Consider the following 54,902-nt stretch of genomic DNA (forward strand, 5'->3'; position numbering starts at 1 on the left):
CGACCGGCACCCACTCCCCCCAACCCCCCCCCCCCTCCCCCCCCCCCCCCCCCCCACCCCCCCCCCCCTCCTCCCCCCCCCCTTTTTCCCCCCCCCCCCCCCCCCCCCCCCCCCCCCCCCCCGCGCCGTTGGTCGGCTCGGTCCCGGACCGCACAGTACGATCTGCGCGTGAGGTTCGACGATGACGCCGGCCTGGACGCTTCCGAAGTCCAGGACCTGCGCGGTAGCGGCGGTGGTGGCGGCGGGATCGGCGGCCGCGTGGCGCTCGGCGGTGGTGGGCTCGGGATCGTGGGCCTCATCATCTACTTCGTGTTTTCCCAGCTCGGCGGCGTGAGCCTCGGCGGGGGCAGCGGCAGCGGCCTGAGCGGCGGGCTCGGCAGCGTCGGCTCCGGCCAGCAGGTCGACAACACCAAGCTGTCCAGCGAGTGCAAGACGGGCGCGGACGCGAACAAGAACCACGACTGCGCGATCGTCGCGATCGTCAACTCCGTGCAGGACTACTGGACGCAGCAGTTCGCGCGCTCCGGCTCGACGTACCAGAAGGCGCCGACGAAGTTCTTCAACGGCGGCGTCCGCACCGGGTGCGGCAGCGCCACTTCGGACACCGGGCCCTTCTACTGCCCGGCCGACTCCGACGTCTACATCGACCTGTCGTTCTTCGACGAGCTGAAGACCCGCTTCGGCGCGCAGGGCGGCCTCTTCACCGAGGCGTACGTGCTGGCCCACGAGTACGGCCACCACGTGCAGAACCTGCTCGGCACGTCGAAGAAGGGCACCGGCACCGGCCCGACCTCCGGCTCGGTGCGCCTGGAACTGCAGGCCGACTGCTACGCCGGCGTCTGGGCCAACCACGCCTCGACCACGCCGACCGAGAGCGGCAAGCCGCTGATCACCGACGTCACCCAGGACGACGTCGCGTCGGCGCTGGACACCGCGTCCCGCATCGGCGACGACTACATCCAGGAGAAGCTCGGCGGCGGCCAGGTCGACCGCTCGAAGTTCACCCACGGCACGTCCGCCCAGCGCAAGAAGTGGTTCACCACCGGCTTCCAGACCGGCGACCCCGCGCGCTGCGACACCTTCGGCACCAGCAACTTGGGCTGAGACACCACGAAGGGGCCGTCCCACGCGTGGGACGGCCCCTTCTGTGTCTGTCAGGCGGTCAGCGCGTGCGGGTCGCCGGCGACGGCGCGAGCGGAGAAGTTCCGCTGCGCACCACGTTCGGCGGCCTTCTGCTTGGCCGTCTTGGACTTGCCCGGCTTGACGCCGTTGACGCTCTCGGTGCTCGTCGCGTAGACGCCGAGGGCCCAGGCGACACCGTCGGCGTTGCGGTCCAGCGCGACGCGGTCGATGTTGCCGAGGTTGTCACAGGCCTGGTGGTAACACGGGTCGAACGCGATGCCGGCCGTGCCGCCCCACTTCGCCGCCTGCGCCGGGGTCTTCAGGACCTCCGCGCCGGTGTCGAGACCGCCGGCCGGGATGCCCATCGCGATGAACTCGCCGTAGTCCGAACGGCCGGTGAAGTCCGTGCCCTCCAGGGACACTCCCCGCGCGGCCTGCATGAAGTCGACGAAGGTCTTCTCGATCTGCGCCGAGCCGTACGGGCCCGCACCAGCGCCGACGCCGTCGGAGTTGTCGCCGTCGTAGGCGAAGTACCCGGCGTTCGGCGAACCGATCATGTCGAAGTTCAGGTACAGCGCGATGTCGAGCTGCTGCTCGAAGCTGAGCTGGTCGACGTAGTAGGTCGAGCCGATCAGGCCGAACTCCTCCGCGCTCCAGAAGCCGAAGCGCACGCCGTTGTTGACCTTCGGGCTGCTCCCCAGCTGCAGCGCCGTCTCGAGCAGGGTCGCCGAGCCGGTGCCGTTGTCGTTGATGCCCGGGCCGGCCGGGACGCTGTCGAGGTGCGACCCCAGCATCACGACGTTGTCCTTGCGGCCGGTCTTGGTCTCGGCGATGACGTTGTAGCTGGTCCGCGCCTCCTGGAAGGCCCGCAGCTCGAGCGTCACGGACTGGCCGCCCAGCGTCGCGAGCTGCGCGCCCGCGGCCGCGGTCACGCCGCCGGTCGGGATCTTCGCGTCGGCCGGGTCCCCCAGGGTCCCGTTCAGGTCGCCGTCGGTGTTGTTGTAGACGATGGCGCCGATCGCGCCCGCGGCCGCGGCGGTCGCCTGCTTCTGCGCGAACGGGCAGCCGCCGCGCTTGATCAGCGCGATCTTGCCGGCGACGTCGGCGGTGTAGTCGGTGGCCTCGCAGCCGCTGGTGTCGTCGACCGCGACGACCGACAGCGGCGCGGTGATGCCGCCGACCGGGGTCGACGGGGTGTACTCCATCGCGATGATCGGCACGTTCGCGCCGCCCGCGGTGAGCTTCTCGGCCAGGGTCTCCGCGTAGGTGAACGGGAACTCCTGGCGGGTCACCTGGAAGCCGGCCGCCTCGAGCTTGGTGGCGATGTACTCCGCGGACTTCTTGTGGCCGTCGGTGCTGGCCGCCCGCGTGCCGCCGTTGGTGTCGGCGATCCGCTGCAGGGCGATGAGGTGCCGGTTGACGCCGTTGACGTCGACCTTCTTGACGAGCTGCTTGGCGAGGGCGGGACCGTCGGGGACCGTGTTCGCGGCGGCGGCCGGGGTGAGGCCGAGCACCAGCGTCGCTCCGGCGGCCAGGGCCACCGGAGGGAGGAATCTCTTTCTGAAGAGTGACATGGTTGCTCACCTTTGTTCCGAATGAGTAGTACGTCAATGCGTCATTCGGCGGGAACTTCGGTCGCCGGGATACAGTCGACACATGTACGCGATCACCATCCGTGACCCAGGTGACCCGGACGTTCTCGAGTGGACGGAGGTCGCGGACCCGCGTCCCGGCCCCGGTGAAGTCCTGCTGGACGTGGCCGCGAGCGCCGTGAACCGCGCCGACCTCCTGCAACGCAAGGGCCAGTACCCGCCGCCGCCCGGCGCCAGCGAAACGATCGGCCTCGAGTGCTCCGGCACGGTCGCCGAGCTCGGCGACGGCGTCGAAGGCTGGTCCGTCGGCGACGAGGTCTGCGCGCTGCTCGCCGGCGGCGGTTACGCGCAGAAGGTCGTCGTCCCGGCCGGGCAGCTGCTGCCGGTGCCCGGCGAGATCGACCTGATCACCGCGGCCGGGCTGCCGGAGGTGGCCTGCACGGTCTGGTCGAACGTCGTGATGCACGCGAACCTCGCCGAGGGCGAGACGTTCCTGATCCACGGCGGCGCCGGCGGCATCGGCACCCACGCGATCCAGGTCGGCAAGGCGCTCGGCGCGACCGTCGCGGTCACCGCGGGCTCGGCGGAGCGGCTCGAAAGCTGCCGCCAGCTCGGCGCCGACCTCACGATCAACTACAAGGAAGAGGACTTCGTCGAGGTGCTCCGCAAGGAGACCGGCGGCGCGGACGTCATCCTCGACAACATGGGCGCGTCCTACCTCGCCCGCAACGTCGACGCGCTGCGGCAGGACGGGCGGCTCGTGATCATCGGCATGCAGGGCGGGGTCAAGGGCGAGCTGAACGTCGGCGCGCTGCTCGGGAAGCGGGCCGAGGTGTTCGCCGCGGGCCTGCGCTTCCGGCCGCTTGAGCAGAAGGCGGCGATCGTCACCGACGTCCGCGAACGCCTGTGGCCGCTGGTTTCCGAAGGTCTGGTCAAGCCGATCATCGGCCAGGTCGTCCCCATGGCCGAGGCCTCGACCGCGCACCGCGCCCTGGAAGAGGGCAGCGTGTTCGGGAAGATCCTGCTGACGGCGAAGTCTTAACGGAGTTCTTCGAGGACGCGCACGAGCTGGTTGATCTCGAAGACGTTGGAGTAGTGGGCGAGCCCGATCCGCACGGCGCCGCCCACTTCTCCGACACCGAGTGACGCGAAGACGCCTGCCGCACCATAGTCGGCGAAGGCGCACAACCCCTGCGAAGCCAGGTATTCGGCGACTTCCGGCGCTTTTTTGCCCGCGACGGCGAACGCGAGCGCGGGGATCCGGCGCATCGCGTTGCCGATGACCATGATGTGCCGCAACGACAGCAGTTCCGTCGAGAGCTGCGCGAGCAGGCCCGCGTGGTACGACTTCGCCGAGCCGAGCGAGGTGACCAGCCGCTCGCGGCGCGACCCGGACGCGGCGTCGTCGAGACCCGCGAGGTAGTCGATCGACGCGATCAGCCCGGCCAGCAGCGGGTAGGCGTGCGGGCCCAGCTCGAGCCGGGCCGCCCCGCGCGCGGCGGGGTCGAGCGAGACGGACGAGATGCGGTCGATCAGCTCGGGGTCGCGGAACACCAGCGCCCCGACCGAAGGCCCGCCCCAGGCCTGCGCGGACACGACCATGACGTCGGCGCCGAGCGCGTTGATGTCCAACGGCAGGAACGGCGCGGCGTACGTCGCGTCGACGACCACGAGCGCGCCGACGCGCTTGGCGAACTCGATGATCGTCGGGACGTCCGGCCGGGTGCCGACGGACCCGGACGCGAGCGTGACCGCCACGGCCTTGGTGCGCGCCGAGACGAGCTGCTCGTACTGCCACGCGGGCAGCTCGCAGGTCTCGATGTCGATCTCGCCCCACCGCACGACCGCGCCGACCCGCTTCGCGGCGCGCTGCCACGGCGCGAGGTTGGCTTGTTCGTCGAGCCGGGAGACGACGACTTCGTCGCCGATGGTCCAGCGCTCGGCGAGCGCGTCACAGAGCCGGCGCAGCATCACCGGCGCGCTCGGCCCGAGCACAACGGCGGCCGGGTCGGCCCCGACCAGGTCGGCCACGGCCCGGCGGGCCGCGGTCACGATGCTTTCCGCGCGCTGTGAGGCCGGAAACGCTCCGCCCGGCCCGGACACCGGGGCGCGCATCGCCGTGGAAACGGCCGAAGCGACCTGTTCCGGGACCAGCATTCCGGCGGCGCCGTCGAAGTGAATCCAGCCGTCACCCAGCGCGGGAAAGAGCCCACGGATACGAGCGACGTCGAACGCCATGTGGACACCGTACGGACGTGCGGTTTCGCCGTGCGTCCGGGGTTGGGTGGAGAGCCACCGGAACCCCGGATAGCCGCTACGCTCGGAGACGGACAACCCGCGGGCGTCGCGGAGCGTGGTGAACACAGGCCAGGATGGAGCACATGACCGAGCCGAACTTCCGGAAGTCGGGCACAGCGGGTGACGCCGGCCACGAATCTTCACCCCACGTGGTGGTAGTAGGACCGGACGGCACGCCCCTGCCCGCCGAAGAGGCAGAGCACGCCGAGGCGGTCGGCGACCTCATCGAAGAGCCGGCCAAGGTGATGCGGATCGGCACGATGATCAAGCAGCTCCTGGAGGAGGTCCGCGCGGCCCCGCTCGACGACGCGTCCCGCAACCGCGTCCGCGAGATCCACCAGACATCGGTGAAGGAGCTGGCGGCTTCGCTGGCGCCGGAGCTCCAGGACGAGCTGGAGCGGCTGGTCCACCCGTTCACCGACGACTCGACGCCGTCGGATGCGGAGCTGCGGATCGCGCAGGCGCAGTTGGTCGGGTGGCTGGAGGGGTTGTTCAGCGGGATCCAGACGGCGCTGTTCGCCCAGCAGATGGCAGCGCGGGTGCAGCTGGAGCAGATGCGGCGGGGGTTGCCTGCTGGGCCTTCGGCTGGGCCGGGTGGGGTTGAGGGGCATGGGCCTGGGATCTCGGGGACTGGGCAGTACCTCTGACTTTTGGCTGGGGAGGCCTTCTTTCTGGTTTAGGCCGGAGAGGGGGCCTTCGTGGCGTTTGGGGTTGGCGCTCTGACCTTCGGCTGGGGATTCCGGGATGCGGGCGGCCTTGGCTTTCGAACTGGGATTCCCGGCGGAGGTTTCCCGCTGCGCCTTCTGGCCGCGGCCGCTCCCGCGAGGAGGTTGTCCACAGACCAAGGGGGATGTGGACAACTGCTGTGGACAACTCGCTTTTCAGCGGTTTGGTCCGAGGGCGCCAGTAAACTGGACCAGGGGACGCCCCCCAAGGGAAGGGCGGGGGCCGCTGTGCGGCCCCTCGCCCTCAAGAGCGCAAGCTGCCGAAGAACTCGCGGATGTCGCCGATCAAAGCGTCCGGTTCCTCCAAAGCCGCGAAATGGCCGCCGCTCGAAAACTCCGTCCAGCGGACGATCTTGTCCGTTCGCTCCGCCAGTTCCCGGATCGGCAGGCCGATGTCGTCCGGGAACACCGCCACCGCCGTCGGGACTTCGTTCGCCGGGGGCGGGGCTCCCCAGCCTCCCGTCAGGGCCGCGTACAGGCGCGCCGAAGAGTTCGCCGTCTCCGTGAACCAATAGATCGACACGTCCGCCAAAAGATCGTCGCGGTCGATCAGGTCGGCTTTGGTGTTCGAGAACGAGCGGAACTTCTCCGCGATCCAGGCCAGCTGGCCCGCCGGGGAGTCGTGCAGGCCGTACGCAAGCGTTTGCGGCTTGGTCGCCTGGATCATCGCGTACCCCGTTCCCGACGCCGCGAACGCCTGGCTCTTCTCCAGGGAACGGCGGCCGAGCTCCTGGTCCGGCAGGCCGGACAGGTCCGCCTGCGTCCGGGCCACCGCCGACGCCAGCATCGTCACGTGGATCCCCAGCAGCCGCGTCGGGAACTGGACCGCCAGTTCGCGGGAGATGATCGCGCCCCAGTCGCCGCCGTGGGCTCCGAAACGGTCGTAGCCCAGGCTTGTCATCAACGTCGCGAATGCCCTCGCCACGCGGTCCGGGCCCCAGTCCGGGGTCGGGGTCGGGCCCGAGAAGCCGTAGCCCGGGATCGACGGCACCACCACCGTCAACGCCGATGCCGGGTCGCCGCCGTAGGCGCGCGGGTCCGTCAGGGGGCCGATCACGTCCAGGAACTCCACCACCGAGCCCGGCCAGCCGTGCGTCAGCAGCACCGGCGTCGCGTCCGGCTCCGGGGACACCACGTGCAGGAAGTGGACGTTCGTGCCGTCGATCGTCGCCGTGAACTGCGGGAACGCGTTGAGCCGCTCCTCCTGCGCGCGCCAGTCGAAGCCCGTGCGCCAGTATTCCGCCAGCTCACGCACGTAGTCCACCGGCGCCCCGAGCCGCCAGCCCGCCTCCGCCGGCTGGTCGGGCCAGCGGGTGTTCGCCAGGCGGGCGCGGAGGTCGTCGAGCTGGGTCTGCGGGACGTTGATGCGGAACGGGGTGATCGTCATGCCTCAACGATAGGAAACACCGCGGACAGATCCGGTCCTCGATTCGACGGAATCCAGCACCCGGTCCACACCGAGGCCATCCACTGTGGACGACGCCGCCGACGACAGCCGACCGCGAAGCGCCGCGTCGGACAACAACGACCTCAGCACCGCCGTCACCGAAGGCAGCCGCTCGGCCAAGGTTTCCGCGGGGCCGAGCCCTTCCGCCAGCCCGAGTTCCAGAGCGGCCTGATAGCCCGGTTCCTGGTTGTCGACCAGCCGCACCGCCGCCGTCGGGACGCCGAGGCAGCACAGCTCCACGAACGTCACGCCCGCCGCGCTGACCGCGACGTCCGTCGTCGCGAACAACTCCAGCAGCGCGGGGCTCGGCGCCGCGACCCGGACCGACTGGTCCGCACGCAGGTCGGGCACCACGGGCTCGCCGCGCACCAGCACGTCCGCGACGAACGGCAGTTCCGTGTCGCGAAGCGCGCGAAGCAGCAATTCGACCGTCGCCGTCCACTGGGCTCCGCCGCCCAGGGCCACCGTGACGTGCAGCGGCGGCGCGGAAGAGACCCGGCGCGTACGCCGCACGGCGTCCCGAAGCGGCGCGTACGCGATTCCGCGCAACAGGACGTCCGAGCCGTCGTCCGGACGCGGGCCCGGCGCGAAGCCCGAGTCCACGACGATGTCCGCGGGCCGCCTTCCGAAGACGTCGTCCTCGATCGACACCAGTACGGCTCCGGCCGCGTTCACCTCCGCACGCAGGTCACCGAGGCCGTAGTGGTCGACGACCACCGCGTCGAACCCGGCCGCGGCAAAAGGCGCCCGCGAGACACTCAGCTCGTCGAAGCGCGAAGCGAGCCACTCCGCGTTCTCGACGTCGCCCGCGAACGCGACCGAATACCCGCGCGCCACCGCCCGCTCGGCGTAGGCGACCATCCGCGCGACGTGCCCCGCGCCGATCGACGCCGACGCGTCCGCGCGCAGCAGCAGCCTCACCGGCCGACCTTCTTCTGCTCGACGTGCGCGTTCAGCGTCACCAGGTCCGGCCGCGACCGCAGCAGCGCGACCACGGCCCGCCAGTCGCCGACGCCGTCGCCCAGCTCGTCGACGACGGCGGAAAGCAGCGACCAGTCCTCCGCGGTGTCCAACGTCACCCGCAGGTCGTCGGCCGCCGGGCTCACCACGATCCCCGTGCACGAATAGCGCGAAGGGTCCGCGTAGATGCCCGATGTGACGTGCTCCCGGTGCGCGCCGACCGCCGTCGAGACCTGCTCGAGAAGCACGTCGGCCCGCACCAGCTCGGCGTCGAAACCGCGCGGCAGCGTCCGGACGAGCGTGGTGCTCACGTAGTCGAGCGACGGCTGGGCGCGCCACAGCGTCGCGAGCTGGCCGATCAGCGCCGGGTCGAGGAGCGGGCAGTCGGCGGTGAGCCTGATCACGGCGTCTGCCGGGTGCTCGGCCAGCGCCAGCCCGAAGCGGTCGAGGACGTCGTCGAGCGGGCCCCGGACCACCGCGGCGCCGCACTGGGCCGCCTCGAGCGCGACCTCGTCGTCCGAAGCGTCCGAAGACGTCGCGACCACCACCTGGTCGACGCCGGGTGCGGCCGCCGCGGCCCGGACGACCCACCCCAGCACGCTGCGGCCGGCCAGCGGGCGCAGCACCTTGCCGGGCAGCCTGGTCGAGGACGACCGGGCCTGGATGACGGCGTTGACCACGGGTGCTGCACGCATGGGTGACATGATGGCCGACGGCCACAGTCACCGAAACGCGGAGGTCAACGATGTCCGAGCTGGATGGCTCCAGCGTCCTGCTCACCGGCGGGACCGGTTCCTTCGGCAAAGCGTTCATCGCGCACGCGCTCGCCGAACTGAACCCGAGCCGGCTGGTCGTGCTCTCCCGCGACGAGCTGAAGCAGTACGAAGCCCGGCAGTTGTTCAACGACGACCCGCGCCTGCGCTGGTTCATCGGCGACATCCGCGACCGCCGCCGGCTCGAGCGCGCCATGCACGGCGTCGACTACGTCGTGCACGCCGCCGCGCTCAAGCAGGTCGACACCGGTGAGTACAACCCGTTCGAGTTCGTCCAGACCAACGTCGTGGGCTCGCAGAACGTGATCGAGGCCGCGATCGACACCGGCGTCAAGAAGGTCGTCGCGCTGTCGACGGACAAGGCGTCCAGCCCGATCAACCTCTACGGCGCCACCAAGCTGTGCGCCGACCGGATGTTCATCAGCGGCAACCACTACGCGGCCGCGCACGTGACGCGCTTCTCCGTCGTCCGCTACGGCAACGTCATGGGCTCGCGCGGCAGTGTCATCCCGTTCTTCCGCAAGCTGGCCGAAAAGGGTGAGTCCCTGCCGATCACGCACAAGGACATGACCCGGTTCTGGATCACGCTCCCGCAGGCCGTGCAGTTCGTCGTCGACTCGTTCGACCAGATGCACGGCGGTGAGCTGTACGTGCCGCGGATCCCGAGCATGCGGCTGGTCGACCTGGCCCAGGCGATCGCGCCGGGCAGCGAGATGCACGAGGTCGGCATCCGCCCGGGCGAGAAGCTGCACGAGGAGATGATCGCCCCCGACGACGCGCGCCGGACGGTCCAGCTCAAGGACCGATACGTCGTGCAGCCGCACCTGGCGGGCTGGGGTTACCAGGAGCCGGCCGGCGGCACCCCGATGCCGGAGGGCTTCGCCTACCGCTCGGACACGAACGACCTCTGGCTGGACGCGGAGGAGCTGCGCGAACTGGTCGAGCAGTATGGCTGACTTCCTCCCCTACGGCCGCCAGTCGATCAGTGACGAGGACATCCAGGCCGTCGTCGACGTGCTGCGTGGCGACTGGCTGACCACCGGCCCCGCCGTCCAGCAGTTCGAAACGGACCTCGCGGCGCACACCGGCGGAACGCCCGCGGTCGCCGTCACCTCGGGCACGGCCGCCCTGCACGTCGCGTACGCGGCGGCCGGGATCAAGCCGGGCGACGAGGTCGTCACCAGCCCGATGACGTTCGTGGCGACAGCCGCGACCGCCGCGCTGTTCGGCGCGAAGGTCGTCTTCGCCGACGTCGAAGCGGACACCGGAAACCTCGACGTCGAGGCGGCGAGAGCGGCGGTCACCGACCGCACGAAGGTCGTCGCCGCCGTCGACTACGCCGGCCACCCGGCCGAGCTGGACGCCCTCGGCGAAATCGCCCACCACGCGGGCGCACTGCTCCTGGAGGACGCGGCGCACTCCGTCGGCGGCTCCTGGCAGGGCCGCACGGTGGGGTCGATCGCCGACCTGACGACGTTCTCGTTCTTCCCGACGAAGAACCTCACGACGGCCGAAGGCGGCGCCGTCGTCACGCCCGACGACAACCTCCTGGACCGCGCCCGGAAGTTCCGCAACCACGGCCTGGTCCGCGACCGCGCCGAACAGCGCTACCCGAACGAAGGCGCCTGGCACCAGGAAGTCCACGAGTTCGGCCTGAACTACCGTCTGCCGGACGTCCTCTGCGCGCTCGGCAGCAGCCAGCTCACGCGGCTCGCGGAGTTCAAGAAGCGCCGCGCCGAGATCCACGCGCGCTACACAGCGGCCTTCGCGGACGTCGACGGTGTCGCGACGCCGCCGAGCCGACCCGGCGCCGATCCCGTGTGGCACCTCTACCCGCTGCGGGTGCTCGAAGGCCGCCGCAAGGCGCTGTTCGAGCACCTGCGCGGGGTCGGCATCGGTGTCCAGGTCAACTACATCCCGGCCTACTGGCACCCGGTGTTCGAGGACCTCGGCTACCGGCGCGGGCTCTGCCCGAACGCCGAGGCGTACTACGAGCAGGAGCTCTCGCTGCCGCTGTTCCCGTCGCTGACGGACGCCGACGTCGACCGCGTCGTCGACGCCGTGCGCGCGTTCTTCTAGACGAGATCCCAGGTCAGGGGCGTGCCCTTCGCGGCGTCGACGCGGAAGGTGCGCCCCACCACGGCCGTGATCTCGGCCGGGGCCAGCCCGCCCGCGGGCCGGATCGACCGGACGTTCGCCGTGGTGACCTCGTCCCCGGCGCGGACGTCCTCGACGACGTAGAGGGACCGGCGCAGCCGCAGCCCCTCCTTCTCGCTCTCCCGCGGGCCCAGCACGGGCTGCCCGAGGGCCTCCCACGCGCGGTGCGTCTCGGTGACCAGCGCGGCCAGCTCCGACGGCTCCAGGGAGAACTCCGAGTCGACCCCGCCGTCCGCGCGAGCGAGCGTCACGTGCTTCTCGATCGCCACCGCGCCCAGCGCGACGGCCGCGACCGGCGCCCCGATGCCCGGCGTGTGGTCCGACAGACCCACCAGCGTCTGCGTCAAGCCCGCGAGCAGCGGCAACCCGCGCAGGTTGCTCTCGGACGGCGAAGCCGGGTAGCTCGCCGTGCAGCCGAGCACGATCAGCTGGTCGTTGCCCGCTTCGCGCGCTGTGCGGACGGCCGCGTCGATCTCGGCGACGTTCGCCATGCCGGTCGAGATGACCAGCGGCTTGCCGGTGCGCGCACACAGCTCGATCAGCGGCAGGTCGACGATCTCCGACGACGCGATCTTGTACGCCGGCGCGTCCAGCGACTCCAGCAGCTCGACGGCCGTCGGGTCGAACGGGCTGGAGAAGATCTCCAGGCCGCGGGCCCGGGCGCGCTCGAAGATCGGCGCGTGCCATTCCCACGGCGTGTGGGCCTTTTCGTACAGTTTGTACAGGTTCTCGCCGCCCCAGAGGGAGTGCGAGTCACCGATCCGGAACGCCGGGGTGTCGACGTCGATGGTGATCGTGTCCGGGCGGTAGGTCTGCAGCTTGACCGCGTGCGCGCCGGTCTCCGCGATGGCGTCGACGATGGCCAGCGCCCGGTCCAGGTCGCCGTTGTGGTTGCCGGACATCTCGGCGATCACGAACGGCGGGTGGCCCGGGCCGATCTGGTGCGCGCCGAACCGGATGTCGTGCATGGTGCCTCCCCGGGGTGGAGCGATCAGGTCAGCCCAGAGTCTTGCGCAGCTGCCGGAAGCCGCCGACGGCAGGCGCGGCTTCGGTGTACCCGGCGTGGTCGAACAGGGCCGCCGACGCCGCGTTGTCCTGGTGCACGGCGGCCAGCACGACCTTCACGCCGATGCGTTCCCGCAGCGCCCGCTCCCCTTCGGCGAGCACGCCGCCGGACAGGCCGCGGCCCCGGCTCTCCGGGGCGAGCGTGATGCTGACCTCCCAGCCGTCGCCGTCGCGACGGTCGAACCGGACGGTGCCGACCGGCGCGTCCTCGTGCTCGACGACCAGCAGCAGCCGCTCCGGGTCCGTCAGCACCCCGCGCAGCCAGCCCAGGTGCTCGGCGAGGGCGACCACGGCCGTCGAGCGGGACGACTCCCGCGTCCGCGGGTCGTTGCGCCAGGCCAGCAGCAGCTCGGCGTCCGCCTCGGTGGCTTCGCGGGCGCGCAACCTACTGGGCGACCGGCTCTTCGACGCGGTCCTCGAGGCGGCGCAGCCGGTCTTCGTAGCGGGAGATGCCGGCGAGCCGGACGCGGATCTGCGCGTGCTGGCGCTGGATCTCCTCGATCAGCGTGCGCGCTTCCGCGATCTGCGGCGCGTCGGCGTTCGGCACCAGCGAGATCGACTCGCGCAGCGTCTCCAGGCGGCCTTCCTGCGCGGCCACGTGCGGGATCAGCCGGTCGAGCTCGGCGCGGGCCCAGCGCAGGTCACCCCGGGCCTGCTCGAGGTTGTGCTCGGCGCTGTCGAGCCGGCGCCGGTGGTCGGCGGTGGCGTGCTCGAGGTTGTTGACCCGCTCGGCGAGCCCGCGGGTGCGCTCGTCCACGCGGAAGTCGACGACCCGGACGATCCGCTCGAGCAGGCCTCTGCCCAGCTTCTGCACTGCCATGGAGAGTTCCTTACCTGGGTGGGGACGCGCGTTCAGCGCAGGAGGGTGGTGTCACCGGTCTTGGTCCAGGAGTCCAGCAGCCGCCCCTCGGCGGCGATCTGGTGCTCCGGCCCGACGATGCAGGAGTCGCCGGCGGCGTGCTCCCACGAGGTCTGGTCCGGGTTGTCGATGAACGAGAACCCGGTGAGCACGAGCTGCGCGGTCGGGAACGACGTCCGCGCGATCCACGCCGCCAGCGTGCCGGTGGTCGACCACGTCGGCTCGTCGCGCGTGGGCAGGCCCAGCGCGTCCGACAGCGGCAGCACGACCTCGCGGTTCGACACCGGGACCGCGCCGAGGTCGGCGGGCCACCAGCCCGGCACGTCCTCCGGCTCCCAGTGCATCCGGCCGGGCTCGACCAGCAGGTAGAGCCGCTTGCGGTAGTCCTGGAAGACGTACGGCGTCGCGCGGATCGCCCGGTTGAACACCACCACGTGCGTGCGGCTGCCGACGACCTCCTCGCCGGGCTTGTCGACGACGAACCCGTTGACCCGGATGACCAGGTCACAGGCGTCGATCGCCTTCGCGCGCTGGGGGTCGGGCGGGAGCGGCTGGTTCCCGACCACGGCCACCGAAAGCGGGTCGGGCCGGTCGGCGTAGGCCGCGAGCAGGTTGACCATCAAGCTCGCCGCGCCGAGAGCAGCAGTCATAAGCGGAGAAAGTACCAGCACGGACGAGTGACCCCGCCGCGTAGCGGGTCCCTGCGCTCTACCACAGGGGCGGGGTGGGCCGGACGCCGCGCATCCCATCGGTACCCTCGTCCACGTGCATGCCACCAGCACGGTTCAGGCCGCAGACTCATCCGTAGCGGCGTCGGCTCCCCCGACGTCGGACAGCAAGACGTTCTCTCGCGCCTTCGCCGACATCAAGGCCGGTTTCTCCGCTCGCGAGCTGTGGGGTCACCTCGGCTGGCAGGACATCAAGCAGCGGTACCGCCGCTCGGTGATCGGGCCGTTCTGGATCACGATCAGCCAGGCCGTCATCGCGCTCGGGCTCGGCCTGCTGTACTCGCAGCTGTTCAAGGTGCCCGTCGAGGTGTTCCTGCCCTACATCTCCACCGGGTTCATCATCTGGGGCTTCATCAGCGGCTGCCTGTCCGAGGGCATGGAGACGTTCATCGCCAACGAGGGGATGATCAAGCAGCTCCCCGCGCCGCTGAGCGTGTACGTCCTGCGGACGGTCTGGCGGCAGACGCTGCTGCTGGCCCACAACATGATCGTCTACGTGGCCGTGGTGGTGATCTTCTTCGGCGCTCTCAGCAGCCAGTACTCCCTGAGCACCGGCACGTGCGTACCCGGCGGCATCTGCCACCCGGGCCTCAGCTGGACGGTCCTGCTGGCCATCCCCGGCTTCCTGCTGCTGGCCCTGAACGCCGGCTGGGTGGCGCTGCTGTTCGGGATCATCTCGACCCGCTTCCGCGACATCCCGCAGGTCGTCAACTCGCTGATCCAGCTGCTGTTCTACGGCACGCCGATCGTCTGGCCGGTCGACCAGCTGCTGGCGGGCGGGCAGCGGTCCGAGATCCGCTGGATCCTGCCGGTCATCAAGGCGAACCCGCTGTACCACTTCATGCAGGTGACCCGCGCACCGCTGCTGGGGCAGGAGTTCTCCGCGGGGAGCTGGATCGTGGTCGGCTGCCTCACCATCGTCGGCTGGGCGCTCGCGCTCGTCGCGATGCGCAATTACCGTGCCCGCGTCTCCTATTGGGTGTGACACATGGTCTCCATTGACGTCCACAACGCGTTCGTCGACTTCCCGATCTTCGACGCGAAGACGCGGTCGATGAAGAAGCGCGTCCTCGGCAAGGTCGGCGGCAAGATCGGCACCGACACCAAGGTGCCGATCATCGAGGCCCTGCACGACGTGACCCTCAACCTCCGCGAGGGCGACCGCGTCGGCCTGGTCGGCCACAACGGCGCCGGCAAGTCCACGCTGCTGCGGCTGCTCGCCGGGATCTACGAGCCCACCCGCGGCTCGTCGCGGATCACCGGCAAGATCGCGCCGGTCTTCGACCTCGGCATCGGCATGGACCCGGAGATCTCCGGGGAAGAGAACATCATCATCCGCGGCCTCTTCCTCGGGATGACGGCCAAGGAGATGGAGAAGCGGGTCGACGACATCGCCGAGTTCACCGAGCTCGGCGACTACCTGCAGATGCCGCTGCGGACGTACTCCACGGGCATGCGGGTGCGGCTGGCGCTCGGCGTCGTCACCTCGATCGACCCGGAGATCCTGATCCTGGACGAGGGCATCGGCGCGGTCGACGCGGCGTTCCTCAACAAGGCGCGCGACCGGCTCAAGGACCTGGTGAAGCGCTCGGGCATCCTGGTGTTCGCGAGCCACTCGGACGAGTTCCTGTTCGAGCTGTGCGACTCGGCCATTTGGATGGACGAGGGGCACCTCAAGCAACACGGCTCGCTGCGGGACGTCCTCACCGGGTACAAGGGCCGCGACCCGTTCGCGGACATGAGCACGGAAACGCTGCAGCGCCTGGGCATCGAGCCGGTGGCGACGACGAACGGCGGGGAATGATGACCAGCGAGACCCGGCAGCTGCCCGACGGCGCGGTCGTCGGCGTGGTCGTCACGCGGCACCGGCGCGAGCTGCTCGCGGACTCGCTGAAGGTCATCGCGGCCCAGACCCGGCCGGTCGACCACCTCGTCGTGGTGGACAACGGGCCGGACGACTCGGCCCGCGAGGTCGTCGAGAACTACCCGCTGCCGGTCACGTACCTGCCGTCGCACCGGAACCTCGGTGGCGCCGGCGGGTTCGCGCTGGGCATGCTGCACGCGCTGTCGATGGGCGCGGACTGGGTCTGGCTGGCCGACGACGACGGCCGCCCGGCCGACGAGAACGTGCTCGAGATCCTGCTGGCCGAGGCGGAGAAGCGGAACCTGGCGGAGATCTCACCGGTGGTGTCCAACATCGACGCCCCGGACAAGCTGGCGTTCCCGCTGCGCCGCGGCCTGACCTGGAAGCGGTCGCAGTCCGAGCTGGGCGTCGACTTCCTGCCCGGCATCGCTTCCCTGATGAACGGCGCGCTCTTCCGCGCGTCCACTTTGGACGTCGTCGGCGTGCCGGACCTGCGCCTGTTCTTCCGCGGCGACGAGGTCGAGCTGCACCGGCGGCTGGCCCGCTCGGGTCTGCCGTTCGGCACGTCGCTGAAGACGAAGTACCTGCACCCGGACGGCTCCGACGAGTTCAAGCCGATGCTGGGCGGCAAGTTCCACGCGCAGGACCCGGAGAACGAGGTCAAGCGCTACTACACCTACCGCAACCGCGGCTACCTGTTGTCCCAGCCCGGGATGCGGAAGATCGGCGCGCTGGAGGTCGTCCGCTTCGGACTGTACTTCGTGGGCGTGAAGCGCGACCCGAAGGCGTTCCTGCAGTGGCTGAAGCTGGTGCGCCAGGGCCGCGCGGAGAAGTTCTACCGCTACTGAAACTGCCCTTCGAGCGGCACCGGCACGGCTTCGGTCCGGACGTCGGTGAGCTCGGCCGCGGGCACGGTCCGCCGCCACACCCGGTAGTCCACTTCGGACAGTCCGAGGTCGCGCGCGAGCAGGTAGTCCTCGTCGACCAGGTGCAGGTCGGCGGCGTCCCGTGACCGGCCGAGGATCTCGAAGGTCCCACCGCGCCACCGGCACAGCGTCCGCACGAAGGTGAGCTCGTCGAGCTCGACCTGGTCGACGGCCTTCATCCGGAACCCGTAGGTCTCCCCGAAGTCGCCGGGAGCCGGGGCGCCCGGCAGCGGGTGCAGGACGAGCCGTCCCGGACCGGCGAACTCGGCGTCGAAGTCGCCACCGCGGTACCGGGCGGTGTAACCGCGGCGCACGAGCGGCGGAAGGGCAACGGGCGGCGGGAAGAACGCGGCTTCGCCGAAGGCGTCCTTCCGGTCGGGGATCCAGCCCACCTTCCGGCTGTGGTACTGCCCGAGCCGCTCGTCGGTGTTGTCGGCGCGACGCACCCAGAGCTCGGCGCCGACGGGAAGTTCGACCAGGTGCAGCACGAACTCCGGCAGCGGGTGGTCCACCCCGGGGAAGTACCCGGTGCCGAGGAACGGCGGCGGGTACACGCGGGACATCCCCAGCTCGGCGGCGATCTCACGGTCCGTGGAGCCGTAGGAGGTGCGGAACGGGAAGGTGTGGCCGGCGGTGAAGCGGAGCAGGTACAGCTCGTCGAGCGGGCCCCAGCCGGGGATCTTCGCGAGGCCGTAGTTCCGGATCATGGCGGCGGTGTCCAGCTCGGCGACGTCCTCGGCGCGCCCGGCGAAGCCCTGGACCCGGTGCGGTTCGAACCGGCCGGGGACGAGGACGTTGCCGAGGTAGAGCCCGGCGAGCCCGGGCTTGACCGGGAGCTGGACGACAGTGCTGCCGAGGAGACCGGCCGGCGCGTCAGGACTCACGGGATTCACGCTCTTCCTGCTGTTTCCGCCACGGGCCCAGGCTATCGATGCGTTCTTCGCGGATGTCGCTGACCATGTGCTTCGGAGCCACCGCGACGAAGGTCATCCGATCCATCCGCTGGAACTCCACCTCGGGGTGGCGCTCCGGCTCGGCCCAGACCCGTTCCGCCCACTTGCCGTCGCCGGCCATCATGAAGAGGGAATAGCGGCCGTCGCGCTCACCCGCCACCTCGAACTCGTGCTCGAGGAAAGTGCCCCAGGTGCGAACCGTGTACCACTCGTCGAGTTCCTCGATCGGCACCTCGGCGACCAGGACATCTCCGTCGTAGAGCGCCACCCGGCCCGGCGGCCGGCCGGAGGCCTCGTACCTCGTGCCTTGGTAAACGGCGTAGGTCTCAGACATCGGAACCTCCTCGGCCGCGCACGTCGAACCAACCCCTCTTCTCCAGGTAGACCCCGGCGAGCACTTCGGTTCCGTCGGCCCGCACGAGCCACATCTCACCACGACCCGCGTAGCCCAGCGGCCGGTGCAGCCACTCGGGCACACCGCCTCCGGTGTACCCGGTCCCCAGGAACGGCGGCTGCCACTCGCGGGGGTTCGCTTGACCGGACGCCACCTGCATGTCGTGTGCGGACCCCGGATCCGTGCCGCCGTAGCTGATCTCCATCGCCTTGGCGTCGCCCAGAGCGGGGAACCGCAGTTGATACGCCTCGCCGGCACCTGCCTTGATCGGGGTCCAGCCCGCGCCCTTGTCGTCGAGGGCGAGCTTGTCGCGGAACTCCTGCGGCGTCCCGTACTGAGAGGTGTCGCTCCCGCGCGCAACCGAGCCACCGACCTTGGCCGGATCGAAGGTCGGTGTGGCCGGCGCGTTCGCCAAGGTGTCTTCGCCAACGTCGGGCTTCACGACCTTCGTCATGATCTCGCCCGGGTTCGCGTGCAGCTCGTCCCGGACCGCGACGATCTCCGCCCGCTGCGCGGGAGTCAGGTTCGCCGTCGGTTGCAGGGTCATCGCCAGGTGGCGGTCCGGGTCGTAGCCCAGCCGGCTCGCCGCGTCGCGGATCTGGTTGTCCGTCGAGGTCGGGCGGGTCTGCATCGAGTCGCGGGTGTACTGACCGCGCAGCTCGTCGTCCGTCGCGTGGTGGCCCTGGTTGTTGCGCATCCCGCCACCGCCGCCGTCGGACGGCGGTGGGGGCGGGTTCGAGCCCGGGGGTGGCGGGTTGTCGGCGCCGCCCGCTGTCTTCGCCGGAGGTGCGTCGACCGGCTTGCCCGCCGCCGTGATCGTCTCGGCGGCGTTCGCTTCGCCCGTCTCGTAGTGCTCCTTGACGGCCTTCGTGCGATCCCCCGCGTCCTGCACCGCCTTGGCGGCCCGTGTGACGTGCTCTTCGGCCGCCGTCACCGTGCCGTTGAGGTCGCCCGCGGCGCCGCTCCCGACGAGGCCCAGCGACCCGTCGCTGAACTTCGCCGCCGCGACGGTCTGCCCGACCCCTTCGACCTTCGCCCGGGTGTTTTCGAGGTTGCCCGTCATGGTGCCGAGCGCCTCGGTCCGCACCCCGTACCCGCCACCGGGGGCCGCGGGCTCGGGCTCCCGGGCCGGCCGCGGCTCGCGCGGGGTCTCGCGCGGCGTTTCGTGCGGCGCCGGAGTGGCGTCCGTGTGGTGGGGCGTGCTCGTGTGGTGCGTCGGCGTGACGTCCGTGTGGTGCGTCACCATGTCAGGCCTCCGCCGGCTGCTGCGTGTCGTACGGCTTCGCGGCCTGGTACGCGCCCATCGCGAGGCCGCCGACCGTCGAGAACCGGTCGAGGCCCTTGGTCAGCTTCTCCATCGCTTCCATCAGCTTGGCCAGCCGGCCGCCCTGCCGCGCGAAGCCCTCGAGGAGCTTGCTGATCTTGCCCGCGATCTTCGACGCCGTCGCCGCGGCACGGGCCGACGCGACCCCGCAGAACGCCGCGATCGAGCCGCCGAAGGTGCACACGGCCGAGGCCGCCGCGATCAGCGCGTCGCGGATCAGCTCGGCGATCACCGACGAGATCAGGCCGAAGACGATGCCGCGCAGCGTGCAGACGAGCATGCCCGAGATGCCCGCGACGGCCGCGGTCCCGTCGAGCGTCTTGCCGAGCGACTCCAGCTCCTCGGCCATCTTCGACAGGCTGTCGCGGTAGGCGTCGGCGGCCTGGCCGGTCCACTCGGCGACGCTGCGCAGGTCGTCCCGGTGCTCCTGGGCGAGCGTGTGCATCTCGGCCGCGGCGGACTTCAGCTGGTCGACGTTCGTGTTGATCTCGTCCGGGTTGCCGAGCAGCACGTCGAGCGGCTCGCGCAGGAAGCTGATGTGCTCGAGCAGCCAGCCGACGCCGGCGTTGAGGACGGCGCCGAGCGGGTCGATCGCGGCGCCGACGGTGTCGACGACCGCGCCGGCCGCGCTGATCGACACCTCGAGGACCCGTTCCCCCTCGGATTCGGAGTCGGCCTTGATCGAGTCGACGAGCCCGGCGTAGGTGTCGGCGATGCCGGCGCCCGAAGTCGCGGTGGTCACAGTCGGAGTCCCCTCAGTCCCGGCGCATGAACGTGTTGTCCCCGAAGTCGTCCTCGTCGTCGCGCGCCGGTCGAGGCGGACGGCGGACCGGTGGCGGCGGCGGGGTTTCCGGCTCGTCGTGCTGCCACAGCCGGCGCTCCTGGTACACCTCGGGCGCGGCCGGCTCCTCGGGCTCCTCCGGCGGCACGAACCCGGTGACCATGTGCATCGCCTCGGAGTCACCCCCGAGCGGCTCGAACGCGGCGGCGACGTTCACCGCGGCCCCGCGCTGGGCCTTGCGCGCGAGCTTGAGGATCTCCTCGGCGAGCTGGGCGCCGGACTTGCCGGCCAGCGCCGAGTCGGTCAGCCGCAGCTCGGTGAGCGAGCCGTTGGGGGCGACGCCGACGCGGATCGTGCCGTCGGGCGAAGCCACGGTCGTCCCGGCGGCCTCGAGCCCGGCGCGGAACTGCTCCGCCTTCTCCCGGACGTCGGCGATCTTCGTTTCGAAGCCCGCCAGCCATTCCTCAGGTGTCATCCTCGCCTCCGCGATCTCCGACGCGCAGCGAAGGCTACTGGTTCCGCGACCAGCCCAAACGCGAAACGGCCCCGGTTTCCCGGGGCCGTTTCGCTTTTGTCCGTTATTCGCCGATGACCGGCGGAGCCGTGCGCAGGTCGGTGCCGAAGACCTCGTCGGGGTCACCCTCGACCAGGTACGTCGGCCGCGAGTGCTCCGTGTCCTCGTCACCCTCGCCCTTCTGGCCGCGGCCCAGGCCGCCACCACCCATGCCGCTGCCCCGGCCGCCGGCCGCGCCCCCGGCGCCGAGACCGCCCATCCCGCGGCCCGCGGCCGCTTCGGCCGCGCCGATGCCGCCCGGCCGGGCCGCGCCCGACGCGGCGCCCGCGCCCGTCGCGCTGCCACCGGCGCCCGAGCCGCCGGGCCCGAAGCCGCTGCCGCGGCCACCGCCGCCCCCGCCGCCGCCGACCTTGGAGTTGTAGGCCTCGTCGCCGCCCATGTTCATGCCACCCATCGGCATCGGGCTCATCGGCGGCATGCCCCCGAACGACTGGTTCGGGTTCGGCGTCGACCCACTAGGGATCGAGCCCGGCGTGAAGCCGGACGGCGTGGTGGTGCCGGCCGGCACGATCCCGGTGCCCGTGGTCGAGCCGGGGCCGCTGATGTGCGGCGTGACGTTCGGGCCGGGGATGTTGCCGGTGGTGAAGTTGTTGGGCGTCCCGCTCGGCGTGTTCACCGGGTTGCCGCCCGGCGGGTTGATGCTGCCGACGTGGTTGTCGATGCCGTTCTTGTCCCCACCGCCGGGGTCATCGCTGCCGCCACCGGTGCTGAAGCTGGGCGGCGGCGCGAAGGCCGGCTGCTTCGACGCGGCCTCGTAGAGGTTCTTGTCGTAGGTCGACATGACCCCCGCGGCCTCGTCGTGCGCCGCCTGGCTGTCCTTCTGCTTCTGAATGGCCTTTTCGACGTTGTCCGGCATGCTGAACGGGTTCGATGTCGCGATGTTCTTGAACTCTTCGGTCCAGCTGAACGGGATCGGCGCGGGCATGGCGTTCTTCGCCGTCGCCGCGGCCTGCCCCTGGTCGTAGATGGTCTCCGAGGCCAGCTTCGCGTTCTGCGAGTTGGCGTCGGACCACTTGCCGAGAGTCGTGAAGTACTGCTGGGCGTTGGTCGCCGCGGCGCCTTCCCAAGTGCCCTTCGAAGCGTTGACGGCGGTGTTCATCGACGTGGCGAAGTTGTCGAAGACCTTGTGCACGTCGTGGTACGCGGTCGAAAGCTCGGAGACCTGGTTGACGTCCAGGTTGCTGTCCAGGTAGCCCTTGAGCTGCGCGTGGTCGCTGCCCTTGTAGTCCGCGCTCGACGGGTTCAGACCCTGGACGTACTCGACGTCGCGGCCCTTGGTGGCATCGGCGACGTTCTTGTCGCCGACCTCCTGGGACTGGTTCTTGGCCTGCGCCTGGGCGATGAACTGCTGGACCCACCCGAACAACGGGTCGTTCCGGTCGACGCCCGCCTCGGCCTTCGCCTGGAGGTAGGCGTCCCGGTCGGCCGGAGCCATGTCCGCGACTTCAGCCGGCGTCTTGACCGGCGGCGGCTGCTTCTGCGTCGTCATCTGGGTTCCCCTATCCCTTCGGCAGCCGCGGTTCCACGGCCTTCGCGACCGCCTCGGCGACCTGGCAGGCCTCGTCCGCCGAGGCAGCGCCGAGCACCGCCACGTCCACCCTCGAAGAATCGCCCACCGGCAGGGCGAGCGTGCAGCCTGCGACCGCGGCGCCGCCCGGTGCCTCTTTCGCCTTCCGGCCGTTGATGTCGCGGTCCACCACTCCACCACCGGTGTCGTTGGTCTGCTCGACCGACGCGGTGTCGCGGATGTTGACGCCGATCACCTTCTGGTCATCACTGGCCGAGGCGATCTTCTGCTGGTACCTGCAAGACCGGGCGCCGCTGAGCGTCTGCTTGCGCGGCTCCAGGAACTCACCGTAGCTGCTGAGATCACTCATCTCGAGAAGCGAGCAGGGGTCCGTGATCGACTGGGTTCCACTCCCGCCCGAAGACGTCGAAGAGGTCTGCGGTGAGCTGGGTTCACCAGCCGACGGCGACTGCGCGGGCGACGCCGTTCCCTCCTGGGTGCTGGTACACCCGGCCAGGAGTGCTCCGCCGATAACCAGCGGAAGAAGAACGCGAACGAGAAGTGGGGTCATTACCTCAGGCCTGCTTGGTCTGGAGCGCGGAGAAAGCCTGGCTCTCGGTTTCCTTGTAGAGGCCCGCGGCCCGGGCCAACGCTTCGTCAGCCTGTTTCGCAACTTGCCTGAGCTGCTCCAGGACCGCGGTCGCCGAACCTTCGGACTCCGAAGCACTCTTTTGATCGTGCTTCGCGACAGTCTCTCCGTACGGGTGGGCACCGAGTTGCGGAGCCTGGTCGAGCATGGAGCTCTGGTACTGCAGGCTCCCGAGGTCGGTGATCAGCGCGGTCAGGGCGTCCCGGATCGGCTTCACACCTTCGGGGGTGATCTTGAAACCGCCGCCCTTGGCAGCGTCGACCAGCTTCTGGGTCTCTGCCGTAACGCCCTGGATGGCACCGAGGTTCATGACGTCCGCGAAGGACCCGCCGCCCCCGCCGTCAGCTATCAACATCGCCGTTCCACCCCGAATCACTTCACCCGTGCGTGTGCACCCGGGAGTCTACTAGCCGGGCACCCTGCGCGACGGCCGTTCACCGATCTTCACCTGGGACGCAGCGGCCCGACGTGCGGTTCCCTCAGAACTGACCTTCGAGCTGCGCGTACAGCTGCTGGGCGAGGCGCGCGTTGTCGGCCGGGGCGTAGGTGATCCAGCGCTGGCCGTCGGCGGCTGCGCGGGAGGACATCAGCCAGCGGCCGGACGGGGTGTCGAACCAGGCCAGGGGCGGGAACGTGCCGCCGCGGGTCTGGGCCGTGAACTGCCCGACGCGCTTCTTCGGCTCCTGGAAGACGCGCTCGATCATCCGGAGCTGCGGGCCGCCGCTGCTGCTCTGCGAGCGCGGGCCGCTGACGCCGGCGAAGGGGTCGTACACGTCGTCGCGGCGCTGGCGCGGCTGGGCCGCCGGGCGCGAGATGGTGACGGACTGGCCGGGCGCGGCGGGGGTCAGCGGGAGCAGGTCGACGATCGCCGGCACGATGCCGGTCGGGCGGACCTCCTCGAAGACGATCAGGTTCTCGTCCTGGCGGGCGAGCACCCCGAACTGGCCGTCGGTCGCGACGCGGGCGAACAGGTGCCGGTCGCCCAGCTCGGCAGCCGCGTTGATCACCACGCTGCCCCGGACGAAGGTGGCGAGGGCCAGCTCGGCGTCCGGGTCGAGGCGGCCGCGGCTCCACAGGCCCCGGCCGGTCAGGTCGCGGACGACGGCGTCGCGGATCATCGCCCGCTGCTCGACCGTCGTGCCGACGTGCGGAACCTCGAACGGCGTCGGCGCGCGGCCCAGCCCGAGCTGTTCGAGCAGGATGTCCACCGCCGCCAGCGACAGCGAGAACGAGTGCGGCATCTTGTCTTCCCCCCGCGGGTGCTTGGCCTGGCCAAAACGGTAGTCCACGGCCCGCCCGGCCCGCAGCCGGATGCTGCGCCCACAGCGAACTCGCTTGCCGTCGCAAGATCGCCACTGCTGCGATGGAGGCATGGCTGACTCGAAACCCGCACTCGTGCTGCACCTCGCCGCCGGCGGCGAACCGCTGCTGTTCGCGCTGACGACCGAAGAGTCCGGAAACGTGGCGGGCAAGCTCGCCCAGTTCGTGAAGACCGGCGCGGTCGAAACGGTGACCACCAAGGACGACTCGGTGGTCGCGATCAACTTCGCCCACGTGGCGGCCGCGTACATCGACGACCTGAACCGGAAGAGCCGGGTCTTCGGGCTGCACGCCTGACGCACGGCGCGGGCCAGCAGGAGGGCCACCGGCTGCGGGAGGTCCGCTCCCGCAGCCGGTGCGGAACCTTCTTCGGCCAGCAGGTCGAAGAGGCTCCGGGCACCTGACTCAGAGCTTGTACAGGCGCTTCCAGTTCTCGCGCGAGGTCAGCTCCGGCATGGCGCGCTTGTACTGCTCCTGCACCGCCGCGCCTTCCTTGCGCAGCCGCTGGACGACCTTCGCGCCGCGCTTGGCCAGGTCGAACATCTTGACCTTGTCGTAGGCGCGGACGCGGACGCCTTCCTGGTTCGCGTCGGTGACGACCGCCTTGTCGAACAGGGCGATGTGCCACCAGTTCGCCTCGTCGATCGGCACCGCGCCGAGCCCGAAGCGGCTGCGGCCGAGGACCCGGTCGAGGACCCGCTTGATCAGCACCAGGCGCTGCATGCTGGGCCGCGGCGCGCTGTTGATGATGCCGATGTCGTTGGACGCGATGCCCGGGACCTCGGTCGCCTTGTGGCGCTTGGTCTCCGGGTACTCGTCACGGATGCGGCGGATCTCCTTCATCGCCTCGACACCGCCGTCACGCAGGACCTCCGGGCCCTCGAGGAAGTCCTCGACGGCCTTGATCAGCGTGGCCGACAGGCCGTACTGCATGCCGAGCAGGTAGCGGACCAGCTGGGCCAGCAGCACCCGCGAAAGCAGGTTCAGGTTGAACGGCGAGTGCAGCGCGGCGGTGATGATCGAGTTGCGCAGGTTGAAGTACCGGTGCCACTCGTCCCAGTCCTTCATGTGGAAGTCCGCGTGCCACACGCCCGCACCCGGCAGGGTGACGGTCGGGAAGCCGTGCGCGCGGGCGCGGTAGGAGTACTCCGCGTCGTCCCACTGGAAGAAGAACGGCATCGGGTAGCCGGTCGCCTGCACGACCTCGTAGGGGATCAGGCAGGACCACCAGCCGTTGTAGCCGGCGTCGAGACGGCGCTCCTGGCGGTTCGGCTTCAGCGTCTCCTCGTCCACGCCGAGCAGGTCGGCCGTGGTGAGCGAGTGCTCGACCGGCTGGCCGGGCTCGAGCGTGTTGAGCCGGGCGTACTCGGCGCCGACGTGCAGCTGGTTCGGGTGGAACAGGTTCAGCATCTGCCCGCCGACGATGATCGGGTTGGCGGCGCGGTTGGAGAACGCCGTCATCCGGATCACCAGGTCCGGCTCGAGCAGGACGTCGTCGTCCATGAACAGGACGTTCGCGTGCTCGGTGGCGGTGTGGCCGGCCACCTCGTACAGGCCGCGGGTGAAGCCGCCGGCGCCGCCGAGGTTGGGCTGCTTGATGTAGTGCAGCTTGTCAGCGAGGTCCTTGGCGACCTGCTCGAAGCCGTCGCGGGACTCGACGAGGTCGGTGCCCTGGTCGGCGACGTAGATCGCGTCCAGGGTCTCCAGCGACGAGACGTCCGCGGCGAGGGCCTGCAGGTTCTTCAGGCAGTCGTCGGCGCGGTTCATCGTGCAGATCGTCACGGCGGTCGGGCGGATCGTCTCCGGCGCCTCGACCGTCCAGCGGACCTGCTCGACGCGCAGCGTCTGGCCGCCCTCGGTCTCGAGGTCGAGCCAGAGCGCGCCACCGTCGTAGAACTTGTCCAGGTTGCCGGTCAGCGCCACCTTGACCTGCTTGGCGTCGGTGACCTGCTCGGCGGCCACCACGCGGGGCTCGCCCTCGACGTCGGACGCGCCCATCGACAGCAGGCCGGTGCCGGTCACGACGGCCTCGACCGAGACCTCGGTGACGGTCGTCCAGCGCTGCCAGTAGCTGGCCGGGAACCGGCCGAAGTACGTGTTGCCCGACACCTTGGAGGCGGGCTCGAGGGTGATCGCCGCACGTTCCCGCACGGCCGAACCCCACTCGAGCTCGGCGTAGAGGTCCTTGCTGACGATCGGGGCGGGGCCGGCGTAGAGCCCGCGCTGCGCCGTCAGGCGGCCCTGCGGAGTGTGCTCGGTGAACCGCGTCTCGGCGGCCGCGCCGGCTGTGGTGGTCGGCGCCGGGGTGGCTGTTTTACCGGGCATTGAGTTCCTCAGTTCTCCTCAGTCGACGGCTCGCGGAAGACGACCCACTTGAGCATCACGAAATTGATCACCGTGGCAGTCGCCTGCGACACGGCCCAGCACAGCGTGTGCTGCCACGCGGACTCCGGCAGCACCTGCAGCATCAGCTGGTTCACCCCGACCGCGACGAAGAACGTCACGGTGTAGAGCAGGACGAACGAGCCGATCTGCGCCTTCCCGTCCCGGCGCCCGCCGGAGAAGGTGAACTTCCGGTTCAGGAAGAACGCCGTGGTGGTGCCCACGATGAAACTGATAGCGCGGGCGACGTCGACCCACGGTGAAGTGGCCATCCCGGCCACCTGGGTCAGCAGCGTGTACGTGCCCAGGTCGACCAGGGCGCAGAAGCCGCCGATCAGGGCGAAGCGAATGAGCTGCCCGAGCAGTCCGATGGAGGGCTGCTGGCCAGCTGCGATGTCGGCTTGCGGATCGGTCGCCACCACTGCATTACCTCGTTGCCTGAGTCATGGTCACCCGCGCGGGCGCTTGTGCCTTGATGCGCAAAGTGTAGAAGCGAGCACTTCAGGGTCACGTTCCGGGCGTCGTTCGGCGTGGCTACCCTGGTCGGGTGACCCCAGGACTCGAGACACAGCGTCGCACGCTCACGGGCTGGGCGCGGACGGCGCCGACCACCGCGGACGTGCTGCGCACCGAAGACGTCGAGGTCATCGCCCGTGCCGTGACCCAGGCCGGCGAGCGCGGTGTCATCGCCCGCGGCCTCGGCCGGTCCTACGGCGACCCGGCGCAGAACGCGGGTGGCCTCGTCCTCGACATGACCGCGCTCAACCGGATCCACTCGATCGACCCGGACTCCGCGCTCGTCGACGTCGACGCCGGCGTGAGCCTCGACCAGCTGATGCGCGAGGCGCTGCCGTACGGCCTGTGGGTCCCGGTGCTGCCGGGCACGCGCCAGGTGACCGTCGGCGGCGCGATCGCCAACGACATCCACGGCAAGAACCACCACAGCGCGGGCAGCTTCGGCAACCACGTCGTGTCGATGGACCTGGTCACCGCGGACGGCAAGGTCCGCACGCTGACGCCGGAGGGCCCGGACGCCGAGCTGTTCTGGGCGACCGTGGCGGGCATCGGCCTGACCGGGGTCATCGTCCGCGCGACGATCCGGATGACCAAGACGGAAACCGCGTACTTCCTCGCCGACAACGAGCGCACGAACAACCTCGACGAGACACTCGAGCTGGTCAGCAACGGCTCCGACGACAACTACACGTACTCCTCGGCGTGGTTCGACACGATCTCCACCGGCTCGAAGCTCGGCCGCGCCGCCTTCGGCCGCGGCTCGCTCGCCAAGCTGGACGAGCTGCCGCCCAAGCTGCGCGCGAACCCGCTCAAGTTCGACGCCCCGCAGCTGGCGACGCTGCCGGACATCTTCCCGAACGGCCTGGCCAACAAGCTGACCTTCGGCGGCATCGGCGAGCTGTACTACCGGAAGACGCCGAAGGAAGCCCGCGGTGTCGTCCAGAACCTCACGGCCTTCTACCACCCGCTCGACATGTTCGGCGAGTGGAACCGCGCCTACGGCTCCAAGGGCTTCCTGCAGTACCAGTTCTCGACGCCGTTGAACGCGCACGAGCCGCTGCGCAGGATCGTCAAGAAGATCGCCGAGTCGGGGCACGTCTCCTTCCTCAACGTGTTCAAGCGGATGGGTGAGGGCAACGCGGCGCCGCTGTCGTTCCCGCACCCCGGCTGGATGGTCTGCGTCGACTTCCCGATCAAGGACGGCCTGAGCCGGTTCTGCCAGGAGCTCGACGACGACGTCCTCGAGCTCGGCGGGCGGCTGTACACCGCGAAGGACTCGCGCACCTCGCCCGAGACGTTCGCGAAGATGTACCCGCGCCTCGAAGAGTGGCGCAAGGTCCGCGCCGCCGTTGACCCCGAAGGCGTTTTCGCCTCTGACATGAGCCGGAGGCTCGAGCTGTGATCGACGCTGTTGGCAACCCCCAGTCCCTGCTGCTGCTCGGCGGCACGTCCGACATCGCGCTGGCGATCGCCGAGCAGTACCTGGCCGAGAAGCCGCTGCGGGTCGTGCTCGCGGCGCGCCCGTCGCCGCGGCTCGACGCGGCCGCGCAGCGCCTGAAGGACAAGGGCGCCGAGGTGTCCACTGTGGACTTCGACGCGAAGGACCTGGCGTCGCACCCCGCCGTGCTGGACAAGGCGTTCGAGAGCGGCGACATCGACGTCGCGGTGGTCGCGTTCGGCCTGCTCGGTGACGCCGAGGAGCTGTGGCAGGACCACACGAAGGCCGTCGAGGCGGCGACGGTGAACTACACCGCCGCGGTGTCGGTCGGCGTGGCGCTGTCGGAGAAGCTCAAGGTCCAGGGCCACGGCACGGTCATCGCGCTGTCGTCGGTGGCGGGTGAGCGCGTCCGGCGCTCGAACTTCGTCTACGGCTCGTCCAAGGCCGGCTTCGACGGCTTCTACCTGGGCCTCGGTGAGGCCCTCGCGCCGCACGGCGTCCAGGTGACGGTCGTCCGCTCGGGCCAGGTCCGCACGAAGATGACCGACGGCATGAAGGACGCCCCGCTGACCCAGAACGCCGACCAGGTCGCGGCGCAGGCCGTCGCGGCGGCCCGCGCGGGCAAGGACCTGATCTGGGCGCCCGCGCCGTTCCGCCTGGTGATGTCGGCGCTGCGGCACGTCCCGCGGCCGATCTTCCGCAAGCTCCCCATCTGAGTTCTCCACCCGGGGGTTGATCCCCGGCTCCATCCGGGACCGGTCCCCACGCCGATGTGCCGCGGTCGCCGCCGGAACAGGCTGTCACCATGACAACCACGACGAGCGACCGCGGTGGGCTGACGATGCTCCTCCGCGACGTCGCGCTCCCGATGGCCCTCTTCTACGTCCTGCGCTCCTTCGACGTCGACGCGCTGTGGGCGCTGCTGGTCAGCGCCGTGCCGGTGGTGCTGCGGGCCGGTTACGTGCTGGTCCGGCACCGCCGGATCGACCCGCTCAGCGCGTTCGTGCTGGCGGTGCTGGTGGTCAACGGCGCGGTGGCGCTGATCTCCGGCGACCCGCGGCTGCTGCTGGTCCGCAGCGCCTGGGTCGGGCTGCTGCTCGGCGGGCTGATGCTGGTCAGCCTGGTCGCCGGCCGCAGGCCGTTCCTGTTCCGGATGATCTGCACGCTCCAGCCGGCCCGCGCCGGTGAGCTCGAAGCGCGCTGGGCCGCCGACGAGGACTTCCGGCAGCAGTGGCGCTCGGTCACGCTCTGGTGGGGCGTCGGCGGCCTGCTGCTGGGCTGCGTCGTCGTGCTGATGGCGTTCACGCTCCCGGTGGACGTCGTGCCGGTCCTCGACACCGTGCTCACCGCCGGCGGCCTGGTGCTCGGCGCGAAGGTCACGCGGAAGCGGTTGACGGCCGGCATCAACCGGACGGTTGATGCCTGACCACCAGCTCGACGATGGTGGTGCCCCGGCCGGTCGGCAATGCTCGGGGGCATGGGGAAATCGCTGTTCGCGCTGCTCTGTGACATCGCCGCGCCGGTCGGCGGTTACTACCTGCTGCGGGCGTTCGACGTCGCGCCGGTCTGGGCCCTGACGCTCAGCGGCCTCCCGCCGGCGCTGCGGGTGCTGTACCTGGCGGTGCGGCACCGGCGCGTCGACGGCATGGGGGTGTTCGTGCTGCTCATCGTCGCGCTCGGCCTGGCGACCACGCTGCTGACCGGCGACGCGCGGCTGCAGCTGGTCCGCGGCGCGTGGTTCAGCGTGCTGATCGGCGTCTGGATGCTGGCGAGCCTCCGCGTCGGCCGCCGCCCGACGACCTACCAGGCGACGCTGGCGCTGGTGCCCGGCCGCGCCGACGAGCTCGAGGCGCGCTGGGCGGACACGCCGTCGTTCCGGCGCGTGTGGCGGGTGCTGACGGTCGTCTGGGGGGTCGGCGGGCTGGTCCACAGCGGGCTCAGCATCGTCATGGCGTACTCGCTTCCGGTGGACGTGGTGCCCGGACTCGATACGGTGCTCTCCATCGCGAGTTTTGTGGTGCTCCAGGTGGTCACCCAGGTCATGCTCGCGCGGGAGGGCACGATGAACCGCATGTGGGCACGCCGATGATCGAGATCCCGCCACCCGGCGAGTACCGGCTGGACCCGGCGCGCTGCCGGATCGGCGTCTCCGGCACGCACCTCTTCGGAATGTCCACTGTGGACGGCGAGTTCCCGTTGGCGGGCGGGGTGGTCGTGGTCGCCGACCCGGTGACGGAGTCGCGGGTGACGGCCGAGATCGACGCGAGCGGCCTCAAAACGGGCGACCGCCTGCGTGACACGGAGCTGCAGTCACGGCGGTTCCTCCACGGCCGCGAGCACCCGCTCATCACGTTCACCGAAGGCCGGCCGGTGGCGGACGGGCCGCGGTGGGTACTCGAGGGCGTCGTCACGGTTCGCGGAACCGCGGCCCGCGTCCAGTGCGCGATCGACGCGGTCCAGATGTCCCCCGAGGGCTTCTCGGCCCGCGCGGCGACGGTGGTGGACCGGTTCGCGTTCGGCCTGACGTACGGCAAACGGCTGGGCGGCCGCGAGTTCACGCTGACGCTGGACGTCACCGCCGTCCGGAGCTGACGCTCAGCTCCCGGCCGCGTGCGCGGGCACCAGGTACAGGTTCTGGGTGCCCATCCACGGCGAGTCGATCCGCCAGCTCGCCAGCGCCGTCGAGGGCGGGGCGCGGCGGGTCGTCGTCAGGACCAGGTCCGGGCTGATCGGGGCGACGCTGTGGTCGAAGTTGTGGAAGTTCGCCTCCAGCAGCGCCCGGCCGACTTCGCCGCTGCGGCGTTTCGTCTCGGTGATCGCCGGGTCGACGGCGCCGCGGTCGGAGAACTCGTCGACCAGCTCGCAGTCGCACGCGTACGCCAGCGCGCCGACCTCACCCGCCGTCTCCACCTTGCGGCCGTGGGCGATCGCGGCCAGCTCCTGGCCGATCTCGCGGTACTCGGTCGTCGACGCGTGGTTGCTGGTGATCGGCGCGAACTGGCGCGGGAGACCGGGCAGCGCGTACGCCGCGACGCTCACCGCGAGCACCGCGCCGGCCACCGTCCACGTCCCGCGGCGCACGCGCTCGGGGACCGCCGAGGCGCAGGCGGCGAGGAAGATCGTCGCGCCGATGATGCTGGGCGCGTAGTACCAGTGGTACGGCGGCACGCCCAGCCGGCTGTAGGCCACGTAGTGCAGGGCGCCCGCGACGGCCAGCGCCGCGAACGGCGTCAGGCGCCGGGCGGTCTCGGACCCGCGGCGGTACAGGATGACCCAGGCCACGCCCGCCACCCCGGCGAGCAGCAGTGGCAGGAACGAAAGCGTGGCCTGGACCGGGAAGTTGCGCCAGTACAGGAGCGGGCCGTTGGTGAAGCTGAACGGCCCCCACGACTGCTGGCTGATCTTGATGACCAGCGTGTCCGGCACGGCCGAGCCGAGCACGACCCAGCTGAAGCCGAACCACGGCAGCGTCACCGCGAGGGCGGCGAACGCCGTGCGCCAGATGCCGGTCCAGAACTCGCGACGGGCCGCGAACAGGACGGCCGCGATGAGCAGCAGGTCGATCCGGACCAGGGCGAGCAGCCCGATCACCACACCGAGCCGGCCGGCGTTGCGCTCCCCCGCGTAGACCAGCGTCCAGACGACCCCGGTGGCGCCGAGCGCGACCTCCAGCCCGATCGACGACAGCAGCAGCGGGTTGACCAGCAGCAGCCCGAACGTCAGCGGCGCGAACGCCGGGGGCAGGCCGGTGCGCTCGCCCAGCCGGCGCAGGCCCAGCACGAGCAGCACCTGCGCGGCGACGAAGACCACCCCGGCGGCCAGCACGGCGTCGCGGACGACGAAGGTGACCGCGCCGAGGGCCAGGACGTTCAGCGGCGACGTCGCGGTGTTCGCCGTCCCCTGCTCGATCAGGCCCCAGTGGCCGTGGAAGGCGAGGTTCTTCGCGTACGACAGCGTGATGTAGGTGTCATCGATGAGGTGGCTGCTGACCAGGGCGAACACCAGGGCGGAAGCCGTCGCGGCCCCGGCTGGTAAGGCCCACGAACGGGCGACGGGCAGGGCCGCCGGCAGCGCACCGGCGGCCTTCGGGAGTCCTGCGGAGGCGCTTCGCATCCCGGACACCGTACCCCGGCCGTGATGCTTCTGTGATCTGAGTGGGGTGCGGGTGGCTCACCCCACAGCGGTCAGATGCCGTTCCCGGAGCCGGATTCGCCCGAATTGCCGGAGTTTCCACCGCCGCCGCGGCCGGGGAAGCCACGGCCGTCGGGGCCCTGGTTGGGGCCGTTGTACTGGCGGTGGATGCCGGGACGGCCATCGCGTGGGCCGTGGCTGGTCGCGGCGGCGATCCCGCCGACGACGCCGCCGCCGATCAGCAGGCCGAGGACGCCCACGCCGACGAGCTGGGTGGCGCGATGGCCGACGAAGCGCCGGAACCCGCCGGGCTGGCGTTGAGCGGCTTGGGGTGCGCCCCAGGCGCCGTAGGTCTGGCCGGGTCCGGGCTGGGAGAGCTGAGGGGTGGGCGGCACCGGCGGCGGCAGCTGGCCGCCGGAGGGGGTGGCGCCGGGCTGCGGGTGCGCGGTGGTCGCGTCGGCGGCCGGAGGCGCGGGCTGATCCGGCGCGGCACCGGCACCCGGCGCGGCCGTGGTCGGCTGCTCAGCGGCCGGAGTGGCGGCGGTCGGCTGCGCCGCGGCCGCATCGGCGGGCTGGCCAGCGGCACCGGCACCCGGGGCGGCCGTGGTCGGCTGGGCTTGGGTCGGGCCGGCCACGGTCGGCTGCTCAGCGGCGGCGGGCTGGCCCGGCGCGGCACCAGCACCCGGCGCGGCAGCGGTCGGCTGCTCAGCGGCGGCCGGCTGGGGCTGGGTCGGCTGGTCAGGGGCCGCCCCAGGGGTGGGCTGCTCGACGGTCGAGTCGGGCGGGACCTGCTTCGGGTCGCGCGGCTGGTCGTTCATGGTCGCTCCTGTGGTGGTCACGGGGACGGGCGCACTGCCCGCCCCCACCACCTCAGGGTGACCCCGTCAGCTGTGCTGAACCTGAAGCCAACCTGTCGATCCGCAATGAGACGTCACAGGTAGAACGAGAGGAACAGCGTGGCCACCCACGTCGCGCCGAGCACCTGGAGCACGCGGTCCTTGAGCGCGATCTCCTCCGGCTCGCCCGCGATGCCGCCGTCGACGTCCACCGCATACCGCAGCACCGCCACCACGAACGGCACCATCGAGATGAGCGCCCACACCGAGTTGTGCTCGGTCTGGCGGATCTCGAACGCCCACAGGCAGTACGACATGATCAGGATCGCCGCCGACGTCGCCCAGACGAACCGCAGGTAGCTGGCCGAATACTTCTTCAGCGACGAGCGGATCTTCGCGCCCGTGCGCTCGAACAGCATGATCTCCGCGTAGCGCTTGCCGGCCACCATGAACAGCGAGCCGAACGCCGTGACCAGCAGGAACCACTGCGAAAGCGCGAGGCCGCCCGCGACGCCGCCGGCGATCGAGCGCATCAGGAAGCCCGAGCCGACGATGGCCAGGTCGACCACCGGCTGGTGCTTGAGGCCGAAGCAGTAGCCGAGCTGGACGGCCTCGTAGACGCCCAGCACGACCGCCAGCTGCCAGCTGGCCAGGAACGACACGCCGAGACCGGCCAGGAAGAACACGACCGCGGACCCGTACGCGACGGGCACCGGCACGATCCCGGCCGCGATCGGCCGGTTGCGCTTGGTCGGGTGGGCCCGGTCGGCCTCGACGTCGACGGCGTCGTTGATGAGGTAGACCGAGCTCGCCACCAGGGAGAAGGCCACGAAGGCGACGATCGCGTCGAGCAGCAGGCCCGTGCGGTCGGTCGACTTCGAGAAGGCGAAGAACGGGGCCGCGAAGACCAGCACGTTCTTGACCCACTGGCGCGGCCGCGCCGTCTTGATGACGCCGCCGACCAGGCCGAACGGCCCACGGGCGGCAGTCGCCGTCTCCACCGCGGCCGGGGTCTCCGGCGCCTCGGGAGTCACGGCCGCTTCGTCGCTGTTGCGCTGCTCGGTCGTCTCGCTCATGGGTTCTTCTTCAGCTTCCGTCGTATCAGACCACCGACGAGCCCCCCGAGGGCCGCACCGGCCAGAACGTCTGTCGGATAGTGAACGCCGAGCACGAGCCGCGAGGCGAGCATCGGCGGTACCAGGGCGGGCACCAGGTTACGCCCGGTCAATCCGGAGTAGAGCACCGCCGCCGCCGTAGTGGACGTCGCGTGCGACGACGGGAAGCTCAGCTTGCTCGGCGTGCCGACGAGGACCTCGACGCTCGGGTGGTCCGGTCGCGGCCGCCTGACCACGCGTTTCACCGCGATGGACGCGGCGTGGGCGCCGACGACACCCGCCGACGCGACCAGCCAGTCCTTGCGCCGCTTCTTGTCGACCACGGCGCCGAGCAGGCCCAGGCCGAACCAGCCGATGGCGTGCTCGCCGAAGTGCGACATGCCGCGCGCGGCTTTCACCGAAACGTCACTCTTCAGAAAGCCCTGGGCCTTCGAAAGGACGGCGACCTCGCCCGTCGGGGCGCCCTTCTCAAGCATCGAGGGACCCGTCGAGCGGCGCGCCGTCGGTCAGGTGCGGGGCGATCTTGTTGTCGAACGCCGACAGCGCCGAACCGATGGCCATGTGCATGTCGAGGTACTTGTACGTGCCGAGCCGGCCGCCGAACAGGACGTTCTTCTCGCGCGCCTCGACCTTGGCCAGCTCGCGGTAGGCCTCGAGCTTCTCGCGGTTCTCCGGCGTGTTGATCGGGTAGTACGGCTCGTCGTTCTCGTCCGCGAAGCGCGAGTACTCGCGGAAGATGACCGTCTTGTCCTTCGGGTAGTCCCGCTCCGGGTGGAAGTGGCGGAACTCGATGATCCGGGTGTACGGGACTTCCTGGTCGTTGTAGTTGACGACCGAGGTGCCCTGGTAGTCGCCGGTCCCGGCGACCTCGGACTCGAAGTCGACGGTGCGCCAGGTGAACCGGCCCGCCGAGTAGCCGAAGTAGCGGTCCAGCGGACCCGTGTAGACGGTCGGGGTGCCGGCCGGGATGTGCTCGCGGACGTCGAAGTAGTCGACGTTCAGCCGGATCTCGATGTTCTCGTGCTCGGCCATCTTCTCGAGCCACGCCGTGTACCCGTTGACCGGCAGGCCCTCGTAGGTGTCGTTGAAGTACCGGTTGTCGAAGTTGTACCGGACCGGCAGGCGCGTGATGATGTTCTCGCCCAGGTTCTTGGGGTCGTTCTCCCACTGCTTCGCGGTGTACCCGCGGATGAAGGCCTCGTAGAGGGGACGGCCGACCAGCGAGATGGCCTTCTCCTCGAGGTTCTGCGCGTTCGCCGTCTCGAACTCGGACGACTGCTTGGCGATCAGCTCGCGCGCCTCGTCCGGGGTGTGGGACTTGCCGAAGAACTGGTTGATCAGGGCCAGGTTCATCGGGAACGAGTAGACCTGGTCCTTGACCCGCGCGAACACGCGGTGCTGGTAGTTGGTGAACCCGGTGAACCGGTTCACGTACTCCCAGACGCGCTTGTTCGAGGTGTGGAACAGGTGCGCGCCGTACTTGTGCACCTCGATCCCGGTCTCGGGCTCCGCCTCGGAGTAGGCGTTGCCGCCGATGTGGCTACGCCGCTCGAGGATGAGGACCTTCTTGCCCAGCTCGGCCGCGGCCCGTTCGGCGACGGTCAGGCCGAAGAAACCGGACCCGACGACGACGAGGTCGTAACCTGCGAAATCGTCTTCAGTAATCTTGGCGGGGTTCGTGTGCGCGCTCACGGGCGTCGAGGGTACGCAGGTCGGTATCCCGGCCCGCACCCGACTATCACATTTCGGCCTACGACACACCTGGAAAGCAGTGCCTGCACCCGAGGACTTCTGGAGCTACTTCGCCGCGGTGGCCACTTACCTGGCCGTACTGGCGGTGCCTGGCGGCGTCGTCGGATGGGCCGCCGGTGTGCGCGGCTGGGCCCTGGCGGGCCTCGCCCCGCTGCTCAGCTACGCCATCACCGGCCTCGCCGGGCCGTGGCTGGCGATCATCCACGTGCCGTACGGCTCGCTCAGCGTCGCCGCGTGCACGCTGTTGCTCGCCGCGGTGCTCTACGGCCTGCGCCGGCTCGCGACGGCCCGGGGGTGGCTGTCGCCGGGCGCCGAGGAGCCGCCGGTGCCGTGGACGCGCCGGGCGCACCTGGCCGTCGGCGCCTGCGTCGCGGTCGCGACGGCGGTGTCGATCGCCGTGGTCGTCTCCGGCCGCGGCGGCACGACCGCGGTGTTCCAGCGCTGGGACACCGTCTTCCACGCGAACGGCATCCGCTACATCGCCGAGACCGGCGACGGCTCGCTGACCGGCATGGGCACGCTCAACTGGTACCCGGACGGCTCCTTCTACCCGAACGCCTACCACCTGGTCGGCGCGCTGGTCTACCAGCTGTCCGGGACGTCGGTCCCGGTCACGCTGAACGCCGTCACGATGCCGATCGCCGGGCTCTTCGCGCTGGCCATGGTCGCGCTGGTGCGCCAGCTCGGCGGCCGCGCGGTGTTCGCCGGCTGCGCCGCGCTGGTCGCGGGCGGCGCGACGACCGGGGCGTACGAGTCGGTGTCGAGCGGCCTGCTGCCGTTCGCGCTGGGCATCGTGCTGACGCCGCTCGCCGTGGTCGCGTTGCAGCGGTTCGTCGTGCGGCCGGGGGTGGACACCGGCGCGGTGCTGGCGCTGAGCGCGACCGGCCTGCTCGCCGCGCACTCGAGCGCGTTGTTCGGGGCGATCCTGTTCGCGTTCCCGGTTGTGGTGCAGCGCTGGTACCGGGCGCTGCGCGGCCGCCGGGTCGACGGCGTGCCGGCCGGCCGCGCCGGGTGGCGGGTCGTCGGCGGGGACGTACTGCGGATGCTGCCGGTGATGGTCGCGGCGGGCGTGCTGGCCGCGCCGATGATCCTCGGCGCGATCTCCTTCACGTCCGGGTCGTACCCGTACCACGCGTGGGGCTCGCACATGGCGGTGTGGAAGGCGCTCGCCATGCTGGCGACGTTCAAGCAGGTGCTGCCGGTGCCGCAGATCTGGCTGACGGTGTTCCTCGCCCTCGGGGTGTTCACGCTGGTGCGGCTGCGGCGGATGCGCTGGCTGGGGCTCTCGGCGATCGGCCTGTCGGCGCTGTTCGTGGTCGTCGCGTGCTTCGGCGGCGAAGACTGGGTGATCAGCCTGTCGCGGCCGTGGTGGAACGACCGCTTCCGGCTGATGGCGCTCGCGGCGATCCCGATGTGCCTGCTCGCCGCGCACGGCATGAGCGAGACCCAGCGGTGGCTGGCGAAGCTCGCGAGCGGCCGGGCGTGGGTGCGGGCGCGGCCGTGGCTGACCGGCCGGGTCGGGCTCGTGTCGGCGGTGCTGCTGGTCGTGGCGATGGGCGTGCTGACCGGCGGGTTCTACCGTGCGGCCAACGCCAAGACGGTGTCGCTGCTCTACTACAACGGCCTCCCGGGCGAGGTGGTCCCGCCGGTCAGCCAGGACGAGATCGACGCGATGGACCACCTCGGCACCCTCGGCATCCCGGCCGACCAGAAGGTGCTCAACGACCGTCTCGACGGCACGGCGTGGATGTACGCCCTGACCGGCGTCCACCCGGTGGCCGCGCACTACGACGCCGGCGTGGTGCCCTTCGACGCCGACTACCTGGCCCGCCACTTCCGCGACTACGACAGCGACCCGCAGGTGCGCGCGGCGACCCAGCGGCTGAACGTGCACTACGTGCTGATCGGCAGCGGCACCATCCGCCGCGACACCCCGATCGCGGCGGGCCTGCAGCACCTGGACGGGCACGACTTCCTGCAGGTCGTGTACCGGAACCCGGGCGCCGTGATCTACCGGATCGTGAAGTAAAGAGCCCTCGTGGCCGCGGCGCCCCGTGCCGCGGCCACGAGGGCCTCCCGTCCCCCAACCACCCCCGGGGTGATCTTTGACGTCTGCCTGAAGGACGCCGTCGGGACGGCAATCGGTTTCCCGGCTAGGCGAATGTCACCCGTTCGGCCTAGCGTGCAGTTCCGGCAGGACGTCGCTCGCCACCTGCTCCAGCACCGCCTCGCGCCCTTCGTACGGCGCCGACGAGCGCGGCCAGTGCGCGATGACGTCCGTGAAGCCCAGCTCTTCGGCGCGGCCGGCGGCGTCGCGGAACGCCTCCACGCTGCTCAGCGAGAACACCGGGGACGCGTCGACGCTCAGGTGACGCTGGATGCTCGCCCGCTCGCGGCCGACGTCGTCGAGACGCCGGTCGAACACCTCCGTGAGCTCCTTGATGCCACGCCACCAGTCGTCCTCGGTCGCGCCGCCCTTGCCCGTGGTCACCCAGCCCGCGCCGAAGCGCGCGGCCAGCGTCATCGTGCGGGGGCCGTTCGCCGCGACCACGAACGGCAGCCGCGGGCGCTGGACGGTGCCGGGCAGGTTGCGGGCGCCGCGGGCGCGGTAGTACTCGCCGTCGAAGTCGAACTTGTCGGTCATGAGCAGCCCGTCGAGGGCCTCGACGAACTCGGTGAAGCGGTCCACGCGCTGCTTGGTCGTGAGCTCCGGCGCGGCCAGCACCTGGCCGTCGTAGTGGAGGTGGTCGACGCCCGCGCCGACGCCGAGGACGAACCGGCCGTCCGAAACGTCGTCCAGGGTGGTCAGGTCACGCATGAAGGGCACCGGGTGCCGCGCGACCGGCGACGCCACGAACGTGCCCAGCCGGATGCGGGACGTCACCATCGCCGCCGCCGTCAGGGTCGGGACCGCCGAGAACCACGGCCCGTCGACCAGGTTGCGCCAGCCCAGGTGGTCGTACGTCCACGCGTGGTCGAAGCCGTACTCCTCGGCTGCGCGCCACTTCGGCTCGGCCGCCCACCAACGATCTTCCGGAAGAATCACGATGCCTACTCGCACACTGCCGGACGGTAGCGGTACCCACCGACAAACGCTCGGACGGGGACGCGGCCACCCGAACGGGTCAGGGACAATGGCGGAGTGGAGAGACCCCTTCTGATCGCGTCCGACGTCGACGGCACCCTGCTCGGCCCCTCCGAAGCCCTCAGTGCCCGCACCATCGCGACCGTCCGCCGGGTGGTCGACGCCGGGGTGCCGTTCGTGCTCGCCAGCGGCCGGCCGCCACGCTGGATCGCGCCGATCGCGAAGCCGCTCGAGCTGACCGGGTACGCGGTGTGCGCCAACGGGGCCGTCCTCTATGACTGCGGCACCGAAGAGATCGTCGAGGTCCACGGCCTGCTCGCCCCGGAGCTGCTCAACGACATCGCGAGCGCGCTCGACAAGGCGCTGCCCGGCTGCCGGCTGGCGTCCGAGCGGGTCGCGACCGGCGCGGTCGACCACGACATGCGCAACTTCGTGATCGAACCGGACTACCACAACCCGTGGGGCGACGGCGAAGGCCGCGTCGGGCCGCGCGCCGAGGTGGTCGGGCACCCGGCGATCAAGCTGCTGGTCAGCCACCGCGGCATGTCGTCGGAGGAGATGGCCGACGCGCTGAACTCGCTGTTCGACCGCGAGGTCGACGTCACCTACTCGTCTTCGGGCGGCCTGGTGGAGCTGTCCGCGCACGGCATCACCAAGGCGACCGGCCTCGCCGACGTCGCCGAGCGGTTCGGCGTCGAGCCCGCGCGCGTGATCGCCTTCGGGGACATGCCCAACGACGTCGAGATGCTGCGCTGGGCCGGCCACGGCGTCGCGATGGAGAACGGGCACCCGAAGACCCAGGACGTGGCCGACGAAATCACCGGCCCGGCCGGCGAAGACGGTGTCGCGCAGGTCCTCGAGCGCTGGTTCTAGCGGCGGTCGAGCTCCGCGGCTTCCTCCGGGGTCGGCGCGGTCCCGCCCAGGTGGGCGGGCAGCCACCAGCGGTCCTCGTCCGACGCGGGCTGGTCGGGGTACTCGGCCTGGGCCCGGTCGAGCAGCGCGCTCATCCGGTCGCGCAGCTCCTTCGTGACGACGTCCCAGTCGTCGCGCTTCGCCGGGCGCATCGGCTCGCCGACGAGGATCAGGACGGGCACGTGCCGGCGCGTCAGGTCCTTCGGGCGGCCCTTCGTCCACAGCCGCTGGGTGCCCCACAGCGCCATCGGCACCACGGGGACGTCGGCCGCCGCGGCCATCCGGACGGCGCCCGACTTGATCTCCTTGACGGTGAACGACTGGCTGATCGTCGCTTCCGGGAACACACCCACGACCTCGCCGGCCTTCAGCTTCTGGACCGCTTCGCGGTAGGAGGCCAGCCCGGCGGAGCGGTCGACGGAGATGTGGTGCATGCCGCGCATCAGCGGCCCGGCGATCCGGTTCGCGAAGATCTCCTGCTTCGCCATGAACCGCGTCAGCCGCTTGGCCGGGCGCGCGCCGAGGCCGCAGAAGATGAAGTCGAGGTAGCTCACGTGGTTGCACGCGATGACCGCGCCGCCGTGCCGCGGGATGTTTTCCGCGCCCTCGACCCGGATGCGGTTGTCGAGTACCCGGAACATCGTCCGGGCCGCCGCGATCACGGGCGGGTACACGAGGTCAGCCATCCCGCCAGGTTACGGGACCGTAGGTTCCGCGCGGCCGTTCAGCGGGGAAGAACACAAAACGGGCGAAGCTCACGCCGTCCGCACGGCCCGCCGCCGGACCGGGATCGCCAGCACGACGGCCAGCAGGATCGTGAACAGCGCGACGGACTGGTGCTTGGTGCCTTCGATGCCGTCGCCGAGGGCCGCAGTGCCGAACTGCGTCAGCGAGACGACCAGCAGGAACCCCAGCACGACGCCCAGCGGCCCCCGGCGTAAGAACCAGGCCCTGACCAGCACGAACAGCCAGATCGGCACCAGCACGAACAGGCCGAGCGGGGCGATCAGACCGGTCAGCCAGGACACCACGGGCACCCGGTGCTCCTGTGCGTGCGGCGCGAAGCCGGCCGACTGGTCGAAGCTGCCGAGGTAGTCCGGGCGCGCGGTGAGCTGGTCGGTCGCCGCGCGGTTGAGCACCTCGAGTGTCCGGCCCGGGTGCGTCGCGAAGTACGTGACGACGTTGCGGCGGCTCATCTGGCCGCGGTACTGCGCGTAGAGCGGGTCCATCGTGGCCGGGTGCGGGTGCCACCAGCCGTTGCCCGCGTACTGCGCGAACGACGGCGGCAGCCCGAGGTCGGCCAGGTCGGCCTGCGTGTCGTGCCGGCCGTCGACGATGTTCAGGAAGATCGAGTTGAAGACGTTGATCTCGCGCGAATCGTCCCCGGGCCGCGCGGCGAGCGAGCCGTCGGGCGCGACGGCCGGCTCGACGCTCTGCTGCGCGTAGAGCGTCACGGCGCCGAGCGCGCCGATGACCAGCGCCGCCGACGCCCACCGCCGCGCGCCGCGCAGGCTGCCCGGCCGGACCAGCAGGATCGCCACCACGAGGATCGGCAGGATGGTCAGCGTCTGGACCTTGGCGTTGACCGCCAGCACGCCGCCCACGAGCGTCACGACCATGCCCGCGTAGCTCCACCGGCCTTCGCGGGCGGTCAGCAGCAGGCCGCCGACGGCGAGCAGCAGGCCGAGGAAGGCGGCGCCTTCGCCGAGCACCGCGGCGAAGTACCCGAAGAACGCCGAATCCGCGACGACCAGCAGCAGCCCGGCCGCGACGGCGAGCCGCGCCCGGCGCCCGTACGGCAGGCCGAGCACGATCGCGGCGATCGCTCCCGCGGCGATGATGCTGCTGAGCAGACCCAGCACGACCAGGCTCAGTGTCGCGTGGGCGCCGACCACCCCGCCGAGGCGGACGGCCACGTCCGCGAGCCAGCTCTGCGTGAGCAGGTAGGTCGGCCGGCACGGCGCCGAGCCCGGCTCCGCGCGGTAGGCGAGGTGGATGAACGCCTCTGGCCCGCTGTGCCAGGTGATCCCGGCGCCGCACAGCACCCGGGCGCCGTCGCCGTTGTTGGACATCGCGACCGGGCGCGGCACCAGGAACCGCACCACGAACAGGGTGAGCGCCGCGCCGAACACCCCGAGCCCGAGCAGCGCTTCGGCGTCCAGCTGCCGTTTCGGGACCTCGAGCTTCACGAAGGACAGGGTACGTAGCGGAAGTCCGGGCCCCGGTCGAGGTCGATGACCACGGACTTCGCCTGCTCCGCCCGCGGGTAGACGGCGACCCAGTAGGGCGTGCCGACCCGGCGGAACGTCGCGACCTGGTACTTGCCGGCGTAGACCGGGTCGATCACACAGCGCTGGGTTTCGGCGTACCCGCCGTCGGAGGGGACGGCGACGGTCGGCTGGCGGCCGTTGACCACGTAGTCGTAGTCGGTCGTGACGCCGCCGTCGTGCCGGCCTTCGCGGGCGATGTGCTCGTCCGTGCGGCCGAGGACGTCGATGATGAGCAGCTGCCCGCCCTCGGCGGCGAGCGCGCCGGGCGCGGCGGCGCTGACCACCGAGCCGGGCGGCAGGTACGTGCCGAGCCAGCCGCCGATTTCGGTGAGCTCGGAGCCGTACGCGCGCCAGTCGCGCACGCGGTCGAGCATCTCGGGGCTGAACACGGACACGAGCACCGCGATCCCGGCCAGCCCGCCGGCGGTCACCGGGACGAGCCGGGTCGCGGCGGGCCAGGCCCGCGGCCGGGGTGACGGCTTCCCTTCGACGTCCGCCGTGAGCACGCCGTACACGGCGACCGACGCGACGGCGACCAGCGGCGGCACGGGCGCCAGCAGCCGCCACGCCGGGTCCAGGTCACCGCCGGCCAGCACAGCCACGGCGGCGAGCCCCACGACCGTCGCGAACAGCAGCCAGATCAGGGCGCGGGCCTCGAGCGCGACCCCCTTGGTCCGGCGCAGCAGCAGGGCGACCGCCGCGACCAGGCCGAGCAGCAGGAAACCCTGGTGCGCCAAGGCGAACCCGGACAGGTACGGCCAGCCGGCGGCGACCTGCGACCCGAGCGGGCCGTCGAGCTTCGCGGCCAGCGGCGCGGGGAGGAAGTGCTGGTAGAACGTCGCCCGCCAAGCCAGCCGGGGGATGAGGAACACGACCGCGCCCAGGATGAACCCCACCGGCGCCCACCAGCTGTGTTTCTTCTTCAGCGCGGCGCCCAGCAGCCAGAACCCGCCCATGACGGCGATCACCAGACCCTGCGGGCTGGTCATCACGGCGAAGGCGACGAGCACCCCGGCGACCACCGGGCGGCGCGCCGCGAGCGAGTAGCAGACGGCGAGGGTCAGGAGCACGAACAGCGGGACCTCGGAGCCGGAGGGCCCGTAGACCGCGAGGCCGCCGGCGCTCGCCGTGAGCACCGCGGCGGCGACCCCGATCGCCGGCCGCGGCTCGGCGCCCTCCGGCGTGGCCGCCCCGACGATCCGGTTCACCAGGAAGAACGAGACGAGCACACAGCCCAGGGTGGCGACCACACCGAACACGACGGCCGTGGTCCGCACGTCGGCGCCGAACGCGGCCCGCGGCAGCGCGATCAAGACCAGCCAGAGGAAGTTCGTGTAGCCCTCGACGCGTTCACCGGGGTTGAAGACCGGGCCGTTGCCGTCGGCGATGTTCTGCGCGTAGCGGAACGAAACGAGCGCGTCTTCGGTGACGGTCGCGAACATCAGCTGGTGGAGCAGCGACAACCCGAGGGTGAGCGCGACGACGAGGCCGCGCCAGCCGCGGTCGGTGTCCAGGCGTCCCCAGGTCAGCACCACGATCGCGGCGAGCACCAGCCACGCCACCACGACCGCGTAAACCACCCGGCCCCCTCGTGAAGATCACCCCGCCGGCGCCAGTCAAGCAGGGAAAGACTCTTGTCAATATAACCCGATCGGGTATCGCCTTTCGAAGTCCGCAATTGGTCCCGTTCGAACCGGCCTTCGGCGGCTTAGTCTCCACCGTGCTCTCCGTCAGCGTCGCCATTCTCGTGATCGCCCTGCCGGGCCTGCTGACCGGTCTCGCGGCCGGTTTGCGCGGCTGGGCCCTGGCCGGGCTGGCGCCGTTGCTGAGCTACGCCATCGGCGGGCTGACCGGGCCGTGGACCGCGGCGCTGGGCTGGTCGTTCACGCCGTTGACCTACGCGCTTTCGACGGTCGTGTTCACCGCGATCGCTTGGGGTGTCCGGAAACTGACGGTGCGCCGCTGGGCGCCGGAACCGGAGCCGGGCTTGTGGGCGCGGCGCGGGCACCTGGCGGTGCTGGTGTGCCTGCTGTTCGCGGCGGCGATCGGTCTCTCCGCGACAGTCCTCGGGCTCGGCCGGATCGGCGCGCTGCCCCAGGGTTTCGACGCGGTGTACCACGGCAACGCGGTGCGCTACATCGCCGACACCGGCGACGGCGGTCTGTTCGGGACGGGCCACGTGAACTGGTACGGCGACGCGGCGCCGGTGTTCTACCCCAACGCGTACCACCTGCTGGCGTCCGTGACGTACCGGCTCAGCGGGACGTCGATCCCGGAGACGCTCGACGCGAACACCGTGCTGCTGCCCGGTTTGCTCGCGTTGTCGCTGGTGACGCTGGTGCGCGAGTTCCGCGGCCGCGCGGTGCTGGCCGGCGCGGTGGCGCTGACGGCGGTGGCGCCGGTGATGGGTGTTTACGAGTCGATGGATCGCGGACCGTTGCTGCCGTTCGCACTGGGCGTGACGTTGACGCCGCTGGCCGCGGTGGCTCTGCGCCGATACCTGGAGCGGGTCGCGCCGGACACCGGGCTGGTGCTGGTGCTGGCCGCGGTGGGGTTGCTGTGCATCCATTCGTCGACGTTGTTCGGCGGAATCCTGTTCGCCGGGCCGCTGCTGGTGCAGCGCTGGCTCTCGTCGTGGCGCCGCATCGGCCGTGATTTAGTGGCGCTGGTGCCGATCGCGGCGGTGTCGTTGCTGGTGGCGTGGCTGCAGCTGTTCGGCGCGCTGGGCCTGGCGACGAGCGCGGTGCCGTACTACGGCTGGCCGAGCGAGTACCGCGCGTCGACGGCGCTGGGGGCGTTGCTCGGTTTCCAGCACTACGAACCGCATCCCCAGGTGTGGCTGTCGGTGGCGCTGTTCCTGGGGATCGTGTTCTTCGCCCGCGCGGGCGCGCTGCGCTGGATCGGCCTGACGGCGGCAGTGACGGGCCTGGCGTACATGGCGGTGGCGTCGTCGAACGCACCGATCGTGATGGCGTTGTCCCGCCCCTGGTGGGACGACCCGTACCGGTTCTTTTCGATGGCGGCGATCCCGCTGTGCGTCCTGGCGGCCCACGGCTTGGCGTCCACCCAGGCGTGGCTGCGCGACCGGCTTCCGTCCCGAGTGCCGGCAGTGGCGGTGGCTGTGGTGGTGTTGCTGGGTTTCGTGTTGCTGTCCAACGGCTTGTACTTCCGTTCGAACGGCGCGCGTGTGTACCCGGGTTACCAGGCGGCGGACCCGTCAACGCTGCGCGTGACTCCGGCCGAGGCGACGGCAATGGAGAAGCTGGGGAGTCTGGCGGCCCCGGGCGAGTGGGCGATGAACGACCGCTTCGACGGGACGGCGTGGACATACGCGCTCTCGGGGGTGCGGACCGTCGCTGGGCACTTCGACGAGACGTTGCTGCCTTCGGACGCGGTGCTGCTGGCGGGGCGGTTCCGGGACTACGAGACCGATCCGGCGGTGCGGGCAGCGGTTCGGCGGTTGGATATTCGGTGGGTGATTTTGGGGAAGCCGTCTAGTGAGCCGGGTAAGCCGTATCAGGCGGGGTTGGTGGGGCTGGCGGGGGAACCGTTTTTGAAAGAGGTTTACCGCAATTCGGATGCGGTGATCTATCGCTTGGTGTCGTGAATTCCGGTTAGTTTCTGACGTCGGGTTCGGCTCGGCTGGCGGTTTCTCGGTCTGAACGCTTGGGCATGGGCCGCTTGCGTGGGTGAACCGGCGGTTCAGGTGCATCTCGGTGCACCCGGCTTGGGCCAAACGACCGCCGCCGTCCAAGCGGCCCCGCCCTTCCCTTGGGGGGCGTCCCCGAGTCCATTCTATCCGGGGTGGGGGACAAAAGGCCTGGGTGAGCGGTTCTCGGGCTTAGTTGTCCACATGTGCGTAACGGCTGTGGGCAACTTGGGTACAGGTGCTGGACAGCCTGGTCAGGCGGCTGTTGGCGCTGGGGGGCGGACCGTGCGGGCCGCTACTGCTGCCATGCCTGCCGTCAGGAGGTCGGCCACCGTGAACATCACTCGGGAGGCCACCGCGAACGCTGTGGCCTGGCCGACCGTCAGGCCGCTGGCCGTCAGGACCGCTACCTGCGCCACCTCGCGGACGCCCACTCCGCTCGGGAGGATGAACGCGAACGTGCCCACCGTCATCGCCACCGCCATCGCGCCCACGCAGAGCACGAAGCCGCTGAAGCCCGGGGTGCCCACCGAGTTCGCCAGGAGCCACAGGTGGATCCCCTGCAGGCACCACGCCGCCGTCGAGGCGCCGAAGACCTTGCCCACCACGCGCCAGCCCAGGGGGTGGGCCAGCGGGGGGCGGCGCAGCACCCGCAGCACCAGCGACGTGCCCCAGGTCAGGATCTTCGGGTGCAGCATCGCGAGGCCGACCGGGATGAGCACGAACAGCCACAGCGCGCGCGGGCTGTTGCTGAACACCGCCGGGGCGGCCAGCAGGGACACCACCAGCGCCGACACCACGCCGACGCCGAGCTGGATCAGGGAGCCCGTGAAGATGCGGGCGCGGGCCAGGCCGGCCTTGCGGCCCAGCTCCATCTGCAGCAGGTACGCCCAGACCGAGCCCGGCACGTACTTGCCGAGCGAGCCGACCAGGCAGATCTGCGCGCCGCGGGCGTAGCCGATCGGTTTGCCCAGGTCGTCGACCATCACCTGCCAGCCCCAGGTCGAGACCATGATCGCCGCGACCAGGGCGACCAGGCTCAGCAGGGACGACTGCCACGCGACGTCGCTCAGGGTGTGCCAGAACTCGCCCCAGTTGGAGGCCAGCTGCTTCGCCGCGAAGCCGATGACCAGCAGGATCGCGACCCAGCGGACGACGTCGATGATCTTCGCCTTGGTCGACTTCGGCTGCTTTCCGGCAGCCGGGGTCTCCCATTCCGGCGACTCAACTGTCGTCATCGACGCATCTCCTCAGGCCTGGACCGTGACCAGGCGGCTGAATTCGGCCAGCAGATCGTAACCGTCCCAGACCGCGGAGAACGTCAGGGCGCTGCCGAACGGCACGATCCGGTCGACGCCGCGGCCCGCCAGCTCGTGCGCGAACGCCGTCAGCTCCTCGGCCGTGAAGCCGAACTGGCCGACGGTCTGGTCCTTGCGCAGGACGATCGGCACCAGATCGGACAAAGAGGACACTCGTGCGTTGGCGAACGTGCCCGCGCCGAGCCACTCGCGCGGCAGGACCGCCGGGTCGGTCAGCTCCAAAGTGGCCAGGCCGTTGCCGGCGAACTCGATACCGCTCACCAGCCCGTCGGCCGCCGCGCCGTACGCCGAGACGCGCTTCTGGACCGCCATCGCCGGCTCGGTGACGTGCTGTTTCGTCTCCAGCACCGACGCCAGCAGCGCACGGAACTCGCTGCCCGCCGCCTGCGCGCCGGCCTCGTCGCCGACCCAGAACACCGCGCGCGGGGACGAGCAGGCGGCCTGGTCGAACCAGTACGAGTCGTTGTAGAACCCCTCGGCGGCCGCGCGACGCTCTTCCGAGGACGCCCGCTGCCAGCCCGCCACCGACGCGACGGCGAACGACGAGCGGTCCGGGAACGTCAGGTCACGCGCGTGCGGCGCGAGCGGGTACTTGCGCAGGGCTGCGACGGAACCGTCACCACCCCAGATGACGCGCAGGTCCGCGGCCAGGGACAGCGCACCGCTCACCTCGTCGCTGCGGTCGTACGTCACCATCCGCTGGGTGGCCGTGATCGCCGCGGCGACCGAAGAGTCCACTTCGGACAGAGCCGCGTTCAGCGCCTCCAGCACCGCCTCGGCGGCGTCGGCCGAGCGCGACGACACCCGCACGACGTTGTGGTTGCCCGCCAGCGCCGACAGCGCCCACGAGTAGACGAAGATCGTGTCGACGTTCGCCGGCGGCACGTGGAACACCAGCCCGCGCGGGAACCGCAGCGCGCCACCGGTGGTGTCCAAAGTGGACAACGCCTTGGCGATCTCGCCCTTGCGCAGGAAGAAGCCGAGCGACGCCAGCTCCGGGAAGCGGCGCGCCGTGGCCGGGGCCAGCAGCTTGCGCGCGAACTTCGTGATGAACTCGACGACCCGCGGGTCACCGACGCGCAGCCGGCCGCCGGGCGGCGACGCGCGCAGCTCGTCGACCAGGTCGGTCACCGCAACGGCAGGAGCAGCGGGAAAACGCTGGGTCAGGGAAGTCACGCCGCCGCTCCCGAGAACGTGTCCGAGCAGCCGCGGGCCTCGGCCTTGGGCAGCCGGCCGAGCACCGAGAAGTGCTTGCCCGGCCAGTCGCCGTCGTCGATCCCGTTGTAGACGCCGAGATCCTCAGTGAGCAGGACGTGCCCGGGGTACGACCGCGGCAGCGTCGAGACGACCTCGATCACGCCCAGCTCCCCGACCGGCTGCTCTTCCCACGTCTCCGGGTTGCGGATCACGACGTCGGCGAAGTCCGGGCAGTACAGCGAGTTCCCGGACGGGCCTTCGAGGAACACCGTGCCGATCTGCTCGATCATGCCGTAGTAGTTGTGGATCCGGGTGAGCCCGGTGTCCTCCTTGAAGCGACGCCGGAACTCGGTGTTGTCCACCGCGCGGTCGATCAGCTTCTTCCAGCCACCACTGTGGATGAGGATGCCGTTCGACAGGTCGAGACCGTTGTCGCGCGCGACCTCGTACAGGTACAGCCACACCATGAACGTGAAGCCGAAGATGAGGAAGGGCTTGTCGCCGTACTCGGCCAGGAACTTCTTGACGGCTTCGACGTCCGGCTTGTCGTTCTCGTCGAGCACGTACGTGTGCTTGCGGCCGAAGTTCGCCATGCCCAGCACCCCCGCGCCGCGCGCGGAGAACGAGCGGCGGTTCTTGATGATGCCGATCGTGTCGACCATCAGCATCGGCAGCCGCTCGCCGCCGAGGACCTCTTGCAGGGTCGCGCCGAGCTGCTTGGTCTGCGCGCCCGCCGCCTCCTTGTCCAGGTAGATCCGCGACGCGCCGGCGCCCGTGGTGCCCGACGACGTCAGCGTCTTGAAGACCTCACTGTCCGGAACGGACTTCAGGTCGTGCGTCTTGAACATCCGCACCGGCAGCCAGGGCAGGTCGGCGATCGTGGCGAAGGAAGCGTTCGGCGCGATTCCCAGCGACGACAGGATCCGTTCGTACCCCTCGGAATTCGCCCGATGGTGTGACGTCAACGCGGCCAGCTCGGGCAGCAGCAACGCCTCCCGGTCGGCCTGCGACCGAGTGAACACGCTCATACCTTCGCCTCCAATGACCGGTAGTCGATCTTCCCGCTGGCCAGCAGCGGCACGGTGTCGATCGGGCGCACGTCGAACCCGCTGGCGTGCAGGTGCAGCCGCTCGGACAGCGCCTTCGACGCGTCCTTGCAGATCGCCTTGTCGACGCCCTCGGCGAACAGCACCACCTTGTCGCCGGCGGGCACCGCGGCCACCACGTCGATCCCCACCGCCGCCGTGCGCACGGCGTGCTCGAGGTCGTCGAGGCTGACGCGGTTGCCGAACACCTTGCCGATGCGCTTGAGCCGCCCGGTGATGAACAGGTACCCCTCTTCGTCGAGGTACCCGAGGTCACCGGTGGCGAGCACACCGCCGTATTCGTCGCCCTTGGCCAGGCCGGACTCGTCGTCCGCGTAACCCAGCATCACATTGGGCCCACGGTAGACGACCTCACCGACAATTTTCGGGTGCGTGGTCTCCGAGCCGTCGTCACGGCGGACGGCGAACGCCCCGCCCGGCAGCGCCGGCCCGGCGGAACCGAGCTTTTCGGCCAGCCGCTCGGCGGGCACCGTCGTCATCCGCGGCGCGGCCTCGGTCTGGCCGTACATGACGTACATCCGGCCGCCGACGGCGGTCATCTTGTCGTTGAACTCGGCGATCAGCTCGTCGCGCAGCTTCCCGCCGGCCTGCGTCAGCGTGCGCAGCGTCGGGTACTTCGCGGGGTCGAACTTGAGCCGCCGCAGCATTTCGTAGTGGTACGGGACGCCCGAGAGGGACGTCACGCCGTGCTCGTTCACCGCGTCCCAGAAGCCGCGGCCGAGCACGCCCGACGGCTCGATCACGACCGTCGCGTCCCGCACCAGGTGCGAGTTCAGCACCGAGAGGCCGTAGCTGTAGTGCAGCGGCAGGCAGGTCGGCGCGACCTCGTCGGAGGTGATGTGCAGCACCTGCGCGATGGCGTCGGCGTTGGCCAGGACCGCCTGCCGCGAGAGCCGGACGAGCTTCGGGTTGCCGGTGGACCCGCTGGTCGGGAGCAGCACGGCGAGGTCGGGGTGCGGCTTCACACCCTCGGCCGACGAGCGGACCCAGTCCGAGCCCTGCACGGCGTACCCGGTGGGCGCGTCGCCCGAAGCGGACAGCACCGCGGCCGGGCGGAACCGCGAGACGAGCCCGGCCAGCACGTCGGCGTCCAACGCCGGGTCGATCAGCGCGATCGCCCGGCCGGACTCGAACGCGCCGAGGTAGGTCAGCACGCTCGGCAGGTCGACCGACATCCGCGCGAACACCACGCCGGCCGGCAGCTCGGCCAGCTCTTCCATCCGCCGGCCGACCTCGGCCGACAGTTCCGCGCCCGCCAGCGTGCGGCCCCCGGCCACATCGACCAGCCGGGCTCCCGCACCCAACAGCGTCACAACACCAAGCCTCCGTCGACGCCCAGCACCTGTCCGGTGATGAAGGACGCTTCATCACTCACCAGGAACCGGATCGCGTTCGCCACGTCTTCCGCCCGGCCGAGCCGCCCGAGCGGCGTCTTGCCGGTGTTCTCCGCCTTCGCGTCTTCGCTCAGGCCCGCGGTCAGGTCGGTCTCGATCACGCCCGGCGCGACCGCGTTGACCCGGATGCCCGAACGACCAAGCTCCTTCGCGGCCGAACGCGCGATGTTCGCCACCGCCGCCTTCGACGCCGCATACACCGTCTGACCAGCGCTTCCGTACTCGCCGACGATGGACGCGAGCACCACGATCGCCCCGGTCTTCTTGCGCATCATCGCCCGGGCCGCGGCCTGGACGGTGTGCAGCGTGCCGGCGACGTTCGTGCTCAGCGTCGTGTCGACGAGCTCTTCGCGGATCATCCCGAGGAGCGCGTCTTCCATGATCCCGGCGTTCGCGACGACGATGTCGAGCTTCCCGTGCTCCTTCGCAACGCCCCTGACCAGCGAAGACACGGCCTTCGCGTCGGTGACGTCGAGCGCGAGCCCGGCCGCGGCGCCCGCGGACGAAGCCGCTTCCTTGGCGCGGGCCTCGTCGCGGCCGGTGAGCACCACCGTCGCGCCCGCTTCCACCAAGGCGCGCACGGTGGCCAGGCCGATCCCCCGCGTCCCGCCGGTGACGAGCGCGACCCGACCGGTCAGATCAGTCATTCTTCGACTGCAGCTCGGTCACCATGTCCACGGCGACCTTGAAGCTCGACATGTCGATGACCTGGTCGGTGTCGAACTCGACGTCGAACTCGTCCTCGATGGCCGCGACCAGCGCCATGTGGCCGACCGAGTCCCACGCCTCGAGGTCGCGGTACTTGAGGTTCTCGACGTCCACGTCCGCGTCGAGGTCCAGCGCCTCGACGAAGACCTCGCGCAGCTTGGGGGCGACAGACATGTGCGTGACTCCTAGTGCTCTTCGCGCGGGCGGGCGTCCCACGCCTTTACCAAGGTAGAGAGGTCTTCGGGCAACGTGACGTCCGGGAGACCTTCCTTGCCCTTCAGCCACGGCCCGAGCGCCTCGATCGTCGCCTCGTCGAGGCCGCGGCGGGACAGGCCCACGACGTTGACGCCGGTGACGCGCGCCGGGTTGCCGACGGCGATGGTGAACGCGCCGATCTCGCGCCGGACCGCCGAGCCCATGCCGATCATCGCGCCGGGGCCGATCACGACCTTCTGGTGCAGGATCGCGCCCATGCCGAGGTTCGCGCCGTCCCAGATGTGGCAGTGGCCGCCGGTGACGGCGTTGGACGCGACCGTCACGGCGTCGCCGACCAGGCAGTCGTGCGCGATGTGGGAGTTGCGGAGGAAGTAGCCGTCGCTGCCGATCGTCGTTGTCCGCCAGGTCCCTTGGTGGACACTCACGTACTCGCGGATGCGGTTGCGGCTGCCGATGACAACACCGTGGCCGTCGTGATCCGCGTCACCCGCCGGAGCTTCGTCCCAGGCCGCCGGGTGGGGGCGGCCGCGGTCCTCGCCGGGCGTGCCGATCGTCACGTGCGGGCCGATCCAGTTGCCGTCGCCGATCCGCGCCGGGCCCACGATGACGGCGAACGGCCCGATCACGTTGTCGTCGCCGAGTTCGACGCCTTCACCGAGGACGGCGGTGGGGTGGATGCGGTTGGCCACGGGTCGGGTGTCCGTTCGTCGGCGGCTGGGTACTGGGCGTGCTACCGCGCCCGGTAACGTGTGGCCCGCGTTCATGCAGGGCGGCCGGGCGCAGAACCGGCGGCTCACTGTACCGGACGCGCCGAAATCGCCTGCCGAGAGAGACTGCCCATGATCCCCATCACCGTGGTCGACGTTCGCGACGCGGAGGACCTCGTCGTCGAGGTGCTGCGCTCCGGCGCCATCGCACAGGGACCGATGGTCAAGCGCTTCGAAGACGCCTTCGCGGCGGTCTCCGGGACGAAGCACGCGATCGCGGTCAACAACGGGACGACCGCGCTCGTCGCCGCGCTCCAGGTCCTCGACCTGAAGCCGGGCGACGAGGTCGTCACGTCGCCGTTCACCTTCGTCGCGACGCTCAACGCGATCCTCGAAGCCGGCGCGACCGTCCGCTTCGCCGACATCCGGCGCGACGACTTCGCGATCGACCCGGACGCCGTCGCCGCCGCCGTCACCGACCGCACCAAGGTGCTCATGCCGGTGCACCTCTACGGCCAGACCGCGGACATGGGCAAGCTCGCGCCGCTCGCCGCCGAGCACGGGCTGAAGGTGATCGAGGACTCCGCGCAGGCCGTCGGCGCGTCGTTCGAGGGCAAGCAGGCCGGCTCGTTCGGCATCGGCTGCTTCTCGCTGTACGCGACGAAGAACATCACCACCGCCGAGGGCGGCGTCATCACGACGGACGACGACGCGCTGGCCGACAAGCTGCGCGTGCTGCGCAACCAGGGCATGCGCGCCCGCTACCAGTACGAGGTCGCCGGCCACAACTACCGGATGACCGACCTGCACGCGGCCGTCGGCATCCCGCAGCTGGCGAAGCTCGACCAGCTGACCGCCGCCCGCCAGGCGAACGCGAAGCGCCTCTCGGAGGGCCTCGCGGGCACGCCGGGCCTCGACGTCCCGCAGGTGCTGCCGGGCCGCGAGCACGTGTGGCACCAGTACACCGTGCTGGTCGGGCCGCACGCGTTCCTCTCGCGTGACGAGCTGGCCGCGGCGCTCACCGAGCGGGGCATCGGCAACGGCATCTACTACCCGAAGATCGTCTTCGACTACGACTGCTACTCCGGTCACGACCTGATCCCGGGCGCGCGCGTCGAGGACTTCCCGGTGGCGCAGGCGGTTGCCGCGCAGGCGCTTTCGCTGCCGGTGCACCCGCACCTGACCGAGTCCGACCTGGACACCATCATCGAAACCGTTCGCGAGGTACTGGGCGCATGACGCATCGGATCGCTCTTGTCGGGACCGGGAACATGGGTTCCCTCCACGCCCGTGTGCTCGCCGGCAACGAGCGCGTGGACCTCGTCCGCGTGATCGATCCGCGCGAAGAGGCGGGCAAGGCCGTCGCCGACCGGTACGAGACCCAGTGGACGCCGGAGATCGGCTCACTGTCCGATGTGGACGCCGTCGTGCTCGCGTCGGCCACCGAGGCGCACTACGACCTGGCGCAGGAGATCCTCGGCCAGGGCAAGCCGATGCTGGTGGAAAAGCCGGTGTGCAACAGCTTCGAACGGTCACAGGAGATCGTCGCGCTGTCGAAGAAGCAGGACGTCGCGCTGATGTGCGGGCTGCTCGAGCGCTACAACCCGGCGGTGATGACCGCGCGGGCGCTGGTGAACGAGCCGATCCACCTGATGGCCCGCCGCCACGGCCCGTACGCGCCGCGCATCAAGACGGGCGTGGCGTGGGACCTGCTGGTGCACGACGTCGACCTGGCGATCCAGTTCTTCGGCGGCGCGACGCCGGCCCGCGTGACGTCGGGCGCGGGGTACTTCCACCCGTCGTCGGTCGAGGGCGCCGAGGACACCATCGAGACGGTGCTGTCGTTCCCGACCGGCCTGGCCACGGTGTCGGCGTCCCGCTTGGGGCAGAAGAAGGTCCGCTCGCTGGTGGTGTCCGAACTGGACCGGCTGATCGAGATCGACCTGCTGCGCCGCGACGTCACGATCTACCGCCACATCTCGCACGACTCGGTCACCCCGGACGGCCTCGGTTACCGCCAGCAGACGGTCATCGAGATCCCGGAGCTGATCACGGCGCGCGAGCCGCTGGCCACGCAGCTGGACCGCTTCTGCGACCTGCTGGAGGGCAAGATCGACGCCGACACCGAGCGCGACCTGATCCTGCCTTCGC

55 protein-coding genes (1 of these 55 cut by a window edge) are annotated in these 54,902 nt (G+C 70.7%); 19 read left to right on the forward strand and 36 right to left on the reverse strand.

The window, feature by feature from the left end:
* Positions 1-168: 168 nt before the first annotated feature.
* Positions 169-1,104, forward strand: coding sequence for a KPN_02809 family neutral zinc metallopeptidase (ypfJ, locus tag ACZ63J_RS14435; protein WP_465314054.1), 936 nt, complete (start codon positions 169-171; stop codon positions 1,102-1,104).
* 50 nt (positions 1,105-1,154) lie between these two features.
* Here the strand turns inward: ypfJ and ACZ63J_RS14440 are convergent, their stop codons facing one another.
* On the reverse strand, positions 1,155-2,696 hold the full coding sequence (locus tag ACZ63J_RS14440; protein ID WP_465400869.1) for a M28 family metallopeptidase: 1,542 nt from the start codon (positions 2,694-2,696) through the stop codon (positions 1,155-1,157).
* 82 nt (positions 2,697-2,778) lie between these two features.
* On the opposite strand from ACZ63J_RS14440, the gene ACZ63J_RS14445 reads away from it, so the two are divergent.
* Complete coding sequence (locus ACZ63J_RS14445) at positions 2,779-3,756, forward strand: NAD(P)H-quinone oxidoreductase (RefSeq protein WP_465341616.1); 978 nt, start codon at positions 2,779-2,781, stop codon at positions 3,754-3,756.
* Here ACZ63J_RS14445 and ACZ63J_RS14450 read toward each other — a convergent pair.
* The gene (locus tag ACZ63J_RS14450; RefSeq protein ID WP_465400870.1) at positions 3,753-4,952 is read right to left on the reverse strand and encodes a cysteine desulfurase-like protein; all 1,200 of its coding nucleotides are present in this window, start codon (positions 4,950-4,952) and stop codon (positions 3,753-3,755) included. The genes ACZ63J_RS14445 and ACZ63J_RS14450 overlap by 4 nt on opposite strands.
* Positions 4,953-5,086: 134 nt before the next feature.
* Here ACZ63J_RS14450 and ACZ63J_RS14455 point away from each other — a divergent pair, with 134 nt between their 5' ends.
* Positions 5,087-5,659: a bacterial proteasome activator family protein gene (locus tag ACZ63J_RS14455; protein ID WP_465314050.1), complete on the forward strand. Its 573-nt coding sequence runs from the start codon at positions 5,087-5,089 to the stop codon at positions 5,657-5,659.
* A gap of 322 nt (positions 5,660-5,981) precedes the next feature.
* Here the strand turns inward: ACZ63J_RS14455 and ACZ63J_RS14460 are convergent, their stop codons facing one another.
* From ACZ63J_RS14460 to ACZ63J_RS14470, 3 genes are read right to left on the reverse strand one after another with little or no spacing between them, the layout of a single operon-like run.
* Positions 5,982-7,124, reverse strand: coding sequence for an epoxide hydrolase family protein (locus tag ACZ63J_RS14460; RefSeq protein ID WP_465400871.1), 1,143 nt, complete (start codon positions 7,122-7,124; stop codon positions 5,982-5,984).
* 3 nt (positions 7,125-7,127) lie between these two features.
* Positions 7,128-8,105, reverse strand: a complete 978-nt coding sequence (locus ACZ63J_RS14465) for a spore coat protein (RefSeq protein WP_465400872.1) — start codon at positions 8,103-8,105, stop codon at positions 7,128-7,130.
* Entirely contained in the window at positions 8,102-8,848 is a 747-nt protein-coding gene (locus tag ACZ63J_RS14470) for a cytidylyltransferase domain-containing protein (protein ID WP_465400873.1), read from the reverse strand. The genes ACZ63J_RS14465 and ACZ63J_RS14470 overlap by 4 nt, the downstream gene beginning before the upstream one ends.
* 41 nt (positions 8,849-8,889) lie before the next feature.
* Between ACZ63J_RS14470 and pseB the strand changes: the two genes are divergently transcribed.
* Together pseB and pseC are read left to right on the forward strand one after the other, a co-directional pair.
* Positions 8,890-9,873, forward strand: a complete 984-nt coding sequence (gene pseB, locus ACZ63J_RS14475; RefSeq protein ID WP_465400874.1) for a UDP-N-acetylglucosamine 4,6-dehydratase (inverting) — start codon at positions 8,890-8,892, stop codon at positions 9,871-9,873.
* On the forward strand, positions 9,866-10,996 hold the full coding sequence (pseC, locus tag ACZ63J_RS14480) for a UDP-4-amino-4,6-dideoxy-N-acetyl-beta-L-altrosamine transaminase (RefSeq protein WP_465400875.1): 1,131 nt from the start codon (positions 9,866-9,868) through the stop codon (positions 10,994-10,996). The genes pseB and pseC overlap by 8 nt, the downstream gene beginning before the upstream one ends.
* On the opposite strand, the gene pseI is transcribed toward pseC, so the two are convergent.
* From pseI to ACZ63J_RS14500, 4 genes are read right to left on the reverse strand one after another with little or no spacing between them, the layout of a single operon-like run.
* Entirely contained in the window at positions 10,993-12,042 is a 1,050-nt protein-coding gene (pseI, locus tag ACZ63J_RS14485) for a pseudaminic acid synthase (RefSeq protein ID WP_465400876.1), read from the reverse strand. The two genes, pseC and pseI, sit on opposite strands and share 4 nt — an antisense overlap.
* A gap of 28 nt (positions 12,043-12,070) precedes the next feature.
* Entirely contained in the window at positions 12,071-12,523 is a 453-nt protein-coding gene (locus tag ACZ63J_RS14490; RefSeq protein WP_465400877.1) for a GNAT family N-acetyltransferase, read from the reverse strand.
* Between the two features lies 1 nt (position 12,524).
* Entirely contained in the window at positions 12,525-12,959 is a 435-nt protein-coding gene (locus ACZ63J_RS14495) for a hypothetical protein (RefSeq protein ID WP_465400878.1), read from the reverse strand.
* A 32-nt stretch (positions 12,960-12,991) separates the two neighbouring features.
* Positions 12,992-13,618: a hypothetical protein gene (locus ACZ63J_RS14500; protein WP_465314089.1), complete on the reverse strand. Its 627-nt coding sequence runs from the start codon at positions 13,616-13,618 to the stop codon at positions 12,992-12,994.
* Between the two features lie 145 nt (positions 13,619-13,763).
* Here ACZ63J_RS14500 and wzm point away from each other — a divergent pair, with 145 nt between their 5' ends.
* The 3 genes from wzm to glfT1 are packed head-to-tail and all read left to right on the forward strand — an operon-like array spanning position 13,764 to position 16,438.
* On the forward strand, positions 13,764-14,711 hold the full coding sequence (gene wzm, locus ACZ63J_RS14505; RefSeq protein ID WP_465400879.1) for a galactan export ABC transporter permease subunit Wzm/RfbD: 948 nt from the start codon (positions 13,764-13,766) through the stop codon (positions 14,709-14,711).
* Positions 14,712-14,714: 3 nt separating this feature from the next.
* The gene (gene wzt / locus ACZ63J_RS14510) at positions 14,715-15,530 is read left to right on the forward strand and encodes a galactan export ABC transporter ATP-binding subunit Wzt/RfbE (RefSeq protein WP_465341627.1); all 816 of its coding nucleotides are present in this window, start codon (positions 14,715-14,717) and stop codon (positions 15,528-15,530) included.
* Positions 15,530-16,438, forward strand: a complete 909-nt coding sequence (gene glfT1, locus ACZ63J_RS14515; RefSeq protein ID WP_465400880.1) for a galactofuranosyltransferase GlfT1 — start codon at positions 15,530-15,532, stop codon at positions 16,436-16,438. Before wzt ends, glfT1 begins: the two co-directional genes overlap by 1 nt.
* On the opposite strand, the gene ACZ63J_RS14520 is transcribed toward glfT1, so the two are convergent.
* The 9 genes from ACZ63J_RS14520 to ACZ63J_RS14560 all read right to left on the reverse strand — a co-directional run bounded on the left by ACZ63J_RS14520 (position 16,432) and on the right by ACZ63J_RS14560 (position 23,939).
* Complete coding sequence (locus ACZ63J_RS14520; protein ID WP_465400881.1) at positions 16,432-17,400, reverse strand: hypothetical protein; 969 nt, start codon at positions 17,398-17,400, stop codon at positions 16,432-16,434. The two genes, glfT1 and ACZ63J_RS14520, sit on opposite strands and share 7 nt — an antisense overlap.
* Positions 17,390-17,803, reverse strand: a complete 414-nt coding sequence (locus ACZ63J_RS14525; protein ID WP_465314037.1) for a hypothetical protein — start codon at positions 17,801-17,803, stop codon at positions 17,390-17,392. The genes ACZ63J_RS14520 and ACZ63J_RS14525 overlap by 11 nt, the downstream gene beginning before the upstream one ends.
* The gene (locus ACZ63J_RS14530) at positions 17,796-19,109 is read right to left on the reverse strand and encodes a hypothetical protein (RefSeq protein WP_465400882.1); all 1,314 of its coding nucleotides are present in this window, start codon (positions 19,107-19,109) and stop codon (positions 17,796-17,798) included. The genes ACZ63J_RS14525 and ACZ63J_RS14530 overlap by 8 nt, the downstream gene beginning before the upstream one ends.
* Position 19,110: 1 nt before the next feature.
* Positions 19,111-19,929 (reverse strand): WXG100 family type VII secretion target, encoded by an 819-nt coding sequence (locus ACZ63J_RS14535; RefSeq protein WP_465341633.1) that lies wholly within the window; start codon positions 19,927-19,929, stop codon positions 19,111-19,113.
* 13 nt (positions 19,930-19,942) lie between these two features.
* Positions 19,943-20,443, reverse strand: coding sequence for a YbaB/EbfC family nucleoid-associated protein (locus ACZ63J_RS14540; protein ID WP_465400883.1), 501 nt, complete (start codon positions 20,441-20,443; stop codon positions 19,943-19,945).
* Between the two features lie 103 nt (positions 20,444-20,546).
* Positions 20,547-22,031, reverse strand: a complete 1,485-nt coding sequence (locus ACZ63J_RS14545) for a hypothetical protein (protein WP_465400884.1) — start codon at positions 22,029-22,031, stop codon at positions 20,547-20,549.
* Between the two features lie 10 nt (positions 22,032-22,041).
* Entirely contained in the window at positions 22,042-22,620 is a 579-nt protein-coding gene (locus tag ACZ63J_RS14550; protein ID WP_465400886.1) for a DUF3558 domain-containing protein, read from the reverse strand.
* 4 nt (positions 22,621-22,624) lie between these two features.
* Entirely contained in the window at positions 22,625-23,053 is a 429-nt protein-coding gene (locus ACZ63J_RS14555; RefSeq protein ID WP_465400887.1) for a hypothetical protein, read from the reverse strand.
* 124 nt (positions 23,054-23,177) lie between these two features.
* The gene (locus ACZ63J_RS14560; protein WP_465341641.1) at positions 23,178-23,939 is read right to left on the reverse strand and encodes an ESX secretion-associated protein EspG; all 762 of its coding nucleotides are present in this window, start codon (positions 23,937-23,939) and stop codon (positions 23,178-23,180) included.
* A gap of 130 nt (positions 23,940-24,069) precedes the next feature.
* Between ACZ63J_RS14560 and ACZ63J_RS14565 the strand changes: the two genes are divergently transcribed.
* Complete coding sequence (locus ACZ63J_RS14565; RefSeq protein WP_465400888.1) at positions 24,070-24,315, forward strand: hypothetical protein; 246 nt, start codon at positions 24,070-24,072, stop codon at positions 24,313-24,315.
* A 108-nt stretch (positions 24,316-24,423) separates the two neighbouring features.
* On the opposite strand, the gene ACZ63J_RS14570 is transcribed toward ACZ63J_RS14565, so the two are convergent.
* Positions 24,424-26,343, reverse strand: coding sequence for a glycosyltransferase (locus ACZ63J_RS14570; protein ID WP_465400889.1), 1,920 nt, complete (start codon positions 26,341-26,343; stop codon positions 24,424-24,426).
* A gap of 8 nt (positions 26,344-26,351) precedes the next feature.
* Complete coding sequence (locus ACZ63J_RS14575) at positions 26,352-26,822, reverse strand: GtrA family protein (protein WP_465314027.1); 471 nt, start codon at positions 26,820-26,822, stop codon at positions 26,352-26,354.
* A 125-nt stretch (positions 26,823-26,947) separates the two neighbouring features.
* Here ACZ63J_RS14575 and ACZ63J_RS14580 point away from each other — a divergent pair, with 125 nt between their 5' ends.
* From ACZ63J_RS14580 to ACZ63J_RS14600, 5 genes are all read left to right on the forward strand, one after another.
* Positions 26,948-28,318 carry an FAD-binding protein gene (locus ACZ63J_RS14580; protein WP_465400890.1) on the forward strand — a complete coding sequence of 457 codons (1,371 nt, stop codon included), beginning with the start codon at positions 26,948-26,950 and terminating at the stop codon, positions 28,316-28,318.
* The gene (locus tag ACZ63J_RS14585) at positions 28,315-29,070 is read left to right on the forward strand and encodes a decaprenylphospho-beta-D-erythro-pentofuranosid-2-ulose 2-reductase (RefSeq protein WP_465341648.1); all 756 of its coding nucleotides are present in this window, start codon (positions 28,315-28,317) and stop codon (positions 29,068-29,070) included. The genes ACZ63J_RS14580 and ACZ63J_RS14585 overlap by 4 nt, the downstream gene beginning before the upstream one ends.
* 89 nt (positions 29,071-29,159) lie before the next feature.
* Entirely contained in the window at positions 29,160-29,780 is a 621-nt protein-coding gene (locus ACZ63J_RS14590) for a VC0807 family protein (RefSeq protein WP_465400891.1), read from the forward strand.
* A gap of 51 nt (positions 29,781-29,831) precedes the next feature.
* The gene (locus tag ACZ63J_RS14595) at positions 29,832-30,443 is read left to right on the forward strand and encodes a VC0807 family protein (protein ID WP_465400892.1); all 612 of its coding nucleotides are present in this window, start codon (positions 29,832-29,834) and stop codon (positions 30,441-30,443) included.
* On the forward strand, positions 30,440-30,946 hold the full coding sequence (locus ACZ63J_RS14600) for a YceI family protein (protein WP_465400893.1): 507 nt from the start codon (positions 30,440-30,442) through the stop codon (positions 30,944-30,946). The genes ACZ63J_RS14595 and ACZ63J_RS14600 overlap by 4 nt, the downstream gene beginning before the upstream one ends.
* A gap of 3 nt (positions 30,947-30,949) precedes the next feature.
* On the opposite strand, the gene ACZ63J_RS14605 is transcribed toward ACZ63J_RS14600, so the two are convergent.
* The 5 genes from ACZ63J_RS14605 to glf all read right to left on the reverse strand — a co-directional run bounded on the left by ACZ63J_RS14605 (position 30,950) and on the right by glf (position 36,128).
* Positions 30,950-32,467, reverse strand: a complete 1,518-nt coding sequence (locus tag ACZ63J_RS14605; RefSeq protein WP_465400894.1) for a hypothetical protein — start codon at positions 32,465-32,467, stop codon at positions 30,950-30,952.
* A 71-nt stretch (positions 32,468-32,538) separates the two neighbouring features.
* Entirely contained in the window at positions 32,539-33,303 is a 765-nt protein-coding gene (locus ACZ63J_RS14610) for a hypothetical protein (protein ID WP_465400895.1), read from the reverse strand.
* Between the two features lie 113 nt (positions 33,304-33,416).
* Positions 33,417-34,397, reverse strand: a complete 981-nt coding sequence (locus ACZ63J_RS14615; RefSeq protein ID WP_465400896.1) for a decaprenyl-phosphate phosphoribosyltransferase — start codon at positions 34,395-34,397, stop codon at positions 33,417-33,419.
* Entirely contained in the window at positions 34,394-34,912 is a 519-nt protein-coding gene (locus ACZ63J_RS14620) for a phosphatase PAP2 family protein (RefSeq protein WP_465314018.1), read from the reverse strand. The genes ACZ63J_RS14615 and ACZ63J_RS14620 overlap by 4 nt, the downstream gene beginning before the upstream one ends.
* Complete coding sequence (glf, locus tag ACZ63J_RS14625; RefSeq protein ID WP_465314017.1) at positions 34,905-36,128, reverse strand: UDP-galactopyranose mutase; 1,224 nt, start codon at positions 36,126-36,128, stop codon at positions 34,905-34,907. The genes ACZ63J_RS14620 and glf overlap by 8 nt, the downstream gene beginning before the upstream one ends.
* Positions 36,129-36,207: 79 nt before the next feature.
* Between glf and ACZ63J_RS14630 the strand changes: the two genes are divergently transcribed.
* Entirely contained in the window at positions 36,208-38,217 is a 2,010-nt protein-coding gene (locus ACZ63J_RS14630) for a DUF6541 family protein (protein WP_465400897.1), read from the forward strand.
* 135 nt (positions 38,218-38,352) lie between these two features.
* Here ACZ63J_RS14630 and ACZ63J_RS14635 read toward each other — a convergent pair whose 3' ends face one another.
* A complete protein-coding gene (locus tag ACZ63J_RS14635) occupies positions 38,353-39,249 on the reverse strand; it encodes an LLM class flavin-dependent oxidoreductase (protein WP_465400898.1) in 897 nt (298 codons plus the stop codon).
* A 96-nt stretch (positions 39,250-39,345) separates the two neighbouring features.
* Here ACZ63J_RS14635 and ACZ63J_RS14640 point away from each other — a divergent pair, with 96 nt between their 5' ends.
* Entirely contained in the window at positions 39,346-40,146 is an 801-nt protein-coding gene (locus ACZ63J_RS14640; RefSeq protein ID WP_465314088.1) for an HAD family hydrolase, read from the forward strand.
* Here ACZ63J_RS14640 and ACZ63J_RS14645 read toward each other — a convergent pair.
* From ACZ63J_RS14645 to ACZ63J_RS14655, 3 genes are all read right to left on the reverse strand, one after another.
* Complete coding sequence (locus tag ACZ63J_RS14645; protein WP_465400899.1) at positions 40,143-40,871, reverse strand: lysophospholipid acyltransferase family protein; 729 nt, start codon at positions 40,869-40,871, stop codon at positions 40,143-40,145. The two genes, ACZ63J_RS14640 and ACZ63J_RS14645, sit on opposite strands and share 4 nt — an antisense overlap.
* 69 nt (positions 40,872-40,940) lie before the next feature.
* Complete coding sequence (wsfD, locus tag ACZ63J_RS14650) at positions 40,941-42,374, reverse strand: glycan biosynthesis hexose transferase WsfD (protein ID WP_465400900.1); 1,434 nt, start codon at positions 42,372-42,374, stop codon at positions 40,941-40,943.
* Positions 42,371-44,035, reverse strand: coding sequence for a hypothetical protein (locus ACZ63J_RS14655; protein WP_465400901.1), 1,665 nt, complete (start codon positions 44,033-44,035; stop codon positions 42,371-42,373). The genes wsfD and ACZ63J_RS14655 overlap by 4 nt, the downstream gene beginning before the upstream one ends.
* A gap of 140 nt (positions 44,036-44,175) precedes the next feature.
* Between ACZ63J_RS14655 and ACZ63J_RS14660 the strand changes: the two genes are divergently transcribed.
* Entirely contained in the window at positions 44,176-46,062 is a 1,887-nt protein-coding gene (locus tag ACZ63J_RS14660; RefSeq protein WP_465401010.1) for a DUF6541 family protein, read from the forward strand.
* A gap of 296 nt (positions 46,063-46,358) precedes the next feature.
* Here the strand turns inward: ACZ63J_RS14660 and ACZ63J_RS14665 are convergent, their stop codons facing one another.
* Genes ACZ63J_RS14665 through ACZ63J_RS14695 form a run of 7 tightly spaced genes read right to left on the reverse strand, consistent with a single transcriptional unit; the run spans position 46,359 to position 52,733 of the window.
* The gene (locus ACZ63J_RS14665; protein WP_465314010.1) at positions 46,359-47,342 is read right to left on the reverse strand and encodes a lysylphosphatidylglycerol synthase transmembrane domain-containing protein; all 984 of its coding nucleotides are present in this window, start codon (positions 47,340-47,342) and stop codon (positions 46,359-46,361) included.
* Between the two features lie 12 nt (positions 47,343-47,354).
* Positions 47,355-48,599 (reverse strand): acyl-CoA reductase, encoded by a 1,245-nt coding sequence (locus ACZ63J_RS14670; protein ID WP_465400902.1) that lies wholly within the window; start codon positions 48,597-48,599, stop codon positions 47,355-47,357.
* Positions 48,596-49,648: a LuxE/PaaK family acyltransferase gene (locus ACZ63J_RS14675; RefSeq protein ID WP_465400903.1), complete on the reverse strand. Its 1,053-nt coding sequence runs from the start codon at positions 49,646-49,648 to the stop codon at positions 48,596-48,598. Before ACZ63J_RS14675 ends, ACZ63J_RS14670 begins: the two co-directional genes overlap by 4 nt.
* A complete protein-coding gene (locus ACZ63J_RS14680) occupies positions 49,645-51,039 on the reverse strand; it encodes an AMP-binding protein (RefSeq protein WP_465400904.1) in 1,395 nt (464 codons plus the stop codon). Before ACZ63J_RS14680 ends, ACZ63J_RS14675 begins: the two co-directional genes overlap by 4 nt.
* Entirely contained in the window at positions 51,036-51,767 is a 732-nt protein-coding gene (locus ACZ63J_RS14685) for an SDR family NAD(P)-dependent oxidoreductase (protein ID WP_465400905.1), read from the reverse strand. The genes ACZ63J_RS14680 and ACZ63J_RS14685 overlap by 4 nt, the downstream gene beginning before the upstream one ends.
* Entirely contained in the window at positions 51,760-52,002 is a 243-nt protein-coding gene (locus ACZ63J_RS14690) for an acyl carrier protein (RefSeq protein ID WP_465314005.1), read from the reverse strand. Before ACZ63J_RS14690 ends, ACZ63J_RS14685 begins: the two co-directional genes overlap by 8 nt.
* Positions 52,003-52,013: 11 nt before the next feature.
* Positions 52,014-52,733, reverse strand: coding sequence for an acyl-ACP--UDP-N-acetylglucosamine O-acyltransferase family protein (locus ACZ63J_RS14695; protein WP_465400906.1), 720 nt, complete (start codon positions 52,731-52,733; stop codon positions 52,014-52,016).
* Positions 52,734-52,883: 150 nt separating this feature from the next.
* Between ACZ63J_RS14695 and ACZ63J_RS14700 the strand changes: the two genes are divergently transcribed.
* The gene (locus tag ACZ63J_RS14700) at positions 52,884-53,990 is read left to right on the forward strand and encodes a DegT/DnrJ/EryC1/StrS family aminotransferase (RefSeq protein ID WP_465314003.1); all 1,107 of its coding nucleotides are present in this window, start codon (positions 52,884-52,886) and stop codon (positions 53,988-53,990) included.
* Positions 53,987-54,902: the 5' portion of a Gfo/Idh/MocA family protein gene (locus ACZ63J_RS14705; protein WP_465314002.1), read on the forward strand. The gene runs 41 nt beyond the window's last position; 916 of the gene's 957 nt are visible here — the first part of the coding sequence; it begins with the start codon at positions 53,987-53,989; the stop codon falls past the right edge of the window. Before ACZ63J_RS14700 ends, ACZ63J_RS14705 begins: the two co-directional genes overlap by 4 nt.

Source organism: Amycolatopsis sp. NPDC104863, from assembly GCF_055582965.1.

What these genes read in the sequence shown, in the direction of transcription:
- ACZ63J_RS14440 (WP_465400869.1), bottom strand. Translation starts at nt 2,696, where the DNA reads ATGTCACTCTTCAGAAAGAGATTCCTCCCTCCGGTGGCCCTGGCCGCC.
- ACZ63J_RS14445 (WP_465341616.1), top strand. Translation starts at nt 2,779, where the DNA reads ATGTACGCGATCACCATCCGTGACCCAGGTGACCCGGACGTTCTCGAG.
- ACZ63J_RS14450 (WP_465400870.1), bottom strand. Translation starts at nt 4,952, where the DNA reads ATGGCGTTCGACGTCGCTCGTATCCGTGGGCTCTTTCCCGCGCTGGGT.
- ACZ63J_RS14455 (WP_465314050.1), top strand. Translation starts at nt 5,087, where the DNA reads ATGGAGCACATGACCGAGCCGAACTTCCGGAAGTCGGGCACAGCGGGT.
- ACZ63J_RS14460 (WP_465400871.1), bottom strand. Translation starts at nt 7,124, where the DNA reads ATGACGATCACCCCGTTCCGCATCAACGTCCCGCAGACCCAGCTCGAC.
- ACZ63J_RS14470 (WP_465400873.1), bottom strand. Translation starts at nt 8,848, where the DNA reads ATGTCACCCATGCGTGCAGCACCCGTGGTCAACGCCGTCATCCAGGCC.
- pseB (WP_465400874.1), top strand. Translation starts at nt 8,890, where the DNA reads ATGTCCGAGCTGGATGGCTCCAGCGTCCTGCTCACCGGCGGGACCGGT.
- pseC (WP_465400875.1), top strand. Translation starts at nt 9,866, where the DNA reads ATGGCTGACTTCCTCCCCTACGGCCGCCAGTCGATCAGTGACGAGGAC.
- pseI (WP_465400876.1), bottom strand. Translation starts at nt 12,042, where the DNA reads ATGCACGACATCCGGTTCGGCGCGCACCAGATCGGCCCGGGCCACCCG.
- ACZ63J_RS14495 (WP_465400878.1), bottom strand. Translation starts at nt 12,959, where the DNA reads ATGGCAGTGCAGAAGCTGGGCAGAGGCCTGCTCGAGCGGATCGTCCGG.
- ACZ63J_RS14500 (WP_465314089.1), bottom strand. Translation starts at nt 13,618, where the DNA reads ATGGTCAACCTGCTCGCGGCCTACGCCGACCGGCCCGACCCGCTTTCG.
- wzt (WP_465341627.1), top strand. Translation starts at nt 14,715, where the DNA reads ATGGTCTCCATTGACGTCCACAACGCGTTCGTCGACTTCCCGATCTTC.
- glfT1 (WP_465400880.1), top strand. Translation starts at nt 15,530, where the DNA reads ATGACCAGCGAGACCCGGCAGCTGCCCGACGGCGCGGTCGTCGGCGTG.
- ACZ63J_RS14525 (WP_465314037.1), bottom strand. Translation starts at nt 17,803, where the DNA reads ATGTCTGAGACCTACGCCGTTTACCAAGGCACGAGGTACGAGGCCTCC.
- ACZ63J_RS14530 (WP_465400882.1), bottom strand. Translation starts at nt 19,109, where the DNA reads ATGGTGACGCACCACACGGACGTCACGCCGACGCACCACACGAGCACG.
- ACZ63J_RS14540 (WP_465400883.1), bottom strand. Translation starts at nt 20,443, where the DNA reads ATGACACCTGAGGAATGGCTGGCGGGCTTCGAAACGAAGATCGCCGAC.
- ACZ63J_RS14545 (WP_465400884.1), bottom strand. Translation starts at nt 22,031, where the DNA reads ATGACGACGCAGAAGCAGCCGCCGCCGGTCAAGACGCCGGCTGAAGTC.
- ACZ63J_RS14550 (WP_465400886.1), bottom strand. Translation starts at nt 22,620, where the DNA reads ATGACCCCACTTCTCGTTCGCGTTCTTCTTCCGCTGGTTATCGGCGGA.
- ACZ63J_RS14555 (WP_465400887.1), bottom strand. Translation starts at nt 23,053, where the DNA reads ATGTTGATAGCTGACGGCGGGGGCGGCGGGTCCTTCGCGGACGTCATG.
- ACZ63J_RS14560 (WP_465341641.1), bottom strand. Translation starts at nt 23,939, where the DNA reads ATGCCGCACTCGTTCTCGCTGTCGCTGGCGGCGGTGGACATCCTGCTC.
- ACZ63J_RS14565 (WP_465400888.1), top strand. Translation starts at nt 24,070, where the DNA reads ATGGCTGACTCGAAACCCGCACTCGTGCTGCACCTCGCCGCCGGCGGC.
- ACZ63J_RS14570 (WP_465400889.1), bottom strand. Translation starts at nt 26,343, where the DNA reads ATGCCCGGTAAAACAGCCACCCCGGCGCCGACCACCACAGCCGGCGCG.
- ACZ63J_RS14590 (WP_465400891.1), top strand. Translation starts at nt 29,160, where the DNA reads ATGACAACCACGACGAGCGACCGCGGTGGGCTGACGATGCTCCTCCGC.
- ACZ63J_RS14595 (WP_465400892.1), top strand. Translation starts at nt 29,832, where the DNA reads ATGGGGAAATCGCTGTTCGCGCTGCTCTGTGACATCGCCGCGCCGGTC.
- ACZ63J_RS14600 (WP_465400893.1), top strand. Translation starts at nt 30,440, where the DNA reads ATGATCGAGATCCCGCCACCCGGCGAGTACCGGCTGGACCCGGCGCGC.
- ACZ63J_RS14605 (WP_465400894.1), bottom strand. Translation starts at nt 32,467, where the DNA reads ATGCGAAGCGCCTCCGCAGGACTCCCGAAGGCCGCCGGTGCGCTGCCG.
- ACZ63J_RS14610 (WP_465400895.1), bottom strand. Translation starts at nt 33,303, where the DNA reads ATGAACGACCAGCCGCGCGACCCGAAGCAGGTCCCGCCCGACTCGACC.
- ACZ63J_RS14615 (WP_465400896.1), bottom strand. Translation starts at nt 34,397, where the DNA reads ATGAGCGAGACGACCGAGCAGCGCAACAGCGACGAAGCGGCCGTGACT.
- ACZ63J_RS14620 (WP_465314018.1), bottom strand. Translation starts at nt 34,912, where the DNA reads ATGCTTGAGAAGGGCGCCCCGACGGGCGAGGTCGCCGTCCTTTCGAAG.
- ACZ63J_RS14645 (WP_465400899.1), bottom strand. Translation starts at nt 40,871, where the DNA reads ATGGCTGACCTCGTGTACCCGCCCGTGATCGCGGCGGCCCGGACGATG.
- ACZ63J_RS14665 (WP_465314010.1), bottom strand. Translation starts at nt 47,342, where the DNA reads ATGACGACAGTTGAGTCGCCGGAATGGGAGACCCCGGCTGCCGGAAAG.
- ACZ63J_RS14675 (WP_465400903.1), bottom strand. Translation starts at nt 49,648, where the DNA reads ATGAGCGTGTTCACTCGGTCGCAGGCCGACCGGGAGGCGTTGCTGCTG.
- ACZ63J_RS14685 (WP_465400905.1), bottom strand. Translation starts at nt 51,767, where the DNA reads ATGACTGATCTGACCGGTCGGGTCGCGCTCGTCACCGGCGGGACGCGG.
- ACZ63J_RS14690 (WP_465314005.1), bottom strand. Translation starts at nt 52,002, where the DNA reads ATGTCTGTCGCCCCCAAGCTGCGCGAGGTCTTCGTCGAGGCGCTGGAC.
- ACZ63J_RS14700 (WP_465314003.1), top strand. Translation starts at nt 52,884, where the DNA reads ATGATCCCCATCACCGTGGTCGACGTTCGCGACGCGGAGGACCTCGTC.